Annotated in this window: 54 protein-coding genes, 1 pseudogene and 2 riboswitches (2 of these 57 cut by a window edge); of the genes and pseudogenes, 21 read left to right on the top strand and 34 right to left on the bottom strand. The window is 67.5% G+C overall.

The features are described from left to right. Positions 1 to 357, bottom strand: the 5' portion of a protein-coding gene (gene gltX / locus D579_RS0104500; RefSeq protein WP_018951233.1) for a glutamate--tRNA ligase. It extends 1,050 nt beyond the left edge of the window; the window shows 357 of its 1,407 coding nt (coding positions 1-357); the start codon lies at positions 355 to 357; its stop codon lies off the left edge, out of view. A gap of 145 nt (positions 358 to 502) precedes the next feature. On the opposite strand from gltX, the gene D579_RS0104495 reads away from it, so the two are divergent. Then, positions 503 to 952, top strand: coding sequence for a DUF4399 domain-containing protein (locus D579_RS0104495; protein ID WP_018951232.1), 450 nt, complete (start codon positions 503 to 505; stop codon positions 950 to 952). Positions 953 to 1,016: 64 nt separating this feature from the next. Here the strand turns inward: D579_RS0104495 and D579_RS0104490 are convergent, their stop codons facing one another. Beyond that, a complete protein-coding gene (locus D579_RS0104490) occupies positions 1,017 to 2,021 on the bottom strand; it encodes a cytochrome-c peroxidase (protein ID WP_018951231.1) in 1,005 nt (334 codons plus the stop codon). Between the two features lie 191 nt (positions 2,022 to 2,212). Beyond that, positions 2,213 to 2,435, top strand: a riboswitch (cobalamin riboswitch). Positions 2,436 to 2,545: 110 nt separating this feature from the next. Between D579_RS0104490 and D579_RS0104485 the strand changes: the two genes are divergently transcribed. Further along, positions 2,546 to 3,676, top strand: coding sequence for a porin (locus D579_RS0104485; RefSeq protein WP_038032275.1), 1,131 nt, complete (start codon positions 2,546 to 2,548; stop codon positions 3,674 to 3,676). A 20-nt stretch (positions 3,677 to 3,696) separates the two neighbouring features. Beyond that, complete coding sequence (locus D579_RS0104480) at positions 3,697 to 4,254, top strand: cytochrome c (protein WP_018146006.1); 558 nt, start codon at positions 3,697 to 3,699, stop codon at positions 4,252 to 4,254. A 197-nt stretch (positions 4,255 to 4,451) separates the two neighbouring features. Here the strand turns inward: D579_RS0104480 and cobM are convergent, their stop codons facing one another. From cobM to D579_RS0104465, 3 genes are read right to left on the bottom strand one after another with little or no spacing between them, the layout of a single operon-like run. Continuing rightward, on the bottom strand, positions 4,452 to 5,216 hold the full coding sequence (cobM, locus tag D579_RS0104475) for a precorrin-4 C(11)-methyltransferase (RefSeq protein ID WP_017942390.1): 765 nt from the start codon (positions 5,214 to 5,216) through the stop codon (positions 4,452 to 4,454). Next, complete coding sequence (locus D579_RS0104470; protein WP_018146007.1) at positions 5,213 to 5,656, bottom strand: cobalamin biosynthesis protein; 444 nt, start codon at positions 5,654 to 5,656, stop codon at positions 5,213 to 5,215. The genes cobM and D579_RS0104470 overlap by 4 nt, the downstream gene beginning before the upstream one ends. Next, the gene (locus D579_RS0104465) at positions 5,653 to 6,888 is read right to left on the bottom strand and encodes a bifunctional cobalt-precorrin-7 (C(5))-methyltransferase/cobalt-precorrin-6B (C(15))-methyltransferase (RefSeq protein ID WP_026182137.1); all 1,236 of its coding nucleotides are present in this window, start codon (positions 6,886 to 6,888) and stop codon (positions 5,653 to 5,655) included. Before D579_RS0104465 ends, D579_RS0104470 begins: the two co-directional genes overlap by 4 nt. A 4-nt stretch (positions 6,889 to 6,892) precedes the next feature. Here D579_RS0104465 and D579_RS0104460 point away from each other — a divergent pair, with 4 nt between their 5' ends. Next, on the top strand, positions 6,893 to 7,693 hold the full coding sequence (locus D579_RS0104460; protein WP_026182138.1) for a cobalt-precorrin-6A reductase: 801 nt from the start codon (positions 6,893 to 6,895) through the stop codon (positions 7,691 to 7,693). Between the two features lie 13 nt (positions 7,694 to 7,706). On the opposite strand, the gene cobJ is transcribed toward D579_RS0104460, so the two are convergent. The 17 genes from cobJ to D579_RS0104375 all read right to left on the bottom strand — a co-directional run bounded on the left by cobJ (position 7,707) and on the right by D579_RS0104375 (position 28,666). Continuing rightward, positions 7,707 to 8,492 (bottom strand): precorrin-3B C(17)-methyltransferase, encoded by a 786-nt coding sequence (gene cobJ, locus D579_RS0104455; protein WP_018146010.1) that lies wholly within the window; start codon positions 8,490 to 8,492, stop codon positions 7,707 to 7,709. Continuing rightward, complete coding sequence (locus D579_RS0104450) at positions 8,489 to 9,244, bottom strand: precorrin-2 C(20)-methyltransferase (RefSeq protein WP_018146011.1); 756 nt, start codon at positions 9,242 to 9,244, stop codon at positions 8,489 to 8,491. Before D579_RS0104450 ends, cobJ begins: the two co-directional genes overlap by 4 nt. Then, positions 9,241 to 9,894 carry a precorrin-8X methylmutase gene (locus D579_RS0104445; RefSeq protein ID WP_018146012.1) on the bottom strand — a complete coding sequence of 218 codons (654 nt, stop codon included), beginning with the start codon at positions 9,892 to 9,894 and terminating at the stop codon, positions 9,241 to 9,243. The genes D579_RS0104450 and D579_RS0104445 overlap by 4 nt, the downstream gene beginning before the upstream one ends. Further along, positions 9,891 to 11,279 (bottom strand): precorrin-3B synthase, encoded by a 1,389-nt coding sequence (gene cobG / locus D579_RS0104440; protein WP_018146013.1) that lies wholly within the window; start codon positions 11,277 to 11,279, stop codon positions 9,891 to 9,893. Before cobG ends, D579_RS0104445 begins: the two co-directional genes overlap by 4 nt. Positions 11,280 to 11,298: 19 nt before the next feature. Beyond that, positions 11,299 to 12,072: an ABC transporter permease gene (locus D579_RS0104435; protein WP_081612133.1), complete on the bottom strand. Its 774-nt coding sequence runs from the start codon at positions 12,070 to 12,072 to the stop codon at positions 11,299 to 11,301. Beyond that, complete coding sequence (locus D579_RS0104430; protein ID WP_018146015.1) at positions 12,069 to 13,013, bottom strand: ABC transporter ATP-binding protein; 945 nt, start codon at positions 13,011 to 13,013, stop codon at positions 12,069 to 12,071. Before D579_RS0104430 ends, D579_RS0104435 begins: the two co-directional genes overlap by 4 nt. Continuing rightward, the gene (locus tag D579_RS0104425) at positions 13,010 to 14,119 is read right to left on the bottom strand and encodes a cobalt-precorrin-5B (C(1))-methyltransferase (protein WP_018146016.1); all 1,110 of its coding nucleotides are present in this window, start codon (positions 14,117 to 14,119) and stop codon (positions 13,010 to 13,012) included. The genes D579_RS0104430 and D579_RS0104425 overlap by 4 nt, the downstream gene beginning before the upstream one ends. A 22-nt stretch (positions 14,120 to 14,141) precedes the next feature. After that, on the bottom strand, positions 14,142 to 14,996 hold the full coding sequence (gene cobA, locus D579_RS0104420; protein WP_018146017.1) for a uroporphyrinogen-III C-methyltransferase: 855 nt from the start codon (positions 14,994 to 14,996) through the stop codon (positions 14,142 to 14,144). Further along, the gene (locus D579_RS0104415; RefSeq protein ID WP_018146018.1) at positions 14,993 to 16,285 is read right to left on the bottom strand and encodes a cobyrinate a,c-diamide synthase; all 1,293 of its coding nucleotides are present in this window, start codon (positions 16,283 to 16,285) and stop codon (positions 14,993 to 14,995) included. The genes cobA and D579_RS0104415 overlap by 4 nt, the downstream gene beginning before the upstream one ends. Next, the gene (gene cobO, locus D579_RS0104410; protein ID WP_019628378.1) at positions 16,282 to 16,896 is read right to left on the bottom strand and encodes a cob(I)yrinic acid a,c-diamide adenosyltransferase; all 615 of its coding nucleotides are present in this window, start codon (positions 16,894 to 16,896) and stop codon (positions 16,282 to 16,284) included. Before cobO ends, D579_RS0104415 begins: the two co-directional genes overlap by 4 nt. Before the next feature lie 57 nt (positions 16,897 to 16,953). Further along, the gene (locus tag D579_RS0104405; protein ID WP_018176347.1) at positions 16,954 to 17,244 is read right to left on the bottom strand and encodes a DUF2149 domain-containing protein; all 291 of its coding nucleotides are present in this window, start codon (positions 17,242 to 17,244) and stop codon (positions 16,954 to 16,956) included. Further along, on the bottom strand, positions 17,241 to 17,684 hold the full coding sequence (locus tag D579_RS0104400; RefSeq protein ID WP_018951229.1) for a MotA/TolQ/ExbB proton channel family protein: 444 nt from the start codon (positions 17,682 to 17,684) through the stop codon (positions 17,241 to 17,243). Before D579_RS0104400 ends, D579_RS0104405 begins: the two co-directional genes overlap by 4 nt. A 150-nt stretch (positions 17,685 to 17,834) precedes the next feature. Then, positions 17,835 to 22,388, bottom strand: coding sequence for a cobaltochelatase subunit CobN (locus D579_RS0104395; protein ID WP_018951228.1), 4,554 nt, complete (start codon positions 22,386 to 22,388; stop codon positions 17,835 to 17,837). Positions 22,389 to 22,499: 111 nt separating this feature from the next. Continuing rightward, positions 22,500 to 23,054 carry a cob(I)yrinic acid a,c-diamide adenosyltransferase gene (locus tag D579_RS0104390; RefSeq protein ID WP_026289438.1) on the bottom strand — a complete coding sequence of 185 codons (555 nt, stop codon included), beginning with the start codon at positions 23,052 to 23,054 and terminating at the stop codon, positions 22,500 to 22,502. A 3-nt stretch (positions 23,055 to 23,057) separates the two neighbouring features. Next, positions 23,058 to 24,923 (bottom strand): TonB-dependent receptor domain-containing protein, encoded by a 1,866-nt coding sequence (locus tag D579_RS0104385; protein WP_018951226.1) that lies wholly within the window; start codon positions 24,921 to 24,923, stop codon positions 23,058 to 23,060. Between the two features lie 140 nt (positions 24,924 to 25,063). Continuing rightward, positions 25,064 to 25,310: riboswitch (cobalamin riboswitch) on the bottom strand. Positions 25,311 to 25,397: 87 nt separating this feature from the next. Further along, a complete protein-coding gene (locus D579_RS0104380) occupies positions 25,398 to 27,296 on the bottom strand; it encodes a hypothetical protein (RefSeq protein WP_018951225.1) in 1,899 nt (632 codons plus the stop codon). A gap of 131 nt (positions 27,297 to 27,427) precedes the next feature. Beyond that, a complete protein-coding gene (locus tag D579_RS0104375; RefSeq protein ID WP_018951224.1) occupies positions 27,428 to 28,666 on the bottom strand; it encodes a cyclopropane-fatty-acyl-phospholipid synthase family protein in 1,239 nt (412 codons plus the stop codon). Positions 28,667 to 28,956: 290 nt separating this feature from the next. Here D579_RS0104375 and fnr point away from each other — a divergent pair, with 290 nt between their 5' ends. The 3 genes from fnr (at position 28,957) to D579_RS0104360 (ending at position 30,804) form a co-directional block, all read left to right on the top strand. Beyond that, the gene (fnr, locus tag D579_RS0104370; protein WP_038050199.1) at positions 28,957 to 29,688 is read left to right on the top strand and encodes a fumarate/nitrate reduction transcriptional regulator Fnr; all 732 of its coding nucleotides are present in this window, start codon (positions 28,957 to 28,959) and stop codon (positions 29,686 to 29,688) included. Then, positions 29,681 to 30,163, top strand: coding sequence for a DUF2390 domain-containing protein (locus D579_RS0104365; RefSeq protein WP_018938705.1), 483 nt, complete (start codon positions 29,681 to 29,683; stop codon positions 30,161 to 30,163). Before fnr ends, D579_RS0104365 begins: the two co-directional genes overlap by 8 nt. Positions 30,164 to 30,234: 71 nt before the next feature. Then, positions 30,235 to 30,804, top strand: coding sequence for a DUF2058 domain-containing protein (locus D579_RS0104360; protein ID WP_018951222.1), 570 nt, complete (start codon positions 30,235 to 30,237; stop codon positions 30,802 to 30,804). A 33-nt stretch (positions 30,805 to 30,837) separates the two neighbouring features. On the opposite strand, the gene D579_RS0104355 is transcribed toward D579_RS0104360, so the two are convergent. The 4 genes from D579_RS0104355 to apbC all read right to left on the bottom strand — a co-directional run bounded on the left by D579_RS0104355 (position 30,838) and on the right by apbC (position 33,774). After that, entirely contained in the window at positions 30,838 to 31,056 is a 219-nt protein-coding gene (locus D579_RS0104355; protein WP_026287977.1) for a hypothetical protein, read from the bottom strand. 95 nt (positions 31,057 to 31,151) lie between these two features. Continuing rightward, on the bottom strand, positions 31,152 to 32,057 hold the full coding sequence (locus tag D579_RS0104350) for a carbamate kinase (RefSeq protein WP_018951221.1): 906 nt from the start codon (positions 32,055 to 32,057) through the stop codon (positions 31,152 to 31,154). A gap of 31 nt (positions 32,058 to 32,088) precedes the next feature. Next, a complete protein-coding gene (gene dcd / locus D579_RS0104345; RefSeq protein ID WP_018146031.1) occupies positions 32,089 to 32,655 on the bottom strand; it encodes a dCTP deaminase in 567 nt (188 codons plus the stop codon). Positions 32,656 to 32,682: 27 nt separating this feature from the next. Next, positions 32,683 to 33,774, bottom strand: a complete 1,092-nt coding sequence (apbC, locus tag D579_RS0104340; RefSeq protein ID WP_018951220.1) for an iron-sulfur cluster carrier protein ApbC — start codon at positions 33,772 to 33,774, stop codon at positions 32,683 to 32,685. Between the two features lie 453 nt (positions 33,775 to 34,227). On the opposite strand from apbC, the gene metG reads away from it, so the two are divergent. The 12 genes from metG (at position 34,228) to D579_RS0104280 (ending at position 44,887) form a co-directional block, all read left to right on the top strand. Further along, on the top strand, positions 34,228 to 36,267 hold the full coding sequence (metG, locus tag D579_RS0104335; RefSeq protein WP_018951219.1) for a methionine--tRNA ligase: 2,040 nt from the start codon (positions 34,228 to 34,230) through the stop codon (positions 36,265 to 36,267). Positions 36,268 to 36,368: 101 nt separating this feature from the next. Continuing rightward, positions 36,369 to 36,989, top strand: coding sequence for a methylthioribulose 1-phosphate dehydratase (mtnB, locus tag D579_RS0104330; protein ID WP_018938699.1), 621 nt, complete (start codon positions 36,369 to 36,371; stop codon positions 36,987 to 36,989). Next, entirely contained in the window at positions 36,989 to 37,696 is a 708-nt protein-coding gene (locus D579_RS0104325) for a hypothetical protein (protein ID WP_018951218.1), read from the top strand. Before mtnB ends, D579_RS0104325 begins: the two co-directional genes overlap by 1 nt. Before the next feature lie 165 nt (positions 37,697 to 37,861). Further along, positions 37,862 to 38,440, top strand: a complete 579-nt coding sequence (gene rsxA, locus D579_RS0104320) for an electron transport complex subunit RsxA (RefSeq protein WP_018146036.1) — start codon at positions 37,862 to 37,864, stop codon at positions 38,438 to 38,440. Then, positions 38,437 to 39,021, top strand: coding sequence for an electron transport complex subunit RsxB (gene rsxB, locus D579_RS0104315; RefSeq protein WP_018146037.1), 585 nt, complete (start codon positions 38,437 to 38,439; stop codon positions 39,019 to 39,021). Before rsxA ends, rsxB begins: the two co-directional genes overlap by 4 nt. 32 nt (positions 39,022 to 39,053) lie before the next feature. After that, the gene (gene rsxC / locus D579_RS0104310) at positions 39,054 to 40,724 is read left to right on the top strand and encodes an electron transport complex subunit RsxC (RefSeq protein ID WP_018951217.1); all 1,671 of its coding nucleotides are present in this window, start codon (positions 39,054 to 39,056) and stop codon (positions 40,722 to 40,724) included. Then, the gene (gene rsxD, locus D579_RS0104305; RefSeq protein ID WP_018938696.1) at positions 40,724 to 41,785 is read left to right on the top strand and encodes an electron transport complex subunit RsxD; all 1,062 of its coding nucleotides are present in this window, start codon (positions 40,724 to 40,726) and stop codon (positions 41,783 to 41,785) included. The genes rsxC and rsxD overlap by 1 nt, the downstream gene beginning before the upstream one ends. Next, on the top strand, positions 41,778 to 42,473 hold the full coding sequence (gene rsxG / locus D579_RS0104300) for an electron transport complex subunit RsxG (protein WP_018951216.1): 696 nt from the start codon (positions 41,778 to 41,780) through the stop codon (positions 42,471 to 42,473). The genes rsxD and rsxG overlap by 8 nt, the downstream gene beginning before the upstream one ends. After that, positions 42,470 to 43,171 carry an electron transport complex subunit E gene (locus D579_RS0104295; protein ID WP_018951215.1) on the top strand — a complete coding sequence of 234 codons (702 nt, stop codon included), beginning with the start codon at positions 42,470 to 42,472 and terminating at the stop codon, positions 43,169 to 43,171. Before rsxG ends, D579_RS0104295 begins: the two co-directional genes overlap by 4 nt. Before the next feature lie 107 nt (positions 43,172 to 43,278). After that, positions 43,279 to 43,716, top strand: a complete 438-nt coding sequence (locus D579_RS0104290; protein WP_018146042.1) for a hypothetical protein — start codon at positions 43,279 to 43,281, stop codon at positions 43,714 to 43,716. 68 nt (positions 43,717 to 43,784) lie between these two features. Next, the gene (gene nth / locus D579_RS0104285; RefSeq protein ID WP_018176360.1) at positions 43,785 to 44,432 is read left to right on the top strand and encodes an endonuclease III; all 648 of its coding nucleotides are present in this window, start codon (positions 43,785 to 43,787) and stop codon (positions 44,430 to 44,432) included. 29 nt (positions 44,433 to 44,461) lie between these two features. Beyond that, entirely contained in the window at positions 44,462 to 44,887 is a 426-nt protein-coding gene (locus tag D579_RS0104280) for a DUF1841 family protein (RefSeq protein WP_018951214.1), read from the top strand. Here D579_RS0104280 and D579_RS0104275 read toward each other — a convergent pair. The 3 genes and pseudogenes from D579_RS0104275 to D579_RS0104265 all read right to left on the bottom strand — a co-directional run bounded on the left by D579_RS0104275 (position 44,865) and on the right by D579_RS0104265 (position 49,670). Then, positions 44,865 to 48,032 (bottom strand): efflux RND transporter permease subunit, encoded by a 3,168-nt coding sequence (locus D579_RS0104275; RefSeq protein ID WP_018951213.1) that lies wholly within the window; start codon positions 48,030 to 48,032, stop codon positions 44,865 to 44,867. The two genes, D579_RS0104280 and D579_RS0104275, sit on opposite strands and share 23 nt — an antisense overlap. Then, a pseudogene (locus D579_RS14185) lies at positions 48,029 to 49,156 on the bottom strand (efflux RND transporter periplasmic adaptor subunit). The gene D579_RS0104275 and the pseudogene D579_RS14185 overlap by 4 nt, the downstream one beginning before the upstream one ends. Positions 49,157 to 49,211: 55 nt before the next feature. Next, positions 49,212 to 49,670 (bottom strand): hypothetical protein, encoded by a 459-nt coding sequence (locus D579_RS0104265; RefSeq protein WP_018951210.1) that lies wholly within the window; start codon positions 49,668 to 49,670, stop codon positions 49,212 to 49,214. 157 nt (positions 49,671 to 49,827) lie between these two features. Here D579_RS0104265 and D579_RS0104260 point away from each other — a divergent pair, with 157 nt between their 5' ends. Beyond that, positions 49,828 to 50,259, top strand: a complete 432-nt coding sequence (locus D579_RS0104260; RefSeq protein ID WP_018938690.1) for an SRPBCC family protein — start codon at positions 49,828 to 49,830, stop codon at positions 50,257 to 50,259. Positions 50,260 to 50,278: 19 nt separating this feature from the next. On the opposite strand, the gene D579_RS0104255 is transcribed toward D579_RS0104260, so the two are convergent. The 5 genes from D579_RS0104255 to D579_RS0104235 form a co-directional block, all read right to left on the bottom strand. Beyond that, entirely contained in the window at positions 50,279 to 51,646 is a 1,368-nt protein-coding gene (locus tag D579_RS0104255) for a YihY/virulence factor BrkB family protein (protein WP_018146049.1), read from the bottom strand. A 38-nt stretch (positions 51,647 to 51,684) separates the two neighbouring features. Further along, positions 51,685 to 52,314 (bottom strand): YdbL family protein, encoded by a 630-nt coding sequence (locus D579_RS0104250; RefSeq protein ID WP_038050193.1) that lies wholly within the window; start codon positions 52,312 to 52,314, stop codon positions 51,685 to 51,687. A gap of 88 nt (positions 52,315 to 52,402) precedes the next feature. Continuing rightward, positions 52,403 to 54,481, bottom strand: coding sequence for a hypothetical protein (locus tag D579_RS0104245; protein ID WP_018951208.1), 2,079 nt, complete (start codon positions 54,479 to 54,481; stop codon positions 52,403 to 52,405). Further along, positions 54,481 to 55,272, bottom strand: coding sequence for a YdcF family protein (locus tag D579_RS0104240; protein WP_018951207.1), 792 nt, complete (start codon positions 55,270 to 55,272; stop codon positions 54,481 to 54,483). Before D579_RS0104240 ends, D579_RS0104245 begins: the two co-directional genes overlap by 1 nt. Before the next feature lie 24 nt (positions 55,273 to 55,296). After that, the gene (locus D579_RS0104235; RefSeq protein WP_018146053.1) at positions 55,297 to 55,779 is read right to left on the bottom strand and encodes a Crp/Fnr family transcriptional regulator; all 483 of its coding nucleotides are present in this window, start codon (positions 55,777 to 55,779) and stop codon (positions 55,297 to 55,299) included. Positions 55,780 to 55,884: 105 nt separating this feature from the next. Here D579_RS0104235 and D579_RS0104230 point away from each other — a divergent pair, with 105 nt between their 5' ends. Further along, on the top strand, positions 55,885 to 56,176 hold the 5' portion of the coding sequence (locus D579_RS0104230; RefSeq protein WP_018951206.1) for a DUF6231 family protein. Its footprint extends 167 nt past the window's final position; 292 of the gene's 459 nt are visible here — the first part of the coding sequence; it begins with the start codon at positions 55,885 to 55,887; its stop codon lies beyond the right edge, outside the window.

Raw genomic sequence — 56,176 nt, 5'->3', positions numbered from 1 at the left:
CGGCTTCTCCTTGCGCGCCTTCTGCTCCTCGCGCATCGCGTCCAGCTCTTCCCTCGAGCAGTAGCAGCGGTAGGCGTGGCCAGCGGCCATCAGCTGCTCGATCACTTCGCGATACCGGTCGAACCGTTCGGTCTGATAGAACGGGCCGTGGTCATAGGTCAGACCCAACCAGTTCATGCCCTCCAGGATCGCGTTCACCGACTCCGCAGTACTACGTTCCAGGTCAGTGTCTTCAATGCGCAGCACGAACTCGCCCCCATGGTGGCGGGCATACAGCCAGGAGAAGAGCGCGGTACGGGCACCACCGATGTGGAGATAGCCGGTGGGACTGGGAGCAAAGCGGGTACGGAAACTCATGCGCAGGACACTCGATCAGGGGTAGCAAGAATAGGGGGAACTAGGGTAGCAGAACGATACTCCCCGATGACCCTGCAGCCCGGTTTCGGTTGGCTATACTCAAGACAGGCAACCACAGGGGCCTGCGCCGCCCAAAGGAGTCCTAATGAAACCGGTTTCGCTCACCCAACTTGCAACCATCGCTCTGGTCACCGGGGGATTCGCCCTGGCCGCTGGCAGCGCCACCAGCATGGAGCGCGTTTCGGCCGCCGATGAAGCCAAGGTATATTTCATCAGCCCGCAGGATGGCGACACCGTCGAGAGTCCCGTGCGGATCCAGATGGGCCTGCGCGGCATGGGCGTGGCCCCGGCCGGCGTCGAGGCCGACAACACCGGGCATCACCACCTGTTGGTGAACCAGCCGCTGGACGAGGTCGACCTGGATGCCTCGCTCCCCTTCTCCGACCACAAGCGCCACTTCGGAGGCGGTCAGACGGAAGGCGAAATCGAACTGGAACCAGGCACCCACACCCTGCAATTGCTCTTCATGGACTACCGCCACCTCAGCTTCGACCCGCCAGTGACCTCCGACAAGATCACCATCACCGTCGAATAGGCGACACAAAAAAGCCCCCTCCGGACCCGGAGGGGGCTTGTCATCGCCAGTGGCGACCGGTCGCTTATGGCAGTGACGGGATCTCGAACTGCGGCATGTCACCGGTCAGCGCGTGCATGAAGGCCTCCAGGTCCGCGACTTCATCGTCGCTAAACTCCATGCCCAGCATCTCCTGCCCCATGATGCGGATCGCCTCGTCCAGCGTGGCGGTCTCGCCGTTGTTCATGTAGGGGTAGGTCAGGGCCACGTTGCGCAGGGTCGGGGTCTTGAAGGCAAAGCGATCACTCTCCTCCCCGGTCACCAGGTAACGGCCCTCGTCTTCCGAGCCCGGCACCTGGATGCGATGGAAGTGGCTGTCGGTCAGTGCCGGGCCACGGTGGCAGGCGACGCAGCCGTTATCCGCGAACAGCTTCATGCCGCGCATCTGCTGCTCGCTCATCGCGCCCTCGTCCCCGACCAGCCAGCGATCCAGCGGCGAGTTCGGGGTGTTCAGCGTGCGCTGGAAGGTCGCCAGCGCATGGGCCACGTGATCGGCATTGATCACGTTGTCACCGTCATAGTCCGGATAGGCGGCCTCGAACTTCTCCTGGTACTCGTTGAACTCTTCCAGACGCTCGATTGCGTCCTCCAATGGCATCGCCATCTCGATCGCGTCCTGGATCGGACCCAGCGCCTGGCCTTCCAGGTCGTCCTCGCGACCGTCCCAGAACTGTGCCGTGAAGAAGCCGGAGTTCAGCACCGTCGGGGTGTTGCGCTCGCCGACCTGGCCGTCATGACCCACCGCACGCGGGATACGATCCGCCCAGCCCAGCGCCGGGTTGTGGCAGGTCGCGCAGGAGATCACGCCCGAACTGGAGATGCGCGGCTCGAAGAACAGCATCTTGCCCAGTTCGATCTTCTCCTTCGTCATCGAGTTGTCCGCCGGGATCGGCGGCAGCGCCGGCAGCGGCTCGAACACATCCCGGTACTGCGAGTAGTCGGTATCCGCCACGGCGGGCGCGGCCACGCCCAGCGCCAGGGCGGTGCAGGCCGAAAAGATGGCGCTACGAAGATAAGAACGTCGAATCATGGCGCGTCTCCCTGAGATTGGATCGGTGTCGGCGAAGACCGATATAGACTCGGTCCAAATCACCTGAATCCCACCCTATCGACCCGGTATTCGATCGACCAGCGAAATCAGCCCGCCCGTTGATCCAGATCAATCATTGCGGTTGGTCGCTCATCAAACGCGCCTCTTGCCGGCCTGTTTGCACACCAGTACCCTTCGCCCCGCCTCCAGGTGCCCTGGCGTTCCATCGCCGGGGATAATCGGGAAGCCGGTGCGCGAACTGCCGTTCGCAATGCCGGCACTGCCCCCGCAACGGTAGGTGAAGACAACGGATCGACAACCACTGCGCCGCAATTCGGCGTGGGAAGGCGATCCGCCCGGGCACCCCCGCCCGCTTCACGAGTCCGGAGACCGGCCAGGAGGAAACCTGACGCTGCGGCGGGCAAGCGGTCGGGTCGGGCTCGCTGTGTCTATAGTCCCCGACCTCCCCTGGCCCACCCAGCGTCATTCCATCCACGGCGCACGGGGTGTGCGTCCCAGGGAGAATGACTTTGAACAAACCGACCCGACGACCCGGCCGGCCGCCACTCCTGGCTCCGGCCCCGACCCTTCTCGGCCTGTTGATCGCCAGTGGCGGGGCTTCCCCCCTCCAGGCACAGTTCGAATTCGGAAGCGAAGCCGACGACTTCGCCATCACCCTGGACCCGCTCATCCAGGGCCGCTACGCCATCGAGCGGGGCGACGAGGGAACCACCACCGAATTCGACTTTCGCCGCGCCTGGCTGGATACGACGGGCACCCTCTTCCACCCCGATCTTAGTTTTCGCCTGCAGCCCGACTTCAGCAGCGGCGAGCTCTCGATGCGCGATGTCTGGCTCCAATACGCGCTGACCGAGTCCCTCGACCTGCGCGCCGGCCAGTTCACCGTGCCCTTCGGTCTGCCGCGGGACATCGGCGGCCCCAACCGGCTGTTCACCGAGTTGAGCATCGCGGGGAATCAGTTCGAGGTCCCGGCCGGACGCGATACCGGCGTCACCCTACTGGGGGGCGACGGCGACGACCGGGCCTGGGCCATCGGCGTGTTTGACGGTCGCGGCCGCCTTGACCAGCGGGATGACCGACCGTCCACCTCCGGCCACCTGTTCAGCGCTCGGGGGGCCTGGGCACCGGTAGGTACCCTTCCGCGCGACAACACGACCGTCGGCAAGCCGGTCGAGCATACGGTGGCCCACGGCGTCGGCCTGCAGGCGGCGAACCGCAATCACCTGCGCGACTGGACTCGCGGACGGGAGAACCAGGTAAATCAGCAACGCGCCGACTGGGTCACCGCAACGGCCGACAGCGTCGTCAAGTTTGCCCGCACCGCCATTTCAGTCGCCGCCTTCCGCCGCGACGTATCGCCCGATCACGGTCCCTCCTACCACGACCTGGGCGCCGAACTCGAGCTGGCCCAGGCACTGCCCTGGGAGGGGCTAGAGGTCGCCGCGCGCCACGCTGTGCTGCGCCACGACGCCGGCGACGACCTCGGCACCGACGAGCGCTGGCAGCGCGAATGGGGCGCCGGCCTCAACTGGTATCACCGCGGCCAGCGACAAAAGACCCAATTGATGTGGCTGGACCGCGACGCTGGCACTTCAGACTGGGAGCTGCACTTGCAGCACCAGTTCCGCTTCTGAAACCGGAAAGGAGATCCGACATGACTAGAACCACCTTCACACCGGCCCTCCGGGTCACCGGCCTTGTCCTGATCCTGCTCGCCGCCACCGTCGCCCATGCCGGCGAGGTGACGCTTCCGATGCCCGGGCCCTGGGGTGACGACTACAGCGAGACCCTGGACGACCCGGACACAGTGGACGCCACCGAGGCCTTCCAGCGCTTCCGTCAGCAGAGCATGCAGGGCACATCCGCCACCTACCGCAGCATCGAGCAGATCCTGCGTTATGGCGCACCATTCGCCGGACGTCTGCCCGATCTGGCCGAGGAACTGGCGCGCCGCGCCGACGACATCGAAACCTGGTTCGCACGCGAGACACCCGCGCGGCACGGCGAACCCGGAGCCCTGCCCGCGGCCTGGGAAGACCCGGACTTCGCCGAGTACAAGGCCGCCTACCGCGAGGCCGCCCAACAACTACAGCGCAAGGTGGAGTCGGCCGAGGACCTGGGGAACGAAGACTTCCAGCTTCGCGCCACCGAGGCCCTGAACGGCGTGCGCCACCATTGCCTGGCCTGTCACGACAACTACCGCCGCCGCTGAACCGGGTAGGAACCAAGGGGCCGCCTGGCGGCCCCTTTCCGTAATCCTGACCAGGAAGCAACCACCTTCGCCTGCAAGCAGGCTGCCACATCGCCGTGAACCGCAAGACACAAGGAGCCTGCTTGCAGGCGAACACCGGGGCCTCCACAACGCTCACCGGGATCGTCCCTGCCTGCGGAAGATCGAAGACGCGACGCTTAGTCCCCGTCCATGCCCCGATAACGGCGCACGTGCGCCGGGTCGTACAGCGCACTGTCGCGGAAATCGCCCGGATCCAGCGCCGGCCCCACCAGGATCAGCGCCGAACGCCGCGTGGTCAGGGCCACTGCCCGTTCCACGATATTGCCCAGCGAACCGCGCACCACGGTCTCGTCCGGCCAGCTGGCGCGGAAGACGATCGCCACCGGACAGTCGCAGCCGTAGTGCGGACGCAGGTCCTCGACCACGGTCTCGATATTGTGCAGCGATAGGTGGATCGCCAGGGTCGCCCCGGTCGCGGCGAAAGCCTCCAGCCGTTCGCGCTCCGGCATCGACGAGGCCCGTCCCGGCGTACGCGTCAGCACCACCGACTGTGCCACCTCCGGCACGGTCAGTTCGCGCCCCAGGGTCGCCGCGGCCGCGGAAAACGCCGGCACGCCCGGGGTGATGGTGTAGTCGATCCCGGCCGCCTCCAGGCGGCGGATCTGTTCGCCCAGGGCGCTGTACACCGACAGATCGCCGGAATGCAGTCGTGCGACATCCTCACCGGCCGCATGCGCGCGCTGGATCTCGTCCATGATCGCGTCCAGCGTCAACGGCGCGGTGTTGATCACACGCGCCCCCTCCGGCGCATGCTCCAGCACGGCCTCGGGTACCAGTGAACCCGCGTACAGGCATACCGGACAGGCCGCAATGCGATCGCGCCCGCGCAGGGTCAGCAGGTCCGCGGCACCCGGCCCCGCTCCGACAAAATGAACCGTCATGATGACTCCTTGGATAGGTGATGGGCATCGACCCAGGCCACCGCACAGCTGGCCCGCGCTGACAGACGACGCGGCAACAGCAAACGCGCGCCTGCGCCGGCTGCCGCCAGCGCCGCCGCCTCGGCCACCGACCCGACATCGGCGGTTGCACGTGCCCGCCGCGACTCCGTAAGCACTACGCCGTCGCAGTCCGCCAGCGCGGCCGCGGACAGAAATACGAGTTCCAGTTCCAGCTCGCACGCCACCGTCGCCAGCATGGCGCTGTCGCTCTTGTGCGCCGGCGCCGCCAGCTGCCGGGCCCCGATCGCCCCGGCACGCTCCACTCCCGGCATGGCGCGGGCCTCGGCCAGAACCGCACGAATCAGACCCTCCAGCTCCCGCGTCGTACAGGCAGAGGCAAAGCCGACGCCTGGCACGACCCAGGATCCCGCCTGGTTCAACTCCGGTGCAGGGACCACAGGGTCACCGGCCGCAGCGGTTTCCAGCCCGACATCGCGCCCAGCGGTTCCGAGCGACTCACATTGATCCGTGTCAGCTCGCCACCATGGCGCTCGCGCGTCGCCGCCAGCACCGCATCGCCTTCCACCGTCACGCTGTTGGCGACCAGGCGCCCCCCCGGGCGCAGGCTCTCCACGCAGTGTTCCACCAGCCCGGGCATCGTCAGCCCACCCCCGATGAAGATCGCGTCGGGGGCAGACAGATCATCCAGCGCCTCCGGCGCGCGCCCGGAGATACATTGCAGGGCCGGGACCCCTAGGGCACGCGCATTGCGCCGGACCCGCTCCAGCCGCTCCGCACGCGGCTCGATGGCCACGGCGCGGTTCGCTGGATCCGCCAGCATCCACTCGATACCGACAGACCCCGACCCGGCGCCAATGTCCCACAGGCACTCGCCACGCCCGGGCGCCAGCAGGGCCAGCGTTACCGCACGCACCTCGCGCTTGGTAATCTGCCCGTCCTGCTCGAATTGATCCTCCGGCCGGCCGGCGCTCGCCGCGATCACGGAGGCCGTCGAGGACGCACGGCATTCCAGGGCGATCGTGTTCAGCGGATCCACCCCACATGTCCTCCATTCCGCCACCGTGGCGGCCTCTACGCGCTCCGAGGCCCCGTCCAGTTGTTCCAGAACGGTCAGGGTCGAGGCCCCGAAACCCAATTCATCGAGCCACTGGGCCAACTCGCCAGGCGTCTCACCGTCGCGGCTGAGGATCAGCAGCCGCGCGCCGTCGTGCAGCCACGGGCGCAGCGCCTCCATGGGCCGGCCGTGGACCGACAGGCAGCGGGTCTCCTGTAGCGGCCAGCCCATGCGCGCGGCGGCCAGGCTGAACGCCGATGGCACCGGAAACACGCGGGTGGCTTCCACCGGGAAACGCCGCAGCAATGTCGTGCCAACCCCGAACCAAAACGGATCGCCGCTGGCGAGCACGCACAGCGGCTTCCCCGCTCGCGCCTCGATCCAGTCGAGAGCAGTCTCCAGCGGCGAGGGCCACAGCAGACGTTCCTGCCCCGGCTGCGGCGGCAGCATCTCCAGATGCCGGGCCCCACCGATCACCGTGGTCGCCTGCGCAACGGCCTCACGGGCCTCCGTTGCCAGTCCGGACAGGCCGTCCGCGCCCACACCGACAATGTTCAGCCATGGCGTTCGTTCGCTGTTCGTGGCTAGACTGGTCATCCTCATGAGCTCCCGTTCATCTCCTGACTCCAGCCCCAGGGCAGCTCGCCCCCGGCACGTTCTGCTGCTGGGCGGCACCACCGAGGCCGCAGCGCTGGAGCCGCTGCTGGATGCGCACCCGCGGCTGCAGGCCACCGTCTCGCTGGCCGGGCGCACCCGAAAACCGGGGCCGTCGCGGCTGCCTCGGCGCACCGGCGGGTTCGGCGGCGCCGACGGCCTGGCCGCCTGGCTGCACGCACACGCGATTGACGCACTGGTGGACGCGACCCACCCGTTCGCGCGGCAGATCTCGGCCAACGCCGTCACAGCCGCACGCAACACCGGCATCCCGCTGGCCCGACTGACCCGGCCGTCGTGGGAGGCCGGGCCGGAGGACCGCTGGATCCGCGTGCCCGACCTCGCGGCCGCCGCCCGCGCCCTTCCGGATATCGGCCGACGCGTGCTGCTGACCACCGGCCGCCAGCACCTAGAGGCCTTCGAGGCCGCGCCCGAGCTGGACTACGTGATCCGCACCATCGACCCGCCGGAACCGCCGCCGGCGCTGCCGCGGGTCACCTGGATCCACGCCCGGGGCCCGTTCACGGCCGAGGACGAGGCGTGCCTCTTGCGGGAACACGCGATTGACGTTCTGGTGACCAAGGACAGCGGCGGCGATGCCACGGCCGCCAAGCTGCAGGCGGCTCGCGAACGGGGTATCCCGGTCGTGATGGTCGAACGCCCGCCGGACGCCCCCGGGGTGCCACGATTCCACGCCCCGCAGGCGGTACTCGACTGGCTGGAGGATCTCCCGGACGCACACGGCTAACGCGGCTCCCGCCTCATTCCGCCGACTCGACATAACGCGGGGTGTACACATGCCGCCGGCCCGACGGACGCTCCACCACCCGGGTGGACGCGGCACCCACGATCACCAACGTGCTCATGTTCGCCGTGGTCGGGTCCACTTCGCCCAGGGAGGAGATCTGCACGTCTTCGCGTTCGCCGCGGCCCACCGCGGTGGCCAGCACAACCAGGGTGTTCGGCCCCTGCACCTCGCGTACGATGCCCAGTGCCTCGCCCAACTGCCAGGGACGTGCGCGCGAGATCGGGTTGTAGAAGGCCATGGCGAAGTCGGCCTCGGCCGCCAGCCGCACCCGACGCTGGATCAGCGACCAGGGTTTGAGATTGTCCGACAGCGAGATCACGCAGAAATCGTTCCCCAGCGGTGCGCCCAGTCGCGCGGCGGCCGCCTGCATCGCCGAAACCCCGGGGGCCACATCCACCTCGACGCCCCCCCAGCGCCGAGCTTGCGCCCCTTCCAGGGCCTCGAAGACCGCCGCTGCCATCGCAAACACGCCCGGATCGCCGCCCGAAACCACCGCCACGTCCCGCCCCTCGGCAGCCATGTCCAGGGCGTGGGTTGCGCGCGCCAGTTCCTCGCGGTTGTCAGAAGCGTGCACACGGTGATGGGCGCTCGCAATCCGTTCCAGGTACGGCCCGTATCCCACCAGATCGGTCGCCGCTTCGAGACGGGCAGCGACCTCCGGCGTAATCCATTCCGGCCCGGCTGGCCCCACCCCGACCACACTCAACCGACCAACCGCCTGATCGCCATCCCCGCTCATCGCCGAACCCCGCGCCCAGGAATCACGATCATCGAGAAATAGGGCACCTGCTCCGGGATCGCGGACAACGGCAGGACCCGCTCCTCCGGCGTACTCGCGCGCTCCACGTACCAGGCGCGCTCGTCCAGCCCCAGCTCCTGAAGGACACCGACCACCGCATCGCGATGGGTTCCGACCTTCATGATGACCGCCGCATCGGTCCCCTGCAGGGCCTGGCGCAGATCGTCGATCGGCATCGTGCCGGGGATCACGGTGAGCAGGTCATCCCGCATAGTCAGCGGCGTCGACAATTGCGCAGCCGAGGCCATCATCGAGGTCACGCCAGGGACCACGTGGGTGGGAAACCGATCCTTCAGTCGCAGGTAGACGTGCATGAACGATCCGTAGAAGAACGGATCGCCCTCGTTCAGCACCACCACCGAACGCCCGGCTGCCAATTCGGCGGCCAGCTGCTCGGCGGCAGCGTCGAAAAACTGCTCGATGCGGCGGCGATACTCGTCGGAGCCGTGCGGGATCTCATTGGTCACTGGATACTCCAGCGGCATCTCCTGCTGCCCCGTACCCAGGTGGGCGTCCACGATGGCGCGCGCCTGGCCACGACCGCCTCGGCGACAGAAGTAGGCCACCACCGGGCTCTCGGCAATCAGCCGCGCGGCCTTCAGCGTCAGCAATTCGGGATCACCGGGCCCGGTGCCCACGCCGTACAGACAACCCGCGGTCTCGGGTTCATGCAGGTTGGGGGATGTCGTCATATCCGGTCACTCGCGAAGGCGTTGATGGCCGCCGCGGCCATGGCACTGCCACCCCGGCGTCCGAAAATGGTCAGGTAATCGAGGTTCAGCGGGCTGGCGGCCAGCGCCTCCTTGCTCTCCACCGCGCCAACAAACCCCACCGGGATACCGAGCACGGCGGCCGGCCGCGGCGCGCCCTGGTGCAGCATCTCCAGCAGGTGAAACAGCGCCGTAGGTGCATTGCCAATGGCCACGACCGCGCCGTCCAGGTGCGGTCGCCACCATTCCAGCGCCGCGGCCGAACGCGTGGTGCCCAGACGCTCGGCGGCCGCCGCCACCCCGTCCTCCCGCAGGCTGCAGATCACCGGGTTGTCCGCCGGAAGCCGGGCCCGCGTGATCCCGTGCGCCACCATGTTGCTGTCGCACAGGATCGGCGCGCCGGCGGCCAGCGCATCAATGGCCGCCCGGGCCACGCCGGCCGAAAACCCGACGTCCCGCGGCAGGTCGGTCATGCCGCAGGCATGGATCATGCGCACCACCGCAGGCACCAGCTCCTGTGGGAAGCGGTCCAGTTCCGCCTCGGACCGGATAATCGCGAAGGACTCCCGGTAGATGGCCGCCCCGTCGCGGATATAGTCGGGTACGGCCCCGGCCGTATCGCTCTGCGTCATGCTGAATCTCCGTTGTTCATCTTCGCGTTCATACGTCTCGTCAGCACTGTTCCCTCCAGCCGTTGCAGGGCCTCGATCCTCGACTCACTCCCGCCACCCTCTTCGCGGGCGATAGCATCGAGGGCCGCGAGGGCCAGCTCGACTTGCCCCGGCTCCAGCCTCGTCAGGACGGTCTCCCATCGCACGGGGGCGCGTTGCAGCGCCAGCTCATAGCGGCCTTCCCGCGCCGTGAGCAGGACCTGCGCATTCGCGGGACGCCCACAGTGCTTGTCGCAGCCACTCACATGCACCTGCCCGCCCCCCCCAAGCAGCCCGCAGGCAGCGGCTGCCTCTGCATCCGCCCGCGTGGCGGTACTGCCCGCGGAGCAACCCGTCTGCCCGATACAGGCACTCACCGCCAGGCGCGGGTCGTCCGGATCGGTCACGCCACCCCACTCGGTGACGCGGTCCGGCTCCACAGGAGGTACCCCGGTCAGAAGCAGGCTGCGCCACGGCGTCAGCCGCAAGCGTCCGTCGTGCGCCCGGATATGCTCGGCCAGCCCCTGCAGCGCCTCGGCGCGCAAGGCCCCGAACGGAAACACGATCCCGAAGGCGCGCCCGTTCAGACACATCCCAATCCCGGCATCCGCGTATCCGGGGATCCGCGCCGCGACCCAGTCGCCGCCCGGGAGCACCCGCTCCAGCCCCGGCGGCGTCAACGCCTCGGGGCCAAACCGGGCCACGGCGCCAGCCAGCCGCCCCGGCGGATCCACATCGCCTACGCGCAATGCGACGAATCGTTCGAGCACCGCCAGGGCAACGTCCACGACCTTCTCCGGGCGCGTCCAGCCAAGCACCGTGGCCGTGCGACTGGACGCGCCCACGGCCACCCGAAACCACACCCCTCCCAGCCCCGTACAGGCCTCCAGCCGCAGGTCCGCCGGCACTCTATCCAGCGGCAAATCGCCGCCGGCCTCTACCAGCACCCCCACCTTCGGCGGCAGTGCCCGCAGACGCGGGTACTCCCCCAGGGCCCGTTCGAGGGCCCGTGCGAGGGGCTGCACATCTATGGCTGCCTCCGGATCGATATCCGACACCGGGGCCACCAGGACATTGCGCACCGCCTCCACCACGGGATCGTGGTCGGCCAGACCCGCGTTCTCCAGCTCGGCGCGAGCCGGTTCCAGCCCCGCGGTGTCCAGACCACGCAACTGCAGATTGCCGCGGCTGGTCAGCTCCAGGGCACCGGAACCAAAATGCCGCGCCACCTCCGCGAGGGTCTGCGCCTGCCCCGCATCCAGCCCCCCGATCGGGTGCCGCACCCGCATCAGCAGACCGTCCCCGGTGCTCACCGGCGCGGCCACCCCCGGACAGGCCCGGCGCACCCGTGAACGATCGGTACTCATGGTTTCACCCTGCCCGCGCTCATGTCCGGATCCGCACGCCACGCGCCACCAGGGCCCAGGCCAGCCCGCCGACGACGAGGGTCACCCCCACGAGGACCCAGAAGGTCGTGGCCCAAGCGAAGGACCCGGTCCCCAGAAGACCGTAGCGAAACCCCTCGATCATGTAATACAGCGGGTTCAACACCGCCAGGGACTGCCAGGGCTCCGGCATCCGTTCCACCGGGTAGAACAAGCCTCCCAGGTAGATCAGCGGGGTCAGCACGAACGTGGCCACCACGGAGGTATGGTCGAAGCTGCGCGCATACAGGCCGTTCAGAAGCCCGGCCAGGGCGAACAGCAAGGCGCTGATCAGCGCAATCCCCAGCGTGGCCGCCAGGTGGTGCAACTGGAGATTGGTAAACGGAATCGCGACCAGCGCCACCAGCGCACCCGCCAGCAGCCCGCGAATCACACCGCCGGTGGCGAAGCCCGCCACAATCAGCCAGGCAGGCAGCGGCGCGACCAGCAGTTCCTCGATATGTCGCTGCAGCCGTGCGCCGTAGAACGCCAGCGTCACATTGCTGTAGGCATTGGTGGCCACCGCCAGGATGATCAGGCCGGGCAGGATGAAATCGGCGTAATCGACACCCCGCATGGTGCCGAGCTCACGCCCGATCAGGTGACCGAAGATCACCAGGAACAGGACCGTCGTCACCACCGATGGCAGGAGGTTCTGCACCCAGGCGCGCAGGAAACGCCGCACCTGTTTGACCACCATCCCGCGGTAGGCAAATCCGTAAGCCGCGAGTCTCATGTCCCCCTCCCCGGCGGTGCGGCAGCGCGTTCCGCGATGCGCTGCAGGAACAGCGACTCGAGCCGGTTGCGCTTGTTGCGAACCCCCGCGACACGCACCCCCCTTGCGCCCAGGCGGTCGAACAGGTCATTCACCTCCATGCCCTGAGGCAGGTCGACCTCCAGGGTCCAGCGATCGGTCAAACGCATCGCCAACCCCTCCAGCGCCGGGGCCGCTTCCAGCGGCACGTTCAGTTCCAGCACCAGGGTCTGCACGTTCAGCCCGTGCAGCAGTTCGCCCGTATCACCGCGCGCGACGATCTCGCCCTGGTCCAGGATCGCCAGGGTGTCGCACAGGGTCTCGGCCTCCTCCAGGTAATGGGTGGTCAGGAGGATCGTCACGCCATCTGCGTTCAAGCCACGCAACAGCTCCCAGGTGGCATGGCGCCCCTCCAGGTCCACCCCCGCCGTCGGCTCGTCCAGGAGCAGGACGCGAGGGCGGTGCACCAGGGCCCGGGCAATCATCAGCCGCCGCTTCATGCCCCCCGACAGGCCCCAGGCCGACTGTTCGCGCCGGTCCAGCAGACCCGCCTGTTGCAGCACCTCGCCGGTTCGCTCACGCGCCCGCCTCGGGGACAGCCCGTAGTAGGCCGCCTGGGCCTCGACGATCTCACCCACCGGTTCGAAGCTGTTGAAGTTGACCTCCTGCGGTACCACGCCCATGCACGCCTTCGCCGCAACCGCCTGCGTGGCCACGTCGTACCCGCAGACCCGGATCGAGCCCCGATCCGCCCGCACCAGCGTGGTCAACAACCCCACCAGGGTGGTCTTGCCGGCCCCGTTCGGCCCCAGCAGGCCGAAGAAGCGGCCCGCCGGCACCTCCAGATCCACGTTCGCCAGCCCCACCCGGCCACCGGCGTAGCGCTTGGCCACCGACTGCAGGGCAATCGCCGCGGCCGTCATGGCGCGAGCCCCTCGGCACCATCCGCAAACCCGACGATGCGGCCCGCCCGATCCACCGCGCAGACCTCCAGCGCCGTGGTCTCCGGCAACATCCCGCGGGCCCGCTGCCAGGCGCGCGCGCTGATCCGGTCGGCCAGCGCCACACCCTGTTCCAGGCAGTCCGCAAGGGCCTGGGCACTGGTGTTGGCCGCGCGGATGCGCGCCACCAGGTCCGGGCTGGCGCCCAGATCCGCGGCTTCCCCCGCCAGGGCGTCGAGATCGATGCGCGACTTGCGGCTATGGGCATCCAGGTGCCCGGCCGCGAACTTGCTGAGCTTGCCGAAACCCGCGGCCAGCACCACCGCGGGCAGGGGGTGGCGCCGCAGGTACTTCAGCGCCGCCCCGAACAGATCCCCCATCTCGATCAGCGCCATGTCGTCCAGGCTGTAGCGATCACGCACCGCCGCCTCGCTGGTGCCGCCGGTACAACAGGCCACGCGCGGAGACGCGTTGGCGCGGGCCACGTCGATGGCCTGATGGATGGATGCGATATAGGCGGCACAGGAAAACGGCCGCACGATCCCGGTCGTGCCCAGGATCGAGAGACCCCCGAGGATGCCCAGGCGCGCGTTCATGGTCCGTTCGGCAATCCGTTCGCCGCCATCCACGCCAACCGTGACGCGAAAGCCCCCGCTGTAACCGGTCGCCTCGGCGAGCGCCTCCAGGTGGCCCTGCATCATGCGCCGCGGGACCGGATTGATCGCCGGTTCGCCCGGTGCCAGCACCAGACCCGGACGCGTGACCGTACCCACCCCGGCGCCCGCCATGAATTGGACGCCGGGCGCACCGCGCAGGGTCACCTCGACCCAGACCCGCGCCCCGTGGGTCGCATCGGGATCGTCGCCGGCATCCTTGATGACCCCGGCGACCGCACCACCCGGGGTCGGTTCCAGGTCGTTCAGTGCCAGGTTTACCACCTGTCCCCTGGGCAGGGTGACCTCGACCGTCTGGAGCCGCTGCCCCTCCAGCAGCCAGCGAGCATCGGCGACGGCGGCCGCGGTCGCGCAGACACCGGTGGTCAGACCGGTGCGCAGGCGCCCGGTGGTCTCGGGCGTCTCCGGGCGCATGGCGCCCTGCGGATGGTTCGTGTCAGCCGATTTCATGCGTTCCCGGGACGGGCTGGGCACCTTGCGCGGCAATCGTCTCGCGCAGGCGCACCACCTCGCCCACGATCAGTAGCGCGGGCGACTGGATGGCGAGATCCGCCACCTGCTTCGGGAGCTCGGCCAGCGTGCCCTCGATGACGCGCTGCGTCGGGCGTGTGCCCTGCTCCACCAGCGCGGCCGGCATCGCACCATCCGCACCCGCCGCCATCATCTCGCCGCAGACCTCGGCCAGGGTGTGCAGCCCCATGTACACCACCAGAGTCTGCTGCGGCTGGACCAGGGAGGCCCAGTCAAGATCCGTCTCGCCGGCACGCCGATGGGCGGTCACGAACTGGCAGCGATAGGCATGATCACGATGGGTAAGCGGGATCCCAGAATACGCCGCGCAGCCACCCGCGGCGGTAATCCCCGGCACGATGCGGACCGGGATCCCGGCCGCGGCGATCGCCGCGGCCTCCTCGCCGCCGCGACCGTAGACGAACGGGTCCCCACCCTTCAGGCGCACCACGTAGTGCCCCTCCCGTGCCAGCGCGATCATGCGCTCGTTCAGGTCCCCTTGATCACAGCTGTGCCGTGAGCGCGCCTTGCCCACATACAGGCGCTGCGCCTTCGGGTTGGCCAGCTCGAGGATCGCCTCCGGGATCAGGCGGTCGTGCAGCAGGACATCGGCGTGCTGCATCGCGGCCACCGCGTCCAGCGTCATCAGACCCGGATCGCCGGGCCCTGCTCCGACCAGATCCACGCAGCCGGGCTTTCGCTCGCCGCGCAACGGGATGCGGGCCCCGGCGTGCGCCCCAGGCCCGATCCGCGCCACCTTGTCCCGTTGCCGATCACTCATGCTCGAAACAGCTGCGCCGTGGCCGCGGGGTTGGAAGGGAACCAGGCATGTAGGTAAGTGGCGGTCAGGCGACCATCACGATAGATCGCCTCCCCCTGCGAGCCCGTCCCGCGGGCCCGCCAGCAGTGACCATAGGGTTCCAGACCAACCTCGGAGCGGGTGTGGTGAAAGGTATGCCCGCGCAGCTCGCCTTCCGGCAGCGGGGCCGCCTGGAGACCCAGGCCCTGCAAGCGGTCCGCCAGCTGGGCCTTGCCCGGCACCAGCCCGGCCATGGCCGCGGCATGGCCCTCGCGATCGGCCAGTTCGTCCAGCAGGTAGAGAAAGCCCCCGCACTCCGCCAGGATCGGTCGGCCCGCCGCATGATGGGCCTCCAGGTCCGACTTCAGGCCGGTATTGGCGGCTAGCTGATCCAGATACAACTCGGGGTAACCGCCCGGGAGCCAGACGGCATCGGCCTCTGGCAGCCCGTCCCCCGCAAGCGGGGAAAAGAACCGCAGCTCGGCGCCCATCTTCTCCAGCAGGCGCAGATTGGCCGGATACATGAAGGCGAAGGCCGCATCCCGCGCAATGGCAATGCGCACGCCGGACAGCGCCGCCTCGGTCGGCGCGATCGCCTCCGGATGAAAGGTCACCGGCTCCGGGAGCCCGGTCACTCCAGCCTCTTCGATCGCGGCCGCCGCAGCCTCCAGCCGCGCATCCAGATCGGCGATCTCCCCCGCCTGGACCAGACCCAGGTGACGATCCGGGACACTTAGCGTCTCGTTACGCTGCACGGCACCAAAGAAGCGGATCGCCTCCGGGGTGCACTCCTCCAGCATCCGCGCATGGCCGGGGCTACCCACCCGGTTGGCAATCACGCCGGCAAACGACAGGCCCGGACGGTAGGTCGACAAGCCATGCACCAGCGCCCCGAAGGTCTGGCCCATGCCGCTGGCATCGATCATGGCCAGGATTGGCAAGCCGAAGGCCTGGGCCAGATCCGCACCGGAGGGATCCCCATCGAACAGCCCCATCGAGCCCTCCACTAGGATCAGGTCGGATTCCTGGGCCGCCTCGTACAGCATCGCCCGACAGGCTTCTTCCCCGACCATCCACAGATGCAGGGCGTCGACCGGGTGGCCAGAGGCCTGCTCCAGGATCATCGGGTCGAGGAAGTCGGGGCCGGTCTTGAACACGCGCACGCGGCGGCCCTGGTTGCGGTGGTAGCGGGCGATGGCGGCAGTGATCGTGGTCTTGCCCTGGCCCGAGGCCGGGGCCGCCACGAACGCGGCGGGACAGCTCACGCTCACAGCTCGATCCCCTTTTGCGCCTTGATGCCGGCCTGGAAGGCGTGCTTGACCACACCGATCTCGCTGACGGTGTCGGCCGCCTCGATCATCGCCTTGGGCGCGGCGCGGCCGGTGGTGATCACGTGTTGCATCGGCGGGCGGTTGGCCAGTTCTTCGAGGACCTCGGCCACATCGAGGTACTGGTACTTCAGCGCGATGTGCAGCTCGTCGAGCAGCACCAGGTCGACGTTCGGATCGCGCAGCATGTCGCGGGCATGCGCCCAGGCATCGCGGGCGGCCGCGACATCCTTCTCGCGGTCCTGGGTCTCCCAGGTGTAACCCTCGCCCATCACGTGGTACTGCACGTTGTCCTGACCGCGGAAGAAGGCCTCCTCGCCGGTGGCAAACTGCCCCTTGATGAACTGGACGATGCCCACGTGCATGCCGTGCCCCAGGGCCCGGGCAACCATGCCGAAGCCGGAGGAGCTCTTGCCCTTGCCGTTGCCGGTCAGGATCAGGAAAACCCCCTTCTCCTCCTGGGCCTCGGCGATCTTGCGGTCCACGACCTCCTTCTTGCGTGCCATGCGCTGGGCGTGGCGTTCGGCGCGAGCCGCTTCGGTGTCTTCGCTCATCTTCATTACTCCTTGATTCGTTGCGTCATACGGGCGTTCGGATGGCCCCGGGAGTGACTATTCGCCAATCAGGATCATCCGTCCGGTCTCTGGGTCACGGTAGACCTGCCCCATGGATTCGTAGCCCGAGCCGGCCTCGCCGGCCCCCTCGGGTGGGTCCGGGATCTCGCGTCCGGGCTCGATCTCGGCGCCGCCACTGGCCGGCTCCAGCCCGCCGCCCGATGCGGCCATCACCACCATCAGGCCGACGGCAAACACCAGCATGATGTCGGCCAGATTGGCCAAGGGGCCCATCGGCTCCTCGTCGGGCGCGTCGAAGCGCGAGGCGCGGTAGTGCGGGACCCTCATGCCACCGCCTCCATACGCTCCATCGCGGCGTCGTACCAGCGCCGGCGCAACCGCCCGAGCAGGAAGCCGAGAATACCGACCAGCAGCCCCAGCACCGTGGTATTGAAGGCCACCGTAACGGCCTGGGCGAGGATTTCCAGTTCGCCCCGGCCCATCGCGGCCAAGCCCGGACCCAGCGGGATCAGCGTCCCCATCAGCCCGAGCATCGGGCCGATGCGCGCCAGCAGATCGGCGCGGTCGATGCGCCGCCGGGCACGGTAGGCGAGGCGTTCGGCATCGCCGCTCAATTCCAGACGGCGTACCCCACCGGAGCGTTCACCCAGTGCCAGCCCGAGCTCCCAGACGGCGACCGCGACCAGCACCAGCAGGCCAACGATCACTGGCTCCAGCAGCCAGCGCACCACGGTGTCCATCAGTTCCATCGTGATCGAGAACGACATTCGCGTTACCTCATTAACCTTTGTTCAGCCATTCGTACGGCCTTCTGTAGGAGGCCAGCCTCTGGCCGATGGGGCGTGGCCAACGCCGCAATCGCCGAGAGGGCTCGGCTCCTACAAGTACAGGGCCCGGGGATTTCCCGCCCCCAGCCGTTAACGCCGCCGGCCCGTGGCGATGCCGCCGAGCAGCAGCAGGAACAGCGCAGCGGCAACCAGCCAGGGGAGCCAGGGCATGCCCGCCGCCTCGTCGCCGGTCTCCTGGCCGCCGTCGGCCTCGGCCGGCTCAGGGATCTCCTGCACCTCCTGCGCGGTAGGGTCTTCCAGCGGCTGGATCTCGGTGACGCGACTGGGGTCGACCTCGGGCTCCGCCCGGTCGATCTGCGCGGCCGCCCGCACCGCCTCGAAGGCCGCGCGCAGCTCGGCGTCGTCCAGGCGCTCGGCCACCTCGTCCAGCATGGGATGATCCGGGCGCGTGTGACCGCTGCCGGGCAGGCCGTGCTCGGCGACCAGTTCCGCGAAGCGCTCGGACAATGCATCCAGCACCTCGGGATCGGCGTCCCAGAATCCGTGGCTGGCCGCAACCAGGTGCACGGCCTGCAGGTGGGTCTTCACGTGCACGTTGTGGCCGTCGGCCAGGAACTCCTGCATCCCCAGCCCGTGGCGATCCTGCAGATACACGTCGTGCACCTCGTCCCAGACCCAGGAACGGATGATCTCCGGGTTGGTCACCTGCCAGCCCCACAGGTTGTCGACGAAGTCCCGGGCCATGGTGCGGGCCCCGGCATAGCCGTGATCCATCAGCGGCTCGATCCACTGCGGGTTCAGGTTCTGCCCCTGCAATTCGCGCATCAGCGCGCGGCCCAGGGTCTCCACCCGCGGGTCGTCCGGATCGGCGTGCTGCAGCACGCGGTTGTCCGGCACCTCGCCGCGGATACTCTCGACCGCGGTGGACAGACCGCCCTGGAAGTCGAACCCGTCGTCGTTGTCCAGCAGGCCGTAGAGATGCGAGGCGCGCCCGAGGTAGGTCCGCCCGACCTGGCCCAGACGGGCCTCGAAGGCCTCGTGCGCAGAGCCACCGGACTCATCCGCTCCGTAGGCATGGCCCATGCGCCGCAGGTAGGCCGCACCCAGTTCGGCGCGGTCCTCCCAGGCGCCGGAGCGATCCGCCAGCCGGTTGACCCCCGCGCCGTAGGCACCGGGCGCGGAGCCAAACACGCGCAGGGCCGCCTGCTGCCCGGCCCCGGCGCCATCGAGCCCGGCCGCACGCAGGGCCTGGGTGTCCTCCACCCACTGCGCGGCCACGTCGTTGCGCGCCAGCGGCTCGTCGCCCGGATCGCGCAGGTCCTGCCCCAGCGGGGCCAGGGCCGCCTCCAGTGCCGGTTCCAGCTCGGGGTATTCCGCAAGAATGATCTCGGACGAGCCATCCAGCGCGAGGCGAGCGGCACGATCCAGCCACACCAGCTGGTCCTCGTAGAGGTCGCGGAACAAACCGGAGGTGGTGAACAGGGCATCGCGACGGCGGTCACGCTCCGCCTCGTCGAGGTCCATGCGCTCCAGTCCCTGGACAATCCCGCGACTGTTCCAGGCCGGGCGAATGCCCAGCATATCCATGCCGAAGGCGATCATCACGCCCTCATCGCGCACGGTATCCGACGCCCAGAGGATGATCGCCTCGCTGCCGTCGGCCTCGGGATCGCCGTGCTCACGGGCATCCGCGGCCAGTTCCTGGCCAATGCCCCAGGCAATGCGCGTGGGCACCAGATCCGCCGCCAGCGCATGGAAGTTGCGCCCGGTCGGCAACACCTCCGGCGTCCGGATCGGATCGTTGCCCTGCCCCGGCGGCACGAAACGCCCCTCCAGGGCCGCCAGCAGATGCGCACGCTCGCTGGCCGGCGATCCGCGCAGCTTCGCGTCCCAGTCGTCGCCGATCGCGTCGTCACCGGCCATCGACTCAAGCATCGTGTCCACGGCCTCGTCGCTCCAGTCGCGCCCGAACACGTGCAGCCCCAGGGGCATCTGGTCTTCCTGCATGTCGGTCAGGTAGTGGCCGATCTCGTGGACCAGCAACTCCTCGTCCATCTCGGACAGCCGGGTCGTGGCGTGTTCGTCATGCCCCTCATCCGCATGCTCGTTCTCATGATCATGCTCATGGGCGTGCTCGTGCTCTTCATCCCCATGTTCCCGGTGATGGTCCGCGTCACGCTGCTCGTCGCCATGTTCGTCCGCATGACCTTCGCCATGCCCGGTGGTGTCGGGCTCTTCGTCATGACCCACGTGGTGATCGCCGTGGTCGTCATGGTGGTGCCCGTGGTCGTGATGATGCCCCCGGGCCATTTCCCGCTCGATGGTCTCGGTCAGGCCGAGATCCTCGATACGTTCGCGCAGGGTCTGTACCGCCCGCGAACGGGTGGCGGCATCCGGCTGAGCCGCGGCCTCGTAGGTCTCCACCAGCTGGCGCAGTTCCAGCAGGCTGTCGTACAGCTTGGTCGCCGCCAATGGCGGGGTCAGGTGGCTGATCATCACGCCCATGGCCCGGCGCTTGGCCTGGATGCCCTCGCCCACCCCATCGACGATGTAGGGGTAGATGATCGGCAGGGCGCCCCCGAGGATCTCGGGGTAGTCATCTGCCGCCAGACCCGCCCGCCGACGCGGCAGGAATTCCCGGGTCGAGTGGCGGCCGACATAGACCAGCGCATCCGCCTCGAAGTGATCGCGGATCCAGTGGTAGAAACCAACATACTGGTGGGTCGGCGGGAAGGTGGTATTCGCGTGCAGCAGGCGCTCGCTGACCTCCCAGCCGCGCGGCGGCTGCGGGCCGATGAACACGTTGCCGAACTCGATCCCCGGGAACAACATCTCGCCGTCGCGGGTCATCGCCTCGCCCGGCGGCTCGCCCCAGCCGGTCAGGCCGGGGATGCCCGTGCGCACCAGCGCCTTGCGCAATTGCTCGGTCGTCGCATGCGCGTCCTCACCCGCCAGCGTGGCCTCCCAGGCCGCCTCGAATTGTGCGAGCAGATCCAGCGCTCGATCCTGGGCCGCGTGCGGATAGCTCTCGAGCATGTGGCGCAGATCACCGACACCGCTTTCCAGCGCGGCTTGTGCCAAATCGATCTCGTCGGCGGCTTTGGCCGCCTCCAGGCGCGCCTGCAGGTAGCCGATCGGGCCATCCACCAGCTCGGCCCGGATCGACTCCGGCAGGGCGTCGAAATAGGCCTGGTACTGCTCGCGATCGAGCGCGGCCACCCGGCCGGCGATCGCGTCCAGCGCATCTGCCTGCTCCGGGAGATTCACCGCCCGGTCCTGGATCATGTCCAGCAGGGCTTCGGCATCCTCCGGCACTTCGCCACCCAGGTCATAGCCGGCCGCCTCCAGGTTCTGCAGGATCTCCAGCAACGACTCGGGGACATCCAGCTTGTCCGCGCCGATGTTCTGGCGACCTGGCGGATGGTTGTAGTAGACAACCGCGACCCGCTTGTCCGCGTTGTCGAGGGTGCGCAGCCGCTGCCAGCTTGCCACCCGGTCCGCCAGGGCCTCGACGCGCTCGCCGATCGGCCCGGTCATGGTCAGGCGCACTCCCGTGCGTTCGTCCTGTTCCGGGGCGCCCGCGGCCGCCAGCACCATCGGCTGGCTTATGCCCTGCAACTCCGGCATGGCCACGTGGTAGTGCACCTTGTCCCAGGGGATTCCTTCGTGCGACAGCCGCCACTGGGTCGCGCTCACGTCCGCCAGTCGGATGCCCTTGATCACCGGGACATCCAGCTCGCCGAAGGCCTCGGCCACCGCCTCGCGGTTGCCGCCCCCGCCGACCACGAAGTCCTGCAGGCTCACGATCCCCGCGAGATCCGCCGGCCCGGTCACGTTCTCCAGGGTCTCGACTGCCTCGCGGCTCGCCCCGCCCCAGCGCGCGAGCACCACAAAACACTGGATATCGCGGTTCTCTAAGGCCTCACAGGCCGCATCCAGCAGGGCGCGGTCGCCCGGCCGGTCACCGGTATCCAGATCCAGCAGCGCCACGGCCGGACCCGCCTCCAGGTCGAGAGCGTCCGGATCGGGACTGGAACCGCCATGACGGTAATAACGGATGGTCTCGCGCGGGTCCGGATCGGGCACGTCGATCGCGTGGCCGCCGCGCGCGGCCAGCCAGCGCATCAGGCCCTCCATGTTCTCCGGCGTACGCCCCTGATAGAACGCGCGCCCGGTCAGCCAGTCCGCCTGTTCGGGGAAGCGCTCCTGCTGCTGGGCCAGGTGCACGCGCGGGTCCTCGCCCGGTTCGGGGTTGGCCGCCAGTTCGGTACGCACCTCGTCATCGAGGCCTGCGAGTACGGCCTCGCCGCCGATCCGCGACAGGGCCGTCAGGTGACGCACGCTGTTAATGGCCAGAATCGGGGCCCCCTCGGGCGGCGTGGTCTCCCGCAACAGACGATCGAGGCGTGCAGCCTGATCCCCGAATACCGCAGCCACCAGCACCGCGTCGGCCTCGCGCCACAGCGCCGATACCGCCTCGTCCGATTTGTCCGTGAGTTGCTCGGGGGTGCGCAGCACGACCTCCGCCTCCGGATATGCCTCGAGGAAACGATGCGCCCCGGCGGCGACCTCCGCCGCCGAGCGATCGGAGACCACACCCACCACCAGCGGCCCCGCGCCGGCCGGAACAACCCCAAAGAGGAAAAACGCGAAAGCAATCAGAATGGAAACACGGAAACGCATGGGACTTCCCGACAAAAAACGGCAAGAGGTCGCGAGGCGTATACCCGACACGCCAGCAACCGCTGCAATGGGAATGAGACGCCGCCAGAGCGGCGCCCGTCAGAAGAGGCGTCAGCCGCGCTGGCTGGCCGGCTGCCAGAGGACCTCGGCACCGTTTTCATGGCGAGCGAGGACGCGGCAGAGCACGAACAGGAGATCCGACAGCCGGTTGATATAGGCCAGCGAAGACGGTCGCAATGCCTCGTGGTGGTTAAGCGCCACCAGACGCCGTTCCGCGCGCCGGCAGACGGTGCGCGCAATGTGACAGTCGGCCGTAGCGGGACCCCCCCCCGGAAGGATGAACTCCTTCAGGGCGGGCAGATCGTCGTTGAAGGACTCCAACTCCACATCCAGCCGCTCCACGGAAGCGTCCGGGAGGGCCTGGTGCCCTGGCACTGCCAGTTCCGCGCCGAGATCAAACAACTCGTGCTGTACCAGCGCGAGCGAGCGCCGCACCTCCTCCGGCAGGTCGTGGACCAGCAACCGGCCCACGACACTATTCAGCTCATCCACGTCGCCAAACGCCTCGACCCGGTGGCTATCCTTGTCCACCCGCGAGCCGTCACCCAGCCCAGTCCGGCCTTCGTCACCCGTACGGGTCGCAATCTTCGAAAGTCGATTACCCATGAATCACCTCTGCTGGTAGCGCAGTTTCACGAACGCGGCCCGGCCCGGCTGGTTGTACGCCCCGGCGGTCTCGTAGTCCTTGTCGAACACATTGTTGACCGTAGCCTGCAGCTGCCATTCCGGCGCAATCTGATAGCTCGCGCGCAGATTCAGTAGGCCGTAGCCGGATAAACGTGCCTGCCCCCCACCGAAAAGATCTTCCTTTGCACGACTCTTCGCGATTAATGACGCTCCCAGAGAAATGCGTTGGAATTGACGATCGAGGTCGAAGCGAGCAGTCACCGGAGAGCGGCGAGACAATTCGTTACCAGTGTCTCGATTCTCTGTATCCAGTAGCGTCAGCGCAGCACGAGAGCTCCATGCTCCTATATCGTGCCCTCCCTCGATCTCCAACCCACGAATCCGTGCCTCATTAACATTTCGAGGCTCGTTCACATCCGTAGCCGGATTGAGGTCGTTACAATTCGCAACGCACTGGTATTGGATAAGACCATCAACATGGGTCTCGAAAATGCTTAAATCAAGGTGAACGCCCCTGACGCTGTAACGCATTCCAATCTCGACGGTCTCAGATTCCTCTGCAGCTAGCCCCGGGTTACCTCGATATGTCCCGAATGACGACGACGATTCTGGGAAATAGAGATCATTGAAAGTTGGAGCCTTGAAGGCAGTACCGTAGGAAGCACGCAATCTCAGTGCGTCCGTTGCCTGCACTCCCCAAGCAACCTGCCCGGTTACTTTTCTACCAAACTGCTCATTGGTGTCATGGCGAATACTGCCCTCCAAGTCATGGTCACCCACTTCCGTGCGCAGCACCGAGTACGCACCGACGTTGTAGCGCGAATCTTCAACGTGATCAGCCGTGCTATCGACCCGGTCTTCATATGCATCAAGCCCGGCAATCAAATAAACACGGTCCATTATCTCGAAATCATTTCGCCAATCCACGCCGTCGCGTTTCGTATTGAAGCGCGACGAAAAGACGCCTTCGCTGAAATTATCGTTCTCATCGCGACTGTGACTAACACTGAGTTCGGTGTCCCAAAGGGGGGTTACAGGCACTCGCAAGCCAGCACGAAGGGCGGCATGCCGAAAATCGGTTTCATCTTCGGTACCGTCGAATTCGGTCGTGCCCTCCGAATAAAGGATATTCCCGAAGAACTCGACGCCATTATCCAGACGGTGCGAGACCTTGGTTGCCAACGAGGTGTTGTCGTAGCCATCCCGGTCGTCGTCACCGACATCGTCCTGCACATTGATGCCGTCGGTCGCGAAGTGGCTGAGCGAGAAACTGTAGTTCGTGCTCTCGGTACCACCCGCGACACCAACCCCGGCCTCGCGGGTATTCAAACTGCCACCGCCGACAAACGCGTTGACTTTCGGAGGCCCTTTGCGGCCTTCGCGAGTGAAGGTCTGCACCACGCCACCAATCGCATCGGAACCGTAGATGCTGGTGCGCGGACCGCGCACGATCTCCACCCGCTCGATCTCTTCCGGAGGCAGGAACTGCCAGCTTGCGCCGCCCGTCGTCGCGGAACCCATGCGCACGCCGTCGATCAACAGCAGCGTATGGTCGGAACTCGTGCCACGCGTATACACCGAAGTGGACTTGCCGAAGGCGCTGTTCTGGGAGGTTTCGATCCCCGCGCGCCCCTCCAACAGATCGGTGAACTGCAGGGGTTGCAGGCGTTCGATCTCTTCGCGGTCGATGATGGTCACCGAAGCGAGCGTCTCGTCCACTGTCTGGGAGATGCGCGAGGCGGTGACCTGGACGGTCTCCAGCGTCTGGGCATCGTCGGTATTCGGTGTGTCCGCCAAGGCGGGACTAGTGGCCAGCAGGATGGCCGCGGAAAGTGCTGTGCGTTTCATTTTGTAGAGTCTCCCGGCGAGCCGCCCGCACGCCGTTGATTCGTCGGGATCGCGCAGACAGGGGGAGACAGACACGAGGGGGATCGGCCAGGACCGGCGAACGGCCCGGCACGATCATCCGCCTCGCATGCCCGCCGCATGCCGCGCGATCATTCCCTGGCCGGTCTCCGGGCTGACGAGCGTCCGGTGCGGCGCCTTCCCGAACATCATGTTCAGTGGCACTGGCCGCGACCATCAGAGACCGACTGGCGGTCTCTCGCTCGATCACCGTTGCGGGGGCAGCGTCGGATTCGTCTCCGGGCCTTGCGGCCCGTCGGAGACTCACCGATCTTCCCGTTTAACCCGCCAAGCCAGGCCTGGTCGGGCACCGAGGAACGCAGCGAACCCTACACAGTTGGGTGCAAAATTACCAGCCTCCAACCCACCCACCAGGCGCTCTCGCATGACGCTGGCAGGCTCGCGTGTCGCCGCCGATCACCGGCGGCGGCGTTCCTCGGCGTGCAAGTAGCGTGCCCCGCGCTTGAGCAGCAATCCCCAGGTCTTGTCCTGCAACATGGCGTCGAACTCGGGGGAGCGCTCGGCGCGTAAAGCCACCGGATGCGACTCGTCCCCGGGGTGGGTGGCCAGCATGTCCAGGCGCTCGCGATTGGCGCCGTAGTGATCGACCAGGAAGTCACGCATGGGATCGCTCAATGGCAGGTGATAAATGCGTGTGAGGCGCAGCGCCAGCCACTCGGCCATGCGCCCGAGATCCTGCCGGACCTTGCGCACCATGGCCGAGCCCAGGCCTGCCTTAGCATCCGCGCTCATGCCCACGTAGAGCCCGCCCAGATAGGCCGCGGGGTTGGCATAGATCGCGCGCTGGATACTGGGATTCGTAAGATCCACCAGCGGCTCCATGATCAAGGCGAGCTGGATCCCGATCCGCTTGGCGGTCTCCGCATCCAGTGCCGAGCCGCCAAAGTAAAACAGGTCACCCTCGCGCTCGATCTTGAGTTCCTTGAGGAAAGAGCAGAAGTGGCTGGCCAGTTTCAGCTTCTGGTCGTCGGTCAGCTCGATCAGCTCCTCGCTCACCCGGATGCCGCGCACGCTGCGCTTGAACCAGCGCTTCTCGCCGCGCTTCTCGACCTGCGCCCGGCGCAGGGCCTCCCAGCGTTCCACGGCGTTGGTGTAGCGGCTTTGCGCCTGCATCAGCTGATCGCGCGCCTCGCGCAGGTCCTCGACCCGACGCAGGGCGAGCCCCAGCATCTGCCCATCCGGCGAATTCTCCGAAGGTTCGAGATCCTCCAGACGCTGCACCGCCTCCAGCACCTGACGACCCAGGCTGACGACCGGCTCGCGCAGCGCCTGTGGATCCAGGCCCGACGCCTCGTGCTGGGACAGCAGGATGCCGAGCGAGCGCAGGCGGCTGACCACCCCGGCCTGAGCCACACGGAAGCGGTTGCCCTGGGATTCGAGGCGGTCCAGGGCCGCCCCGAGCTGCCAGCCCCCCGACCATTCGAAGCTCAGCCGCTTGATCTGGCGTCCGTTCACCAACTCGAAGGCGAGGACAAAGATCGCTTGTACGTCGTCGAGGGTGCAGCGCGCCAGGTCATCGGCGTCCGCGGCGGAGAACAGTCGATCCAGGAACTGATCCACCCGGCGCACACCGTCCTCCTGGGTTGGCGCCACGCCCCGCAGGCGGTCGCGCAGGAGATCCGCAACCTCCGGCGCCTCGTGATGCAGCTTCTCCAGGGCCGCGAGCCGGGAGTCCTCGGTCGCATCCACCAGATCCGCGACGCGCGAGCGCAGCCCCAGGCGACGATAAATCTCGATCTGCTCCGCGGCGGCCGCCAGGCTGGCATCGCCGGTCATCTCGCGCACCGCGACCGCCACGGCCTCGGGGGCGATATCCACTTCGTGCAGCAGGACTTGGGCTGCCTTGCGCCGGCGCATGTCCGGGGTCATCTCGCCCATCGCCAGGTCGCGGGTAACGAACAGCAGATCGGGCAGCAAGTCGATGGTGTTGCGCAGCTGATCGCGCGAGCGCTCCTGGCGCTTGCCCCGTGTGGCATCCGCGACGAAGCGCGCGACCAGGCCGATGACCCCGAACAGCAGGGTGTAAACGGCAAAGAAGATGAAGTTCTGTGCCGGGGCGGCGTGGCCGAAACCGAGGAAGTAGCCGCCCTGCATCGCCAGGAACGTGACCGGCCCGGCGGCCCACAGCAACTGGAGAAAGTTCAGCGACCAGGGTACGCGCCGTGCGGTGGCAGCCACCTCTGTAATGCGGCTGCGCCCGGCCGCCTCGATCAGGACGTGCTCCTGTGACGGTCCGCCGGCCTGCGGGCTTTCCTGGCCCTGTGCCTCCCTGCGTTTACGAAAGCGACCGAACACGCGCACCTGCTCCGGAATGGGTGGTTACCGCCGGCATGGCCGCAACGCTCCCCTTAGTGTAGGGAAACCGTGTTCGGTTCGCGCGCGCCGGGCGATACTCGCGCGAGCGGCCCGGCGCGTCCGATGCGCCCTCAGGCGGCGTCGCTGCGCTGTGCCCGGGCCTTCCCGGGCGGTGTGGAGATCACTTCGGGGGCATCGTCCCGATAGAGGTAATCGCGGGTCAGCGGCACCGCATCCTGCTGCTTGGCCATCTGCACGTGGAACACCACCTGATCCCACCAGCGGAAGGTGCCCTCGCAACTCGCCAGGTAGAACTCCCACATGCGGCAGAAACGCTCATCGAAGCGTTCGACGGCCTCGGCCCGCACCTTCTGGAAGCGACGATACCACTCGGCCAGCGTCTCGGCGTAATGCAGGCGCCAGAACTCGATATCGGTGGTGCACAGCGGCGTGGGCTCCAGCGCGCCCATCACCTCGGACAGGGCCGGCGTATACCCGCCCGGGAAGATGTACTTGCTCAACCACGGGTTGGAAGTGCCGGGCGGCTCCTGACGCCCGATGGTGTGCAGCACCGCGATGCCTTCCGGCTTCAGCAGATCATGCACGCGCCGGAAGAACGTCTCGTAGTTGGGCGTGCCCACATGCTCGAACATGCCGACGCTGACAATGCGGTCGTACTGGTCGTCGTGTTCGCGGTAGTCCTGATAGAGAAACCGCACTCGATCCTCGAGCCCCCGACGCTTGGCCTCGTCACGGGCAACCCGCAGCTGCTCCTTCGACAGCGTCACGCCGTCTACCTGCACGTCGGCATGCTCGGCGAGATGGAAGGCCAGACCGCCCCAGCCGCAACCGATGTCGAGCACGCGCATCCCCGGCTCCAGCATCAGCTTCTTGCGCAGCATCGCGCACTTGGCCTGCTGCGCCTCTTCCAGCGTCATATCCGGGCGCTCGAAATAGGCGCAGCTGTAGAACATGCCCTCGTCCAGGAACTGACGATAAAGCCACTCATCGACGTCGTAGTGATGGGCGATGTTCTGGTAGCAGCGCGCCACCTTGTTGCCCTGCTCGATCAGGGCCCGCAGCATGCGCACTGCAGGGTTGACCCGCTGCTTGAACATCGGCGCGAAGTTGCGCATGGCCACGTCGAGGAACACCTGCAGGCCCTCGGGGCCGGGCGACCACAGGCCGTCCATGTAGGTCTCGCCCAGCTGGAAGCCCGGGTCGCGCCCAATCTTGCGCAACGCCGCCCTGTCATGCACCTGCATGGTTACTTCCGGCGCGCCGTTCCCGAAACGCTGCTCACGGCCATCCGGATGCCGCAGCACGAAGGTCCCGTAGCGTATGTATTGCTCCAGTAACCGCTCGATCATCGCTCCCCCTGTCCTTGTTCTGGCAGTCGGGTCTCTCAGCCCCCACGCGTAATGCCGACCCTCACCATGCCGCAAATTTTAGACTCAGTCTAATTACCGATGGTCCGCATTGTCCACGCAGCCGCCGGAGGGAGGGGACCCCGAGTCATCTCGGGGCGCGACCCCCTGACCGACGGCAAAACCTTCTGTAATCGCCTACAACCCTTGGGGACAGTACCGCATTCCCGCCCCCGATGGCATACCCCGAAAATCGCTTTCCCCAACGTCGAAAAAACGGCTACCCTGCACCCATGACGCTACGACCCACTCAAGCCTGCCAGCACTGCACCCTGCGCCAGCTCTGCCTGCCTATGGGCCTGCCCCAGGATGAACTCTGGCAACTCGACCAAATCGTCCAGCAACGCCGGCCGATCGCCAAGGGTGCGCCCCTGTTCACCATGGGGACCAAGTTCGAAGCGCTGTACGCGGTCCGCACCGGGGCACTGAAAACGGTGCTGATCTCCGATGACGGGACCGAACAGATCACCGGCTTCTCGCTGGCCGGCGACCTCCTGGGGCTGGACGCGATCCACTCCGGCAAGCATCCGGTCAGTGCCATTGCGCTGGAGTCCACCAGCGTCTGCGCCGTGCCCTACGGGCATGTCGACGACCTCGCCGGCCGCCTGCCGACCTTCCGCCAGCACATGATGAGCGTGATGAGTCAGGAACTGGCCCAGGACGAAAGCCTGCACGCCTTGCTCGGCCAACGTACCGCGGAGCAGCGTCTGGCGACCTTCCTGATCGCCCTGTCGGAGCGTCATCGCGCCCGCGGCCTGTCCCCCGAACGGTTCTACCTGCCCATGTCCCGGGCAGACATCGCCAACCACCTGGGCCTGACCCAGGAAACCATCAGCCGGTTGTTTACTCAGCTGCGCAACCAGGGCGTAATCAACCTGCACACCCGGGACCTGGAGATCCTCCAGCCCGACGGCCTGCGCAACACGGCCGGGGTCACCTTCACCTCCGCCGCGAGCAGTGCCTGAAGCCGGGGACACCCCGGAGCCGGCCACGGACTTCGACGCCTTCTGGGCATTCGCCGACGCACTGTGGGTCGATCGCACCGCTCGCGAACGTCTGATGCGCTGGCAGGACGAATTTGGCGTGGACGTGATGCTGGCGTTGTTTGCCCTGTGGTACCCGCAGCCCCTCGGACCCTCGCAATGGCGCGTACTGCGGCAAACGGCCCGGCGCTGGCAGTCATCCTCCACCGAACGCCTCCGCGCACTGCGCCGGCGGCTCCACACCCCCGAGCGCAACGCGCTCTACCGCGAGGTGCTGGCACTGGAGCTTCAAAGCGAGCGGCTCGCCGGCCTGCAACTGCTCGCGGAGGCCCGGCGCGTGGCGCCGCAGACCACCCCCGCATTCGCCATCGACCGCCAGCGCCGATTGCACACCCTGTTCCCCGACCTGCCGGACGCCGAGATCCGCGACGGATTGCGCGAGTTCACGGCCGCCTGAACAGCACGTGGTGCACGCAAGGCCGCATTCCGGCTATCCTCCCCGCACATTGACCGAACACGGCAGGATTCATGTCGGATGATCTGCGCAGCCAGCTCCTGAAAACGGGGCTGGTCGACGAAAAACAGGTTCGCCAGGCCAAGTCGCAAAAGCACAAGGCCCAGAAGGGGAACGCGAAGAAAAAGAAGGACCGCAACACGGGTCCAGACCCGGGCGTGGCCGAAGCGCGCAAGGCCGAGCAGGCCGAGCGTTCGCGACAGAAGAACCGCGAACAGCAGGAACGTGCCGAACGCCGGGCCCGCCACGCGCAAATCCGCGAACTGGTCAGCACCCACCTGGCGCCGATTCCCACCGGCGATGCCGCGCTGGATTATCACTTCCAGCAGGGCGGTCAGATCCGCCATCTCCCGGTGACCGTCGACCTGCAAAAGCGCCTGGCCGACGGCCGCGCCGCGCTTGCCGGCCTGGATGTGCGCCCGGAAAAGGGGTTCCGGGTCATCCCGCGCGAGACCGCCAACCGCATCCGCGAGCGCGATCCGGAATGGCCACTGGTCATCCCCGCCGAGGACGAAACCGGATCGGAACCTGCCCCGGACGACCCATACAAGGACTACGTGGTACCCGACGACCTCATGTGGTGACCGCAGGGGATTCCCCGCAGGCCAGCGATCCAATTAGTCGGTTGCGCGCTTCACGTCCGCGGCGGGCATGCCACTTTGCTGCGGGCGCCGCGCCTCGTCACTGGACATGTCCTGCGGCGTGATCCCGCCCTGCTCCAGGCCCTGGGCGGGGCCGGCCGACTCCTCCGGCTCGCCGCTGCCGCAGCCTAGCGCCAGCAGACCCACGGCGGTCAGACCGATCACCAGGGGGGCGGCTCGCTGAATCTCTCGCATCATCTTCACTCTTGATCCATGTGTACTCGAAGCCTGCAAACTCTGCGGCGGGCGTGCAACATCGAGTGTAACAGGCGGGGGTTCCGGCAAGGGCTTCAGGCGGCGCCCACCGGCAGGATCCGGGTCCCCGACTGCCCGGCCAGGATAGCCGCGGCGTCCTCCAGCGAACCGATCCCGACCCGAATGCCGCCCTGGGCAGTGCGCCGTGCAGCCTCCATCTTCGGCCCCATGGAACCGCCCGGGTACGCTGCCGGCTCCACGGCCGTAACCAGAAGCGCCTTCAGGCGCCGGGCGTCCGGCGTGCCCCAGTCCATGTAGACGCCGTCGACATCGGTCAGCATCAACAGCCAGTCCGCCCCGACATGCGCGGCCAGGCGCGCGGCCGTCAGGTCTTTGTCCACCACGGCCTCGATGCCGTATAGACGCCCGTCGCCGTCACGCGCGACCGGTACGCCGCCGCCCCCGGCACAGATCGCCACCGACCCGCCATCCACGAGACTGCGGACGGCCTCCATACCCAGCAGGCGTTGCGGCTCCGGCGACGCCACCACCCGCCGCCAGCCCTCGCCATCTGGCGCCACGTCCCAGCCACGCTCGTCGGCCAGCGCGCGGGCGCGGGCCGCACCCCAGGTCGGGCCAATGAACTTTTCCGGGAGGTCGAAGGCGGGGTCGTTCGGATCGACCTCGGTCTGGGTGAGCAAGCTTGCCACCCGGTCATGGCCCAGCGCGTTATGCAGCTCCCGCGCCAAGATGTAGCCGATCATGCCGTGGCTCTCGGCCCCGACCACATCCAGCGGCCAGGCGATGCGATCGCATTCCGCCTGATTGGCGAGCAACCCCACCTGCGGCCCGTTGCCGTGGGTGACGACCACCTCGTGCTCGCACGCCACGGCCGCGATGGCTGCCGCCGCACGCTGGGCGTTGTGCTGCTGGGCCTCGGCCGAGGGGGTCTCGCCGCGTTGCAGCAGGGCGTTACCGCCCAGCGCGATCACGATACGCATGGCGGGCCTACTCCGTACTTGAAGGGTTGGGTCAGGTGCGCGGGAGCGTGACGCCGCGCTGGCCCTGGTATTTGCCACCGCGGTCCTTGTAGGAGGTCTCGCAGACCTCGTCGGACTGCAGGAACAGCATCTGCGCCACGCCCTCGTTGGCGTAGATCTTGGCGGGCAGCGGCGTGGTGTTGGAGAACTCCAGCGTCACGTGGCCCTCCCACTCGGGCTCCAGCGGGGTCACGTTCACGATGATGCCGCAGCGCGCGTAGGTCGACTTGCCCAGACAGATGGTCAGCACATCGCGCGGGATGCGGAAGTACTCGACCGTATGCGCCAGGGCAAAGGAGTTCGGCGGGATAATGCAGCAGTCCGACTGCACGTCCACGAAACTGCCCTCGTCGAAGCCCTTGGGGTCGACAATGCTGGAGTTGATGTTGGTGAAGATCTTGAAGTGATCGGAGCACCGCACGTCATAGCCGTAGCTCGAGGTCCCGTAGGACACGATCCGCTGCTCGTCGCGGTAGCGGATCTGGCCGGGCTCGAAGGGCTCGATCATGCCCTTCGTCTCGGCCATCTCCCGAATCCAGCGGTCCGCCTTGATGCTCATTGGCCCTGTCCCTGGTGGCGCACCGGATCAGTTGTCCTGGATCACGATGTTGGGGAATTTGCTGCTGTAGTCCTTGGACTGCTCAGCCAGCTTGGCACCCGTGCGCCGTGCGATCTCGCGGTAGATCTCCGTGATGCGGCCCTCCGGGTCGGCGACCACGGTGGGTTCGCCACCGTCCGCCTGCTCGCGGATGCGGATGTCCAGCGGCAGGGCACCCAGCAGATCCACGCCGTATTCCTCCGCCATGCCCTCGGCGCCGCCCTGGCCGAAGATGTATTCCTCGTGGCCGCACTTCGAGCAGATGTGGATGCTCATGTTCTCGATGATGCCGAGCACCGGCACCTCGACCTTCTCGAACATGCGCAGGCCCTTGCGCGCATCCAGCAACGCGATGTCCTGCGGCGTGGTCACGATCACCGAACCGGAGACCGGGATCTTCTGCGACAGGGTGAGCTGGATGTCACCGGTACCCGGCGGCAGGTCGATGATCAGGTAGTCCAGCTCCTTCCAGTTGGTCTCGTTCAGGAGCTGCTCCAGCGCCTGGGTAACCATCGGGCCACGCCAGATCATTGGCGTGTCCTCGTCGATCAGGAAACCAATGGACATCGCCTGCACGCCGTGGCGCTCCAGCGGCTCCATGCTCTTGCCGTCCTTGGATTCCGGCTTGTCCTTGATCCCCAGCATGCGCGGCTGGCTGGGGCCATAGATGTCGGCATCCAGGATACCGACCTGCGCGCCCTCGGCGACCAGGGCCAGCGCCAGGTTGACCGCGGTCGTGGACTTGCCCACCCCGCCCTTGCCGGAAGCCACGGCGATGATGTTCTTGATCCCCGCCATCGGCTTCAGGCTCTTCTGCACCGCGTGGGTCGTGACCTTCGTGCTGATGGTGACCTCGGAGGACTCGAGCCCGGCCACACCCGCCAGTGCACCCTGAATGGCGGCGCGCAGCTCGTCGTGGTACCCAGCAGCGGAATACCCCATCTGGACATCGATCGCGGCACGGGCACCGTCCACGCGGATGTCCCGGACCTCGCCGGCGGCGACCAGGTCCTGCTCGAGGTACTTGTCCTGAACGGTCTTCAGGGCGTTTTCGATCTGCTCTCGCGCGAGTTCGGCCATGGGTACGTGGCATCCGATGTTGGGAGTGATCGCGCGATTCTACTGGCCTCGGTGCACGACGCCAATGGCACCACGAGCCACCCGTCCTTTCCGAAGCCCCCGGGCGCGAATCAAGGCAGGTGTCAAGGCCCTTGCGACGGTTTTATGCACAAAGGGCCTGAAGATAGGGAACATCGGCCAAGATAGGCGAACAAGCATCTAAGTCGCTGCACCATTGTTCTTCAAGATACTGTTTTCCCTGACTTCTTATGTGTTGGTCGTTTTTTAACCAATTTGTCATGCGGCCTTGTGTGGCAAGGCCTGGCGACCGATTCCACCGGGTTGCCCACAGAGTTATCCACAACTTCTGTGGACAACATGCCGGAGCCCTTGGCACGCCTCGACAACCCGCGATCCAAACCCGACAATAGCGCCCCTGCACCCGCGCCCGGTGCCACCCAAACGAGCCAAGCAATGACCGATACCCCGCGCAAGATCCTCGTCACCAGCGCCCTGCCCTACGCCAACGGCCCGATCCACCTGGGCCACCTGGTGGAGTACATCCAGACCGATATCTGGGTGCGCTTCCAGCGTTCGCGCGGCCACGAGGTCATCTATGTCTGCGCGGACGACGCCCACGGCACGCCGATCATGCTCAAGGCGCGCGCCGAGGGCATCGAGCCGGAAGAACTGATCGCCCGCGTGCGCCAGGAGCACGAGGCCGACTTCGCCGAATTCCGCATCGGGTTCGACCACTACCACTCCACCCATTCGGACGAGAACCGCGAGCTGGCCGGGCAGATCTACACCGCGCTGCGCGACGCCGGACATATCGAGACCCGCACCATCGACCAGGCCTATGACCCCGAGGCCGGGATGTTCCTGCCCGATCGCTTCATCAAGGGCACCTGCCCCAAATGCGGCGCCGCGGAACAGTACGGCGATTCCTGCGAGGCCTGCGGCGCGACCTACAGCCCGCTGGACCTGAAGGACCCGGTCTCCGCGATCAGCGGTGCGCGCCCGGAGTCGCGCGCCTCCGAGCACTACTTCTTCAAGCTCGGCGACTTCGAGGCCTTCCTGCGCGAATGGACCCGCTCCGGACGCCTGCAGGACGCGATCCGCAACAAACTGGACGAGTGGTTCGACACCGGTCTCAGTGACTGGGACATCTCCCGCGACAAACCCTACTTCGGCTTCGAGATCCCCGATGCGCCGGGCAAGTACTTCTACGTCTGGCTCGACGCGCCGATCGGCTATATGGCGAGCTTTCGCGCCTACGCCGCGCAGCAGGGCCTGGACTTCGACGCCTGGTGGGGCGCGGACTCCGACGCCGAGCTGTATCACTTCATCGGCAAGGACATCGCCTACTTCCACACCCTGTTCTGGCCGGCCATGCTGCACGGTGCGGGCTATCGCACCCCCTCGGCGGTGTTCTGCCACGGCTTCCTGACCGTCAACGGGCAGAAGATGTCCAAGTCGCGCGGCACCTTCATTCGCGCCCGCGACTACCTGGAGCACCTGAACCCGGAATCCCTGCGCTACTACCTGGCCGCCAAGCTAGGCGACAGCGTCGACGACCTGGACCTGAATTTCGAAGACTTCGTACAGCGCGTGAACTCGGACCTGGTCGGCAAGGTGGTCAACATCGCCAGCCGTTGCGCCGGCTTCATCAACAAGCGCTCCAACGGCGAACTGGCCGCGGAACTGCCGCGCCCGGACCTGCACGAGGCCTTCGTTGCCGAGGGCGAGGCGATCGCCGAGGCGTTCGAGAAGCGCGAATTCGCCCAGGCGATGCGCCGCATCATGGCCCTGGCCGACCAGGCCAACCAGTACATCGACGAGGCCCAGCCCTGGGTACTGGCGAAGCAGGAGGGCCGCGAGGCAGAGGTCCAGGCGATCAACACCCAGGGGCTGGACCTGTTCCGGATCCTGATCGTCTATCTCGCCCCGGTGCTGCCGAAACTGGCCGCCGATGCCGCCGAGTTCCTGAATCTGGACGACACCCGCTGGGCCAGCCGCGAGCCGCTGGTCGGACGCAGCATCCAGAAGTTCAAGCCGCTGATGACCCGCATCGAAGCGGAGACCATCGACAAGCTGCTGGAGGCGTCGAAGGCCACCCTGGCCGCGACCGAGGCATCCAGCGCCACCGACAACGCCGCCCCGGAGGCGACCGTGGACCCGATCGCCGCGACCATCGACTTCGACACCTTCGCCCAGGTGGATCTGCGCATCGCGCGCATCGCCAACGCCGAACACGTCGAGGGCGCGGACAAGCTGCTGAAGCTGACCCTGGACATCGGCGACGAGACGCGCCAGGTATTCGCCGGCATCAAGTCCGCCTACGCGCCGGAGGACTTGATCGGTCAGCATACCGTGATGGTCGCCAACCTGGCCCCGCGCAAGATGCGCTTCGGCGTCTCCGAGGGCATGGTGCTGGCCGCCGGCCCGGGCGGCTCGGAGCTGTACATCCTGAATCCGGATGACGGCGCCCGGCCCGGCATGCGCGTCAAGTAGTGCTCGCCACCGGCGGCGCGATTTACGCAGAACACCCGCGGCCCATGGATTTGCGCCCGTTGCTCGCGTAAGCTGCCGCTCTTTTCTCGGTCCCCGGACGCATGGAACAAAGCCCCGAATTCAAAGCACAGGTCCGCCTGCTGGCCGACGCCGGACGCGAACTCGCGGAACGCGGTTGGCTCCCCGCGCGCACCGGGCACTTCTCCGCGCGCCTGGATGACCAGCACATTGTCATTACCGCTCCCGGGCGCGGCAAGGATCTGCTGGATGCGCACGACTTCATGGTCGTCGATCTGGAAGGCCACCTGATCTCCGGCAGCGGAGACCCCGGCCCCGAGACCTTCCTGCACATCATCATGTACCGCCACGACCCCAAGCTGGGGGCCGTGCTGCACACGCACAGCGTCCACGGCACGGTGCTTTCGCGCCAGGTCGCCGGGACGCTGCTGCTGCGCGACTACGAGGCCCTGCGCGAACTCCCGGGTTGCGAACACCCCTCGCGCGGCCTCCAGATCCCGGTGTTTGCCAATCACCCGGACATGCAGCAGTTGGCCGCCCAGGTCGACGCCGCCATGACGCGCAATCCGGAGCTCGCCGGGTATCTGATCAACGGGCACGGCCTCTACACCTGGGGTCAGACCGTAGAACTGGCGATGCAGCGAACCGAAGCCTTCGAGTTCATGTTCGAATGCGAGACGCTGGCCCGCCAGCTCGTCGTGTAATGGCCACCTCTGCCGCGCATTCGGCGCCTCAGGCCATCATCCTGGCCTTCGAAGGGATCCTTGCCCCATCCGGCGTGCTGCGCGAGACGCTGGAGCCACATGCCCAAGAGGCGCTGCCCGGCTTCCTCGAGCGTCACGCGGAGTCCACCGCCGTACAGCGCACCCTGGCGGATATCCTCGCCTACTCCGGGCGCGAGCTGGACGCGGATGGCCTGCTCGCCCAGATCCGCGCCTGGATTCGCGGCGGCCAGGACATTACCCCGGTGCGCCAACTGCAGGGCATGGTCTGGGCGGACGCGCTGGAGGCCGGCGCGCTGCAGCCGCAACTGGACGCGGCCACAGCCGAAGCCCTGGTGCACCTGCACGCGGCCGGCGTCGCCCTCTACAGTTTCGGCGCAACCCCGGCCCCGGTGCAGCGCGACTGGCTGCGCCACAGCCCGCACCCGGAAGTGGAAGATTGCCTGGACGGGCTGTTCGATACCCGGATCGGGGGCCGGCGAGATGCCGGCAGTTACCGCCGTCTGGCGGAAGAGATCGGCCGCACGCCCGAGACGGTGCTGGTCCTGTCCGCGCGTGGCGACGAGCTCGATTGCGCGCACCAGGCCTGGCTAATGACCGCCCGGCCCGAGGCCGACCCGAATGCGCAGGACGCGCATCCGGTACGGTCCTTAACCTCGCTCATGCCCGCGGGCGCGCAGGGCAGCTAGTCTCTTACTCAGGACCGCTGACAAGAAGGCTGTCCGTCGCACACCTGGAAGCCGCCCAAAGACGGGGTCACTCCGCAGAAAGCGGGTACCCACGAAGCCCTCGGGGTTGAGTACGCTGTACCACTCCCGGATACTGTATTGTTGACCTGACGACTCGGATTTAACGTGGAATACGTCCTGATACTCATCAGTACGATCCTCGTGAACAACTTCGTACTGGTGAAGTTTCTGGGCCTGTGCCCGTTCATGGGGGTCTCACGCAAGGTCGAGACGGCCACCGGCATGGGCCTGGCCACGACCTTCGTTCTGACGTTGTCCGCGGTCAGCTCCTACGTGATCAACGAGTACCTGCTGCTCCCGCTCGGGCTGGAGTACCTGCGCACCATCGCCTTCATCCTGGTAATCGCCGCCGTGGTGCAGTTCACCGAGCTGGTGGTGCGCAAGACCTCGCCCCTGCTGTACAACGTGCTGGGCATCTTCCTGCCTCTGATCACCACCAATTGCGCGGTGCTGGGCGTCGCCCTGCTGAACGTCCAGGAAGCGCACAACTTCGTCGAGTCGGCCCTGTACGGCTTCGGCGCCGCGGTCGGTTTCTCGCTGGTCCTGATCCTGTTCTCCGCCATCCGTGAGCGGATCGCGGTGGCCGACGTGCCGGTGATGTTCCGCGGCAGCGCGATCGCCATGATTACCGCCGGGCTGATGTCGCTGGGGTTCATGGGCTTCTCCGGGCTGGTTCGGCTGTGAGCGTGCTGTACGCCATCCTCGCGATCGGCGGCCTGGCCGCCGTGTTCGGGGTGATTCTGGGCTTCGCCGCGCAGCGCTTTCGCGTGGAGGCGGATCCAGTCGTCGATCAGATCGATGCCCTGCTGCCGCAAACCCAGTGCGGCCAGTGCTCGTATCCCGGCTGCCGCCCGTACGCCGAGGCCATCGCCGCGGGCGAAGCGGACATCAACCGCTGTCCGCCCGGCGGCCAGGCGACCGTGCGTGCCCTCGCGGACCTGCTCGACCGCGAGCCCACACCGCTGGAGGAAGAAGAGCAGGAGAAGGCCGTCGCCATCATCGACGAGAACATCTGCATCGGCTGCACCCTGTGCATCCAGGCCTGCCCGGTGGACGCGATCCTCGGGGCTGCCAAGCAGATGCACACCGTGATCGAGGAAGAATGCACCGGCTGCGAGCTGTGCATCGAGCCCTGCCCGGTGGACTGCATCACCATGGTCCCGGTCGGCACCGACATCACCGAATGGCGCTGGTCGGAGCCGAACCCTTCGCCGATCGAACGGCCCATCCACGTCATCGCGGACGGTTCGCGGCAGTCCGGCTGAGCCGGATGCCCGCGAACCGTTAGAATACGCTTATGCAGCTGCATCGCTTCCATGGGGGCCTGAAACTGGCCGAAGAGACCGACGCCAGCACCCGCGACCCGGTGCTGGTGATGGGCGTGCCGTCCCGGCTGATCGTCCCCCTGGGCCAGCATATCGGCGAGGCGGCGGAGCCCTGCGTGGCAGTCGGGGACCGTGTGACCAAGGGCCAGCGGATTGGCCAGTCCAAGGGCTATATCGCCGCCCACGTGCATGCCCCCACCTCCGGCGAGGTGGTAGAGATCGCCGACCACGCGGTACCCCACCCTTCGGGCCTCAGCGCCCCCTGCATGACCATCCAAAGCGATGGCCGCGACGACTGGGGCGAAACCCGCATGGAGCCCTGGCTGGACTGGGACACCCGCGACCCCCGCAAGCTGCGCCAACGCATTCGCGATGCCGGGATCGTCGGACTGGGCGGGGCGGCCTTTCCTACCGCGGTCAAGCTCAATCCGCGCGCCGGCCAGCGCATCCACACGCTGATCGTGAACGGGGCCGAGTGCGAACCCTACATCAGCGCCGACGACTCGCTGCTGCGCAGCGCCCCCGAGGCGGTATTCGAGGGCATCCGCATCGTCGCCCACCTGCTGGGTGTGGAGCGCGTACTGTTCGCGGTGGAAGACAACATGCCGGAGGCCATGCGGGCACTGACCGAGACCCTTCCCGGCGAACTGCGCGAGCGGCTCCAGTTGGTCTCGGTGCCATCCATCTATCCCACTGGCGGCGAGCGCCAGCTGATCAAGGTCCTCACCGGCCAGGAGGTCCCCAGTGGCGGCCTGCCGGCGGATATCGGGATAATCTGCAACAACCCCGGCACCTTCAAGGCCGTCTGCGACGCCGTGATTCAGGGTCGCCCGCTGCTGTCACGCATCGTCACCGTCACCGGGCCGGGCGTGCAGCATCCGCGCAATGTCGAGGCCCTGCTGGGGACCCCCTTCGCCGACGTGATCGCGGCCGCCGGCGGCTACGCCGAGGGCGTGGACCGCCTGGTGATGGGCGGCCCGATGATGGGCTTCGCGGTCCATGACGACGCCATCCCGGTGATCAAGGGGACCAACTGCCTGCTGGCGACCCGTCCGCAGGACACGCCCGCACCCGGCCCGCTGATGCCCTGCATCCGCTGCGGCGAGTGCGCGGCCGTCTGCCCGGCGCAACTGCTGCCGCAGCAGCTGTACTGGCAGGCCAGGGCCAAGGACTTCGACGCGACCCAGGACTACGGCCTGTTCGACTGCATCGAATGTGGCTGCTGCGCGCATGTCTGCCCCAGCAACATCCCGCTGGTGCAGTACTACCGCTATGCCAAGAACGAGATCTGGGCGCGCGAGAAGGAGCGCCAGAAGTCGGATATCGCGCGCGAACGCTACGAGTTTCGCCAGGAACGCATCGAGCGCGAGGAACGCGAAAAGGCCGAACGCATGGCCAAGAAGAAGGCCGCGCTCAAGAAGAAAGACAGCAGCGCCGACGGCGACAGTAACGAAAACAGTGACAAACAGGCCGCCATTCAGGCCGCGCTCGAGCGCGCCCGAGCGCGCAAGGCCGCCAAGGCCGGGGACGCCGTCGAGGGCGCGGCGACCGAGCAAGCGGACAAGGCGGCCGCCACCCCCGAGACGCACACCGAACCCGCCCAATCCGGCGAACGCGATTCCACGGACACGGGCGACCGCTGATGCGCTTTCGCACCGAATCCTCGCCGCACATGATCCCGGCCCACTCGGTGGGCGGGGTCATGCAGCAGGTCCTGATGGCGCTGGTGCCCGGCACCCTCGCGATGGCCTGGTTCTTCGGCTGGGGCGTACTGGTCAATGTGGTCCTGGCGGTGCTGTTCGCGGTGGCCTTCGAGGCCGCGATCGTCGCCGCCCGCAAGCGCCCGGTGATGGCCACGCTGGGTGACAACTCGGCGATCGTCACCGGCTGGCTGTTCGCGCTGGCGGTACCGCCGCTCACACCCGTCTGGGTCACCCTGATCGGCATCGCCTTCGCCATCATCGTCGCCAAGCACCTGTATGGCGGGCTGGGCTACAACCCGTTCAACCCGGCGATGGTCGGCTACGTGGTGGTACTGGTCTCGTTCCCGCGCGAAATGGCCCTGTGGCCGGCCCCGGACACCCTGTCCGAGATGTCGCTGGGCCTCGGGCAGACGCTGCAGACGGTCCTCACCGGCAGCCTGCCGGCCGCCATGGACTGGGATGCCATCACCCGCGCCACACCGCTGGATGCGATGCGCGAGGGCCTGGGCGCCGGGCGCACGGTCAACGAGATCACCACCAGCCCGCTGTTCGGCACCTTCAGCGAAACCAGCTGGGAGTGGATCGGCAATTTCTTCCTGCTCGGCGGGCTGTACCTGTTGTTCCGGCGGATCATCCACTGGCACATCCCGGTGGCGGTGATCCTGGGCGTGGCGATCCCGGCCGGCTTCTTCTGGATGCTGGACCCGGACTCCTTCGCCTCGCCGGCCTTCCATGTATTCAGCGGCGCGGTGATCATTGGCGCCTTCTTCATCGCCACCGACCCGGTGTCCGCCTCCACCACTCCGCTGGGGCGCATCCTCTACGGGGCCGGCATCGGCGTGCTGATCTTCGTCATCCGCACCTGGGGCGGCTACCCGGATGCGGTCGCCTTCGCCGTACTGTTGATGAACATGGTCGCCCCGACCCTGGACCACCTGACGCGCCCGCGCATCTTCGGGCGCGAGCGCCGCGGACCGCCACCGGGGGACGGCCATGGGTAACCTGAAGCCACGGGACATCCTGCTGGCGACCGCCCTGCTCGCTGGGTTTGCCGCCGCCGGGGCCGGCATCGTCGCCCTGGTACAGGACTCCACCGAGGCGCGTATCGCGGAGAACCGCATGGCGGTCAATCGCAACCGCATCGCGGAGCTGACCGGGGAACTCGACTACCGCAACGACCCCGTCCACGACACCATCGATCTGAACCACGATCTGCTGGGTGGAGGTCCCCTGCCGGTCTGGTTCGCCCGCGATGCCGAGGACGAGGTGGTCGGTATCGTCTTCTCCGCGATCGCCCCGGACGGCTACAGTGGCAATATCCACCTGCTGATCGGCGTCGACCGCGACGGCGAACTCCAGGGCGTGCGGGTCTCCGCGCACCGCGAGACCCCGGGCCTGGGCGATGCCATCGAGGCCGAGCGCTCCGACTGGATCCGCGGCTTCGACGGGCGCTCGCTGGGCAACCCACCGGCCGAGGGCTGGCACGTGCGCAAGGACGGCGGGGTCTTCGACCAGTTCACCGGGGCCACCATTACCCCGCGTGCGGTGGTTCGCGCCGTCTATCGCACGCTGGAATACTTCGACCATCACCGTGACGAATTGCTGGCGACCCGGCCCGAGGAAACCGGCTCCGTCACGGAACCGCTCCCGACCAGCGAGATCAACGGGGACGACGAGGCAAGCCGATGAACCCGACCCTGACCGACATCATTCGCGACGGCCTGTGGCACAACAACCCCGGGCTGGTGCAGCTGCTGGGACTGTGCCCGCTGTTGGCGATCTCCGGCACCATGGTCAACGCGATTGGCCTCGGCATCGCGACCACCCTGACCCTGCTGCTGTCGAACGTGCTGGTCTCGCTGATCCGTGACCATGCGCGCCCGGAGATCCGCATCCCGGTGTACGTGCTGATCATTGCCTCCATCGTCACCGCCATCGAACTGGCGATGAATGCCTGGTTTCACGGGCTGTACCTGATCCTCGGCATCTTCATCCCGCTGATCGTGACCAATTGCGCGATCATCGGCCGCGCCGAGGCCTTCGCCTCGCGCAACTCGGTCCCGCGCGCCGCGCTGGACGGGCTGATGATGGGGCTGGGCTTCACCGGCGTGCTGATTGCCCTGGGTGCCCTGCGCGAGGTCCTCGGCCAGGGCACGCTAATGGCCAACGCCCACCTGCTGTTCGGCGAGTGGGGCCACGGCATGACCCTGCAGCTCTACCCGTCCGAGCACGGCTTCCTGCTGGCCCTGCTGCCCCCCGGCGCCTTCATGGCCATGGGCCTGCTGATCGCTGCCAAGAACTGGATCGACAGCCAGTTTGAAGCGGAACCGAGCCCCACCGGCGACGAGACCGCGACCGCAACCGAGGCGAGCCCCGACAACGCCTGATCGGCTCCGGCCTTGATTCCTGGCTGTCAGCCGGTAAACTTCCGGCGCCACGAATCCGTTCTACCGGGGCCACAGCCCCGGACATTCAAACGTCCCAGGAGATTGGCATGGCTGGACACTTCCCGTTTGCTGGCAAGCGCGGCACGCGCTACGGCCTCGCCCCGCGCGGCACGATCGCCGCCTTTTTCGAGAACCACGGGTTCAACGACGAGCTCCAGGAGAAGTACTACAAGTGGTGGTACGACTTCGCCAAAGACTTTGTCGAGAAGGACAGCGACCTGTCCTACACCATGATCCGCAAGTTCGACAGCTACCCGATGGGCACCCATGCCCACCATGCGTTCCACTTGAACGACAAGTACTGGCCGAGCTGCCTGGACGAGCTGGGTTCGTTCATCCGTGACGTCATCTTCCCGAAGATGGACGAAAAGGCGATGCACGACATCGAAGAGAAGCACGCCAAGCTGATCAAGGACCTGGAGAAGGAAGCCGAGTCCAACCCGCGCGACGCCGCGCCGGATGTCGGCCTCTTCCGCCACGTCTGAGCAACGTCACTACGCGAGTTGCCGGCCCCGCGAAGCGGGGCCGGTTTGTTTGGAGCCCCCCCGCATCCATGAATGCCGCGAAGCGTGAAGCCATCTTCGAGCGCCTGAAGGCGGCGAACCCCGAGCCGACCACCGAGCTCGACTACGCCACCCCGTTTGAACTGCTGATCGCGGTCATCCTGTCGGCCCAGGCCACGGATGTCGGCGTCAACAAGGCCACGCGCCGCCTCTACCCGGTCGCCAACACGCCCGAGGCGATCCTCGAGCTGGGCCTCGACGGCCTCAAGGAACACATCAAGACCATCGGCCTGTACAACGCCAAGGCCGAGAATGTAATGAAGACCTGCCGCATGCTGGTCGAACGCCACGGCGGCGAGGTCCCCCGTGACCGCGAGTCGCTGGAGGCCCTGCCCGGCGTCGGGCGCAAGACCGCGAACGTCATCCTCAACACGGCCTTCGGCGTCCCCACCATCGCGGTGGACACCCACATCTTCCGGGTCGCCAACCGCATCGGCCTGGCCCCCGGAAAGACCGTGCTGGAGGTGGAGAAGCGCCTGATGCGCCTGACTCCGAAGGCCTACTTGCAGGACGCCCACCACTGGCTGATCCTGCACGGGCGCTACGTCTGCAAGGCGCGCAAGCCGGAGTGCTGGCGCTGCCCGATCGCGGACCTGTGCGAATACAAGGCAAAGACACCGCCCCCGGTCGGCGCCTGAACGAACCTACCCTCTTCAAGGAACCTCCCATGTACGGCAACCGCGACCAGATCCGCACCCAGTTCGTCGACGCCTGGCAGAAGGCCCAGGCCGGCGAGGCCCTGTCCGATCTGGAACAGCAACTGGTGGACGTGATCTCGGACCACCCCGAGTACCACGACTACCTGAAGGACCGCGAGACCGCGCTGACCGGCGAATTCCCGCCGGAGCTCGGCACCTCCAACCCGTTCCTGCACATGGCGATGCACCTGAGCCTGCGCGACCAGGCGCGCACCGACCGCCCAGCCGGGACCCGCCAGTTGCACCAGGGGCTGTGCGCCCGCTTTGGCGTCATGGATGCCGAGCACCGGATGATGGAGTGCCTGGGCCAGGTCCTGTGGGAAGCCCAGCGCAGCAACGCCGCGCCGGACGAGAGTGCCTACCTCGAGTGCGTCAAGCGCCTGGCGAGCCGCTGACCGCGGAACCCGCCGCGCTTGCGGACGTGGGCGGTCGATCCAGCCCCCAACGGTCCAGCAATACCAGCATGGCGGGCGTAAACAGCAGGGTCAGCGGAGTCGCGAACAACAGCCCTCCGGCGATGGCCGTCGCCAGCTGGACCCAGAACCCGGTGACCGGCGCACCCACGTAGAAGTCCCGGCCGGCAAAGTCCACCGTCCACGCCAGCACCATCGGTAACAGGCCGAGGATGGTCGTGATCGCGGTCAACAGCACCGGCCGCATCCGCTGTGCGGCCGCGCGCAGGGCCGCCTCCATCGCATCCAGCCCAAGCCTGCGCTGCTCGTTGTAGGTATCGATCAGCACGATGTTGTTGTTCACCACGATCCCCGCCAGCGCCAGCACGCCGATCCCGCTCATCACGATACCGAAGGGCTCCCCGCGCAGAAGCAACGCCAGCAGCACCCCGGCGGTGGAAAACACGATCCCCGAGAGCACCAGAAAGGCCTGGGAGAAGCGATTGAACTGGGTCACCATCATCGCGAGCATCAGGAACAGCGACAGCCCGAACGCCCCCAGCAGGAAGTTCGTGGCCTCGGCCTGCTCCTCGGCCTGACCGCGAAAGCGAAGCTGCACCTCGGCGTCCAGCTCCAGGTCGGCCATCCGGCCTTCGAGCGCACGCTGGCGCTCGTCTACCAGATAGCCGGGGCCCGCATCCGCCTCCAGGGTGTACGCACGCTGGCCATCGCGGCGCTTGATCAGGCCGGTCGCCGGCACCGGCACCAGCTCGGCGAAATGGGCCAGCGGCACCAGCCCGGTGGCCCCCGGCAGGTTCAGGCCCGCCAGCTGCTGAAGATGGCGCTGCGCGGCCGGCAAGCGCAAGCGGATATCAACCTCCTCGTCGCTGTAGTCCGGACGGTAGGTTCCCAGCAAGATCCCGCTGGTGACCAGTTGCACGCCCTCGCCCAGCAACGGGACATCAACCCCGAAGCGAGCCGCCTGTTCACGGTCAAAGCGCACCTCCAGCTCCACCCCGGGCAGGGGCAGGTCGTCGGTCACGTCCACGAACCCGCCGAGGGCGTCCATTTCGGCGCGTAGCTGACGGATCACGGGTGCAATCCGCTCGGGGTCGGCGCTGGCGGCCTCGAGCACGATCGGACGACCCTCGCTCGGTCCACGTTCCTGGGCGCGGAACTGCAGGCGAATCCCCGGCAGGTCCGCGGTCCGCCGGCGCAGGTCTTCGATGATCGACTCCGCCGGTGGCCGCTGCCGCCAGCCAATCAGTTCCAGCTGGATCACCCCGATCACGTCCTCGGCATAGTCGCCCTGCAGACGGCCCAGCTGGGTCCCGATGGTGCGCGCGTAGACGTGGCGGATCTCGGGTACGCCGTGCAGAGTGCCCTCCACCTGGCGGACCAGGGCATCCGCCTCCCATACCGAGAGATCCCCGCGTGCCTGCACCTGGACCTGCACGAAGTCGGGCTCGACCTGCGGGAAGAACTCCACACCCCGGCCCTGCGTGGCATACAGCGCGTAGGCCACCACGACCACCGCGACCGTCCCCGCCAGCGTCCAGCCGGGATGCCGCACCAGGGATTGCAGCAGGTGGATATAGGCGCGCGTAATCCCCTGCAGTTCGTCGTAGCGTCCCTCCTCTGCCGCGCGCACGTAGCGCGTCTGCGCGGCGTTGATCGGCCGGCTCTGCCCGATCACCGCACCCAGCGCCGGGATGAAGACCAGTGCCATCGCCAGCGAGGCGATCAGGGTCACGATCACGGTGGCCGGCAGGTAGACGATGAACTCGCCGACCATGCCGGGCCACAGCAGCATGGGCGCGAACACCGCCAGCGTGGTCCCAATGGCCGTTGTGATGGGCCAGGCCATGCGCTGGGCGGCCGCGCGGAATGCATCCGCCCGGGCCATGCCCTCGGCCACATAGCGATCCGCCAGCTCCACGACCACCACGGCACCGTCCACCAGCATGCCCACGACCAGGATCAGGCCGAACAGCACCACCACGTTCAGTGTGAAACCCATCAGGTAGATCACCAGGATGCCGCCGAGGAAGGCCCCGGGAATCGCCATGCCCACCAGCAGCGCCGCGCGCGCCCCCATCATCGCCAGGATCACCAGCGCCACGATCAGCATCGCGGTGATCACGCTGTTCTCCAGGTCCCCCAGCAGGTCACCTACATCCCGCGCCATGTCCTGCAGATAGGTCACCTCCACGGCTTCCGGCCAGTCGGCGCGGGCAGCCTCGATGGTCGCACGGGCGGCCGCGACCACCTCGAGGACATTGGCCTCCGACGCCTTGCGGATTTCCAGGGAAACCGAAGGCTGACCATCGATGCGGGTGAAGCCCTCGGGGTCGCGGTAGGTCTGACGTACCTCCGCGACATCGCGCACCCGCACCACCGCATCGCCCTCCACACGGATCGCGGTGTCCAGCACGTCGTCGACATCATCAATGGTACCCGGCACGCGCAGCGGAATACGTCCGGCCCCGGTGTCCAGCGCGCCGGCTGCCACCAGCCGGTTGTTGCGCTCGATCGCGCGGGTCAGTTCGCTGAAGGACAGTTCATACGTCTCCAGCACCAGCGGATCGACCAGGACCTCCATCTGCTCCTCGCGATCCCCGCCGACATCCGCCTCCAGCACCCCGGGGATCGCCTCGACCCGGTCGCGCAGCTCGCGCGCCAGGCGCACCAGCGCCCGCTCGTCCAGCGGCCCGGAGAGATTCAGCGTCAGCACCGGAAACAGCGACAGATCGACCTCGGAGACGCTCGGCTCCTCCGCACCCACCGGCAGCTCGGGGCGCACCTGGTCGACCTCCTCGCGCAGGTCCGACAGCGCCTGACGATTGTCCCAGCCCGGCTCGAAGTCCAGACGCACCAGGGCAAAACCCTCGCCCGCCCAGGACTGCATCTCGTCCACCCCGGCCAATGCCTGCAGCTCGCGCTCCAGCGGCCGCAGCATCAAGCGCTCGGCGTCTTCCGGACTGACCCCGGGATACGGCACCGAGACAAAGAAGATCGGGACATCGATCTCCGGTGCCGCCTCCTTGGGCACGATGTGGTACGCGGTCGCCCCCAGCACCAGGATCAGCAGAAGAAAAAGCAGTACCGTCCGGGCATGTGCCACCGCCCAGGCGATCAGGGACCTCACGGCGCCGCCCCGTCCACCGATTCCGGCACCGCCGCCCCGGGGTCCGTCTCCGCCGCTTGCGGGCGCACCCGCTCACCATCGGTCACGAAACCGTGGCCGATGGTGATCACCCGTGCCGTTTCGGGCAGGCCGGTCACCCAGACGCCATCGACCGCGGCCCGGATCACCTCCACGGCGTGGAACACCACCCGATCCGCCGCGTCGACCGTCTTCACGCCCACACGCCCGGCGTCATCCAGCCCCATCCAGGCCGGGGACAGCTTGTGCGCCTGCACCACAGCGGTCGGGATCTCGACGCCGGCACTGATACCCGACGGCAGGGCCTCGTCCGGGTTCGGCACGGCAATCTCGACGCGAAAGGTCTGCGTGCCCGATTCGGCCACGCGCGAAACGAACCGCACCTCGCCCTCGGCACGCCGTCGATCAAGGAAACGGATCCGCGCCGGCTGGCCCGGCTCGACCCGCCCGATCTGGTGCTGGGGGACATGCACCACCGCCAGGAGCGGGTCGTTGTCGACCACCTCCGCCACCGGGTCGCCGCGACTGACGAAGTCGCCGCGATCCGCCAGGCGCTGATTCACGATCCCCGCGACGGGTGCGACGATCCGCGTGTTGCGAATGTCCAGCTCGATCGCCTCGAGCTCGGCCCGTGCGGCCTCGCGCTCTGCCTCGCGGGCCTCCAGCTGGGTACGCGAGACATGCCCCTGGTCGTGCAGGCGCTGGGCCGCCTCTTATTCGCTCTCCGCCCCGCGCAACCGGGCAATCGCCTGGCGCCGCCGCGCCTCGCGATCATCCATGCGCAGGTTCGCGAGTTCATCCCCAACATCCACCCGCGCCCCGCGGGCCACGGCCCATTCGGCGACCTGGCCGGCGGTCTCCGCGCGAACCATCACGCGCAGGTCCGGTTCCACCCGCCCCTGCAGCACCAGCAAACGCTCTACCGGCTCGGCCGTGAGCTCCGTTACCGCCACCACCATGGGCTGGGGATCGCTTGCCCGCGGCGCCTCCTCCGTCTCGTGCCCGAGCATCCCGGAGACGATCCAGACCACCACGAGGACCAGAATGCCCAGGGCGATGAACAACCGGGACTGGGCGCGCAGGCGATGCCAGACAGACCCACTCACGCTACGCTTCCAGCCGCGCCCGGACGAACCGCACCAGCAAACCCGGCCCCCGCTCTCACTGTGCACCACCGAACAGCCGCTGCCACCAGCGCCGGCGACTGCCGGTGGGGGGCACCGCGACCTCAAGATCCACCGGCGGCACCCGCGACACGACCCAGCCCGGTAGGACCCGGAGCCCGGAGGAGCCACAGCTGGAGCCGAGGTTGTTGGGATCGAAGATCTTCACGAACTCCGGATGCTCGCGGTCATCGACGTACACGATTCCGCAGTAATCCTCGTCGTGATCACGCCGCAAGAGGGCGTCGACTTCGTCGACGAAACGCCGGAAGGTCTCCTCCGGCACCGGCTGATCCGGGACATCGTCGCCCACCGCATAGACGTACCATCCGGCGTCCGCGCGCTCGCGCAGACGCTCCCACAGTTGGTCCAGCTGCTCCCAGTAGAGGATGCCGGTGGAACCGGCCTCGAATCGTTGCAGAAAGCCGAGTTCGGGACATTGTTGCGCGGTGGACATCAAGGGCATCCGGGGGTCGCCAGCGTAAGCGAACATCGTAGGCCCCCACCCCGGATGCGACAAGCCGGTGGAAACCGATCCGACCCACGCTTGCGTGGAACCCCGAACCCGCGCCAGGCTCTTAGTCCAAAGAGCCGCCAGCGAAGACGAATCCGCCATGCGAACGATCAGCCACTCCACCTCCCTGCGCGCCGAGCCGGATCGGGTCTTCGAGCTCCTGAGCCACGTCCCCAATTTCGTGGACCTGTGCGACCACGTGGAACATATCGAACGGCTGGGCGATGACTGCTACCGCTGGACCATTCGCGCCGCCGGCATGCGCATGGGCTTCGACGTCGAAGTCTGCAGCGCCATCGCCCCCGAACACTTCGCCTGGCGCTCCATCCGCGGGATTCACAATCGCGGCAGTTACCGGCTGACCCCTGATGGCGAGGGCCATACGCGGGTGGACTTCGAACTGGAGTACAAGCTGAATCCGATCCTGGATGCCGCCGTGCGCCGCGTCGCCCAGTCGCTGGTGGAGCGCGTATCGGGGCAGCTGATGGACCGCGCCCAGCAGCGCCTGGACGCCCAGGCGCCACGCGCCTGACGGCCCTGCAGGCCAGCCGTCAGGCGGTTTCCACCGCCCCGGAATCGCCGGCAGCCTCGTTCAATAGATCGCGCAGGGTGCGTCCATCCAGACGCTCCCGCCGCGCCACATCGACGTCCTTCAGGGTCCGCTCCACCGCCGCACTGCCACGCAAGCGGCGGATCGCGCGGTCGTCGGTGTCCGCGCGCAGGGCCTCCAGGATCTCGTCCACACGGATGGCGTCGAGATCCCGCGCCGGGACCAGCTGCTGCCCGTCCTCGCCCGCCTTCAGCAACAGCCCGGCCTCCTCCAGCCGGCGCGCTGAGCCTCCCAGGGCATTGCCCGGGACGGCCAGCGCCGCGGCGACCTCGTCCAGCGTCGGCGCCGGATGCCCGTCATGGAAGCGCTGTCCGACCTGCTGCATCAGGTGCAGGCCCATGCGCTCGCGCCCCGCGCCGGACAAGCGCAGGCGGATACCGCGCACGTTCATGTATTCCGGGTGCTGCACGAAGAAGGCGACGTTCGCCCCGATCAGCAGGATCAGCCAGGCGAGATAGAGCCAGATCAGCAGCATGATCATGATCGCGAAGCTGGAGTAGATCGCCGCATAGCGGGTCGAACCCGCCACCATGTTGGCGAACACCCAGCCAACGCTCTGCCACAGCAACCCGGCCACCACGGCCCCGAGCAGCGCCGGGATCACCTTCACCCGGGTGTTCGGCACAAACACATAGATAAAGGCAAAGGCGGCGATGATCAGGAGATAGGGCACCAGCCGCGAGATCTCGGTGATCAGCATGCCGACGGGCCCGATCCCGGCGACCGTCTGCATCGCCGCCGACGACATCACGGTAGCGGTCACCCCCAGTGCGGAGACCACCAGAACCGGACCGATCAGAATCACCGACAGGTAGTTGGAGAAGCGCTGGGCCAGGCTGCGGTTGTTCTCCACCCGCCAGATGGCGTTGAAGGCCAGCTCGATCTTCTGCACCAGTGCGATGACCGTGTAGACCAGGAACAGCAGACCCACGAAGCCGAGCACGCCCACGCGCATATTGTCGACAAACTCGAGCACATTGTGGGCAATCTCCACCCCCTGCTCGCCCAGGGGCTCGAGCACGCCCAGCAAGAATGGCTCTACCGCGTTGTGGGCACCAAAGGCCTTGAGCACCGAGAATGACAGCGCCAGCAGCGGCACCATCGACAACAGGGTGGTGAACACCAGGCTCATCGCGCGCAGCGTCAGCTGCCCCTCGGAGACCTCGCGCACCAGCGCGAAGACACCGCGTACCATCCCGAGCGGAACGGCCTTCCAGCGCGGCAACGCCGAAAGATCCGTGTCATTGACCAGCTCGGTCAACTGGCGGCGCCGGGCATCCAGGCGCTCGGCCCAGGCTATGCCGGCCACGCATCACTCCCGTGGATAGGGGGTTCCCTCACGCGCCGTTACTTCTGCTGCCACTGGCCGTTGCCGTCCTGGTACCAGTAACCCGAGGGGGCCTCTTCCACCCAGACGCGGGCAAAGGTCTCGCGGATCTGGCGTTCCCAGTCCGGACGGTCATTGGCCCGGGCGATCTCGCGGTAGAGCGAATCCCGATCCGAGTTCTCCTCGCTGACCAGTCGCTGCACGGTGCTGCGATCGCGCAGCGGAACCTCGGAGAGATCGCGGATCACCACATCCGCGTTGTTACCGAAACCGATCGCACCGCTGCGGAAATGCGGTGCCAGCTGCGGCCCCCGCTCGCGCAGCGAGGCCCGGATGCGGTTAATGGCCGGGGTCTCGATCTGCAGGTCCGGGCTCTGCGCGGCGGCCGGGCTCACCAGGCGTTCCAGCACCCACACGAGCACCGGCGCGGCGCTCGTCGTGCCCGTGTGGCGCGGCTCCGACGGCTGCAGCTGCACACCGGACTCGGGCTCCGGTGCCGGCTCGGCCTCGGGCACCTGCAGCGCATCCCGCACGATGGCGCGCGCCGCCTCCTCCGCCGCTGCGGTGGGGAAGTAGATATTGATGGTCACGCAGCCCGCGAGCAGCGCGAACATCAGAGCCAGTCCCGGAACACTCCACAAAGCCTTCATGCCTGTCATCCCTTGTTCGGGCGGGTAAACCCCGCATGTGCCCAATCTACACCATCATCCTGAACCGTAACCAAACACCGCGGCTGACTCATTGCACGACCGGCCCCTCGCCGCCCTGAATCTGCGCCAGGCGGTCGATCAGTTCCGGCCAGTCCACCCGGCGGTTGTAGCCGATCACCTCTATCTGCGGCAGGCCACCGCCCTGTACCAGCACGAACCCGCCGTCCGGGCGATCTGCCACCCCGGAGGCCGTGCACACGTCCCCGCGCAGTTCGCAGCGAAAGCCCAGGCGGCGATAGCTGAAGTTCTCGAAAACGCGCAGGAAGATCGACGAAGCCGCCGCCTGCAGGCCGCCACCCAGCTCGGTGATGTTCTCCACCGCCCGCTGGCTGATGCGCCGCCGTCCCGGATCGTCCATTGGCGTCATCAGCTCCAGGTCCATGTGCACCGGCGACCAGTCCACCATCACCAGGTCGTTCACGTGCCCCGACAGCCGTCCCTGGATCCGGCCGATATCGAAGGCCCGCGTGACCAGTTCCAGGTCCAGGCGCTGGATCTGCGTGGACAGCCCGAGCTCCGGTGCGTACCCGAACAGATCGTGAATATAGACATCGCGCAGCACCACCTCGCCATCGAACACCTGGACCAGCAGCCGCCCATCCACGTTCAGATCACCGTCCTCCAGGCGCACCCGCGGGATCATCCCGGCCACCTGACCGGAGAAGCGAGGCCAGCCTAACACCCCGGTCAGCGACTCCAGACTGATCGCCCGAATCCCCCCCTGGAACTGCACGTCCGGCCCGGTCTCGGTCTGCTGCACGCTGAAGGCCCTGACCCGCAGGCCCCCATCGAGGATCGGGATCTCGGTCGCCTCCAGCAATTCCAGCCCCTGTGGCCGCGCACGCACCCGGGCGGAAAACCCGTCGAACGGCAGGCCGTACAGATGGGCCGCATCAAAGCCGATGCGGCCGGGGCCACCCGGCACGGTGGCGGACCAGTCCAGCTCGCCCTGCGCACCGCTCACACCAAAACGCCCACGCCGGTCCTGAGCCTCGACCCCGGACCATTCGAGCCGGGCGTAGTGCGGCTCGGAGGCCTGCACCTCGACCTCGCCGGTCATACGCCCTGCGGCATCCAGTTCGCCCAGGGCTGTGCCCACCAGCCACGGCGACAGCACGGTCTCGTAGATCACGCCAAGTGCCCCGACCTCACCCCGGAACTGGCCATCCAGACCACGTTCGGGCGCAAAGGCGAGGCCCTGTCCCTGCAGCGAGGCCGCCTCGCCATAATCCAGTGACAGCGACTCCGCTCGCACCGCTCGGCTCTCGCCGTCCACCACCACCCCGCGGGCGTCCAGGGTCAGCGGACCCTCGGCATCCAGGTCGACAAACCAGGGATCGACGAACACCACACCCGCTGTCAGTGCCAGATCAACATCCCAGCCGTCGGCATCGCCCGCGAGGCGCAGCCGGCCGTCCAGTTCTTCCCCCGCCTGCAGGCCCAGATCGTCGCTGAATGCGAGATCATGCACCGTCAGCGTGACCTCGGAACGCCCGCGTTCACGCCAGTGCAGCGCGAGATCCGCCGTGCCCTGCCCCAGATGCACGGGCAAATCCATTGGCAGGCGCGCCGACCCGGCCAGGGCCGCCAGGTTGATCCCCGCGAGATCGGCCCGCACATCCCAGCCGCGGGCGGGATCCAGCCGCACGTGGAAATCGCCCTGCGCCCCGAACCAGCCGGGCCACGCACCCGCCAGCGCAAGCGCACCCGTCTCGCGCCCCCAATACAGGCCTACCGGGGCACCCCGCAGGTGCAGATCCCCGGCATCGCCCCAGAGTCGCGCCGTATCGCAGCGGACCTCGGCACGACTTACCTGCAGATCACTGCATTCCACACGCAGGTCTTGCAGGGTTCCGATGGGCTCGGGGAGTTCGACGCGATCCGCGCGGATCGCCAGGGACAGGCCTTCGCGCGTCCATTGCACACGGGTGCTCAGGCCATGCGCGTCAAGATCGTCGCGCAACAGGGATTCGATCCGCAGATCCAGCTGGATGCCGCCATCGAACTCCACCTCCGCATCCGCGGCCACGGCCACACCCGCCAGCAGAAAGAGCATCAGCCCGGCCGCCGCGCCATACAAGCCCGGTGCACGGCGCAGCGCGAGCATCAGGCCGGGTCGCCCCGCTCCGGCAGACGGTCGCGTAGCGGCCGCGCCAGGCGGGCCAGCCATTCGCGCATCGCGAAGCGCGACGTCTCCAAGGCCTCGAGGGTCGGCAGGAAGTCCTCGACCCGCCGTGGATCGCTCGTGGGGCCGCGAAAGCCGGTCGGTGCCGGGTCGGCCGCCAGCCCGGCACGTTCGAAGCAGGCCAGGGCACGCGGCATGTGCAGGGCCTGGGTCACCACCAGCACCCGTTGCACGTCACTTTGCTGCAGGCGCTGGCGGGTGTGCGTGGCGTTTTCGCAGGTGTTGCGCGAGGTGCTCTCCAGCCAGCGCACCGGCACCCCCAGATCGGTTTGCAGGGTGGCCGCCATCAGCTCGGCCTCGGAGCGCCGCCCGGGCAACGCGCCCGGACGCCCGCCCGAGACCAGCAGCGGCAGCCCGGTATCGCGGTGCAGCCGGGCGGCATGGCGCAGACGCTCGTGGGTCTGGGGATTCAGGGCATCGCGGCCGCCGTCCTCGCCGCGTCCGGGCCAGCGTCCGCCGCCCAGCACCACGATGGCATCGGCCCGCCCCACCGCCACCACGGCATCGCGCAAATCGCGCTCGATGGCGTGCGCCAGTGGCTGGGCAACAACATTCAGGCTTGGCAGCACCAGCGCCAGCAGACCGATCGCCAATAACGGCCGCCCCCCGCGCCAGTCGGCGCGCCAGAAGGCGACCCCGACCAGGGTCAGCGCAATCCCAAGCCCCGGGGGCAGCAACAGGTATTCGGCAACCGTCTGCAGGGACGCGAGCACGGCGCTCTCCGCCTGCGATCCGCCCTACTTCTTGCCCGGGGAATAGAGGTAGTGGGCGTACGTCGCCACGTCCTCGGAGACCCGGCGGATCAGGTGATCCAGGCTGATGATGGCGAACTCCAGCAGGTTCACCGCAATGTACGGCTGCTCGACGCGCAGGCGGTCATACATGGAGCGCGACAGGCGCAGCAGGCGGGTATTGTCGCTCAGGGCGCGCATGCGCACGCCGCGGGGCACGCGGTCAAAGAACGACATGGACCCGGCCAGTTCGCCGGTCTGCATGCGCCCGACCTCGATCTCCTGGTTGCCGTCGTCGTGGTACAGCGCGGCGGTCCCGCTGACCACGAAGAACAACGACTCTCCGACCTCGCCGATATCGGCGATCACCTGCTTGTGGTGGGTTTCCAGCACCTCCAGGTATTCGAGAAGGATCTCGACCTCGGCCGGCGTCAGCGACGCCGAGATCGGGTGTTTGGAGAGGAATTCGGTCAGCAGTTCCTTGGACATGGAGAGGCTTCCTTCTGACGGGTCCGCAGTAGAAGTGGGAGTACATTAGAGTATAACGAACGCGACCCCGGGACGGGGCGACCAAGACCACCGGGGAGGTACCGCTTGATCGACATCGATGCCCTGCGCCGCCACCTGCCGCGGCGCCTGCGCGACGGCCGGACCGTCCTGCTTGTGGCCAACACGGATAGCCAGGAAAGCCCTCCGGGCGTGGAGCAGGAGAGCGTCGCGGCATTTCTCGAGCACCCGCCCGGGCCGCGCGTGCCGCTGGTCCTGCTGCCGGATACGCTGAGCGCACTGGACGTCACGACGGGCCAGCAACTCCTGGGCGGGTTGCGCGACCGCTGGGCCGACGAGGTGCTGATCCTGCATCGGCGGGACGACGAACGCTGGGGCC

This window comes from Thioalkalivibrio sp. AKL12 (assembly GCF_000377925.1).
GTDB classification, from domain to species: Bacteria; Pseudomonadota; Gammaproteobacteria; order Ectothiorhodospirales; family Ectothiorhodospiraceae; genus Thioalkalivibrio; species Thioalkalivibrio versutus.
Note: the sequence above shows the minus strand (reverse complement) of the source record. Positions and strands in the feature narration are given on the sequence as shown.

Excerpts from the sequence above, each read along its gene's own strand:
- D579_RS0104495 (WP_018951232.1), top strand. The coding sequence starts at position 503 with ATGAAACCGGTTTCGCTCACCCAACTTGCAACCATCGCTCTGGTCACC.
- D579_RS0104490 (WP_018951231.1), bottom strand. The coding sequence starts at position 2,021 with ATGATTCGACGTTCTTATCTTCGTAGCGCCATCTTTTCGGCCTGCACC.
- D579_RS0104485 (WP_038032275.1), top strand. The coding sequence starts at position 2,546 with ATGACTTTGAACAAACCGACCCGACGACCCGGCCGGCCGCCACTCCTG.
- D579_RS0104480 (WP_018146006.1), top strand. The coding sequence starts at position 3,697 with ATGACTAGAACCACCTTCACACCGGCCCTCCGGGTCACCGGCCTTGTC.
- cobM (WP_017942390.1), bottom strand. The coding sequence starts at position 5,216 with ATGACGGTTCATTTTGTCGGAGCGGGGCCGGGTGCCGCGGACCTGCTG.
- D579_RS0104465 (WP_026182137.1), bottom strand. The coding sequence starts at position 6,888 with ATGACCAGTCTAGCCACGAACAGCGAACGAACGCCATGGCTGAACATT.
- D579_RS0104460 (WP_026182138.1), top strand. The coding sequence starts at position 6,893 with ATGAGCTCCCGTTCATCTCCTGACTCCAGCCCCAGGGCAGCTCGCCCC.
- cobJ (WP_018146010.1), bottom strand. The coding sequence starts at position 8,492 with ATGAGCGGGGATGGCGATCAGGCGGTTGGTCGGTTGAGTGTGGTCGGG.
- D579_RS0104450 (WP_018146011.1), bottom strand. The coding sequence starts at position 9,244 with ATGACGACATCCCCCAACCTGCATGAACCCGAGACCGCGGGTTGTCTG.
- D579_RS0104445 (WP_018146012.1), bottom strand. The coding sequence starts at position 9,894 with ATGACGCAGAGCGATACGGCCGGGGCCGTACCCGACTATATCCGCGAC.
- cobG (WP_018146013.1), bottom strand. The coding sequence starts at position 11,279 with ATGAGTACCGATCGTTCACGGGTGCGCCGGGCCTGTCCGGGGGTGGCC.
- D579_RS0104435 (WP_081612133.1), bottom strand. The coding sequence starts at position 12,072 with ATGAGACTCGCGGCTTACGGATTTGCCTACCGCGGGATGGTGGTCAAA.
- D579_RS0104430 (WP_018146015.1), bottom strand. The coding sequence starts at position 13,013 with ATGACGGCCGCGGCGATTGCCCTGCAGTCGGTGGCCAAGCGCTACGCC.
- D579_RS0104425 (WP_018146016.1), bottom strand. The coding sequence starts at position 14,119 with ATGCGCCCGGAGACGCCCGAGACCACCGGGCGCCTGCGCACCGGTCTG.
- cobA (WP_018146017.1), bottom strand. The coding sequence starts at position 14,996 with ATGAGTGATCGGCAACGGGACAAGGTGGCGCGGATCGGGCCTGGGGCG.
- cobO (WP_019628378.1), bottom strand. The coding sequence starts at position 16,896 with ATGAGCGAAGACACCGAAGCGGCTCGCGCCGAACGCCACGCCCAGCGC.
- D579_RS0104405 (WP_018176347.1), bottom strand. The coding sequence starts at position 17,244 with ATGAGGGTCCCGCACTACCGCGCCTCGCGCTTCGACGCGCCCGACGAG.
- D579_RS0104400 (WP_018951229.1), bottom strand. The coding sequence starts at position 17,684 with ATGTCGTTCTCGATCACGATGGAACTGATGGACACCGTGGTGCGCTGG.
- D579_RS0104395 (WP_018951228.1), bottom strand. The coding sequence starts at position 22,388 with ATGCGTTTCCGTGTTTCCATTCTGATTGCTTTCGCGTTTTTCCTCTTT.
- D579_RS0104390 (WP_026289438.1), bottom strand. The coding sequence starts at position 23,054 with ATGGGTAATCGACTTTCGAAGATTGCGACCCGTACGGGTGACGAAGGC.
- D579_RS0104385 (WP_018951226.1), bottom strand. The coding sequence starts at position 24,923 with ATGAAACGCACAGCACTTTCCGCGGCCATCCTGCTGGCCACTAGTCCC.
- D579_RS0104375 (WP_018951224.1), bottom strand. The coding sequence starts at position 28,666 with ATGATCGAGCGGTTACTGGAGCAATACATACGCTACGGGACCTTCGTG.
- fnr (WP_038050199.1), top strand. The coding sequence starts at position 28,957 with ATGACGCTACGACCCACTCAAGCCTGCCAGCACTGCACCCTGCGCCAG.
- D579_RS0104360 (WP_018951222.1), top strand. The coding sequence starts at position 30,235 with ATGTCGGATGATCTGCGCAGCCAGCTCCTGAAAACGGGGCTGGTCGAC.
- D579_RS0104355 (WP_026287977.1), bottom strand. The coding sequence starts at position 31,056 with ATGCGAGAGATTCAGCGAGCCGCCCCCCTGGTGATCGGTCTGACCGCC.
- D579_RS0104350 (WP_018951221.1), bottom strand. The coding sequence starts at position 32,057 with ATGCGTATCGTGATCGCGCTGGGCGGTAACGCCCTGCTGCAACGCGGC.
- dcd (WP_018146031.1), bottom strand. The coding sequence starts at position 32,655 with ATGAGCATCAAGGCGGACCGCTGGATTCGGGAGATGGCCGAGACGAAG.
- apbC (WP_018951220.1), bottom strand. The coding sequence starts at position 33,774 with ATGGCCGAACTCGCGCGAGAGCAGATCGAAAACGCCCTGAAGACCGTT.
- metG (WP_018951219.1), top strand. The coding sequence starts at position 34,228 with ATGACCGATACCCCGCGCAAGATCCTCGTCACCAGCGCCCTGCCCTAC.
- mtnB (WP_018938699.1), top strand. The coding sequence starts at position 36,369 with ATGGAACAAAGCCCCGAATTCAAAGCACAGGTCCGCCTGCTGGCCGAC.
- D579_RS0104325 (WP_018951218.1), top strand. The coding sequence starts at position 36,989 with ATGGCCACCTCTGCCGCGCATTCGGCGCCTCAGGCCATCATCCTGGCC.
- rsxC (WP_018951217.1), top strand. The coding sequence starts at position 39,054 with ATGCAGCTGCATCGCTTCCATGGGGGCCTGAAACTGGCCGAAGAGACC.
- rsxD (WP_018938696.1), top strand. The coding sequence starts at position 40,724 with ATGCGCTTTCGCACCGAATCCTCGCCGCACATGATCCCGGCCCACTCG.
- rsxG (WP_018951216.1), top strand. The coding sequence starts at position 41,778 with ATGGGTAACCTGAAGCCACGGGACATCCTGCTGGCGACCGCCCTGCTC.
- D579_RS0104295 (WP_018951215.1), top strand. The coding sequence starts at position 42,470 with ATGAACCCGACCCTGACCGACATCATTCGCGACGGCCTGTGGCACAAC.
- D579_RS0104290 (WP_018146042.1), top strand. The coding sequence starts at position 43,279 with ATGGCTGGACACTTCCCGTTTGCTGGCAAGCGCGGCACGCGCTACGGC.
- nth (WP_018176360.1), top strand. The coding sequence starts at position 43,785 with ATGAATGCCGCGAAGCGTGAAGCCATCTTCGAGCGCCTGAAGGCGGCG.
- D579_RS0104280 (WP_018951214.1), top strand. The coding sequence starts at position 44,462 with ATGTACGGCAACCGCGACCAGATCCGCACCCAGTTCGTCGACGCCTGG.
- D579_RS0104265 (WP_018951210.1), bottom strand. The coding sequence starts at position 49,670 with ATGTCCACCGCGCAACAATGTCCCGAACTCGGCTTTCTGCAACGATTC.
- D579_RS0104260 (WP_018938690.1), top strand. The coding sequence starts at position 49,828 with ATGCGAACGATCAGCCACTCCACCTCCCTGCGCGCCGAGCCGGATCGG.
- D579_RS0104250 (WP_038050193.1), bottom strand. The coding sequence starts at position 52,314 with ATGAAGGCTTTGTGGAGTGTTCCGGGACTGGCTCTGATGTTCGCGCTG.
- D579_RS0104245 (WP_018951208.1), bottom strand. The coding sequence starts at position 54,481 with ATGCTCGCGCTGCGCCGTGCACCGGGCTTGTATGGCGCGGCGGCCGGG.
- D579_RS0104235 (WP_018146053.1), bottom strand. The coding sequence starts at position 55,779 with ATGTCCAAGGAACTGCTGACCGAATTCCTCTCCAAACACCCGATCTCG.